General features: G+C 63.2%; 45 protein-coding genes and 1 tRNA gene. 29 read left to right on the forward strand and 17 right to left on the reverse strand.

Features of this window, described 5'->3' with window-relative positions; translation table 11 throughout:
• The first annotated feature begins 554 nt into the window (after positions 1-554).
• Positions 555-1388 (forward strand): MYG1 family protein, encoded by an 834-nt coding sequence (locus U0L91_RS07220; protein ID WP_330045627.1) that lies wholly within the window; start codon positions 555-557, stop codon positions 1386-1388.
• Complete coding sequence (locus U0L91_RS07225) at positions 1385-2239, forward strand: GNAT family N-acetyltransferase (protein WP_330045628.1); 855 nt, start codon at positions 1385-1387, stop codon at positions 2237-2239. The genes U0L91_RS07220 and U0L91_RS07225 overlap by 4 nt, the downstream gene beginning before the upstream one ends.
• A gap of 41 nt (positions 2240-2280) precedes the next feature.
• Here the strand turns inward: U0L91_RS07225 and U0L91_RS07230 are convergent, their stop codons facing one another.
• The 5 genes from U0L91_RS07230 to uidA all read right to left on the reverse strand — a co-directional run bounded on the left by U0L91_RS07230 (position 2281) and on the right by uidA (position 10152).
• Positions 2281-2796: a YcxB family protein gene (locus U0L91_RS07230; protein WP_330045629.1), complete on the reverse strand. Its 516-nt coding sequence runs from the start codon at positions 2794-2796 to the stop codon at positions 2281-2283.
• A 151-nt stretch (positions 2797-2947) separates the two neighbouring features.
• Positions 2948-4318, reverse strand: a complete 1371-nt coding sequence (locus tag U0L91_RS07235) for an MATE family efflux transporter (protein WP_330045630.1) — start codon at positions 4316-4318, stop codon at positions 2948-2950.
• A 96-nt stretch (positions 4319-4414) separates the two neighbouring features.
• Entirely contained in the window at positions 4415-5941 is a 1527-nt protein-coding gene (locus U0L91_RS07240) for a beta-glucuronidase (protein ID WP_330045632.1), read from the reverse strand.
• Between the two features lie 26 nt (positions 5942-5967).
• Positions 5968-8217: a glycoside hydrolase family 3 N-terminal domain-containing protein gene (locus U0L91_RS07245; RefSeq protein ID WP_330045634.1), complete on the reverse strand. Its 2250-nt coding sequence runs from the start codon at positions 8215-8217 to the stop codon at positions 5968-5970.
• A gap of 111 nt (positions 8218-8328) precedes the next feature.
• Positions 8329-10152, reverse strand: a complete 1824-nt coding sequence (gene uidA, locus U0L91_RS07250; protein ID WP_330045636.1) for a beta-glucuronidase — start codon at positions 10150-10152, stop codon at positions 8329-8331.
• A gap of 464 nt (positions 10153-10616) precedes the next feature.
• Between uidA and U0L91_RS07255 the strand changes: the two genes are divergently transcribed.
• The 4 genes from U0L91_RS07255 to ftsH all read left to right on the forward strand — a co-directional run bounded on the left by U0L91_RS07255 (position 10617) and on the right by ftsH (position 16051).
• A complete protein-coding gene (locus U0L91_RS07255; RefSeq protein ID WP_330045638.1) occupies positions 10617-12248 on the forward strand; it encodes an MFS transporter in 1632 nt (543 codons plus the stop codon).
• A gap of 133 nt (positions 12249-12381) precedes the next feature.
• Entirely contained in the window at positions 12382-12834 is a 453-nt protein-coding gene (locus tag U0L91_RS07260; protein WP_330045639.1) for a TM2 domain-containing protein, read from the forward strand.
• 28 nt (positions 12835-12862) lie between these two features.
• Entirely contained in the window at positions 12863-14071 is a 1209-nt protein-coding gene (locus U0L91_RS07265; protein WP_330045642.1) for a helix-turn-helix transcriptional regulator, read from the forward strand.
• 126 nt (positions 14072-14197) lie between these two features.
• Positions 14198-16051, forward strand: a complete 1854-nt coding sequence (ftsH, locus tag U0L91_RS07270; protein WP_330045644.1) for an ATP-dependent zinc metalloprotease FtsH — start codon at positions 14198-14200, stop codon at positions 16049-16051.
• Between the two features lie 79 nt (positions 16052-16130).
• Here the strand turns inward: ftsH and U0L91_RS07275 are convergent, their stop codons facing one another.
• Together U0L91_RS07275 and U0L91_RS07280 are read right to left on the reverse strand one after the other, a co-directional pair.
• Positions 16131-16829 carry a response regulator transcription factor gene (locus tag U0L91_RS07275; RefSeq protein WP_330045646.1) on the reverse strand — a complete coding sequence of 233 codons (699 nt, stop codon included), beginning with the start codon at positions 16827-16829 and terminating at the stop codon, positions 16131-16133.
• Positions 16795-17922 carry a sensor histidine kinase gene (locus U0L91_RS07280; protein ID WP_330045648.1) on the reverse strand — a complete coding sequence of 376 codons (1128 nt, stop codon included), beginning with the start codon at positions 17920-17922 and terminating at the stop codon, positions 16795-16797. Before U0L91_RS07280 ends, U0L91_RS07275 begins: the two co-directional genes overlap by 35 nt.
• A 236-nt stretch (positions 17923-18158) precedes the next feature.
• On the opposite strand from U0L91_RS07280, the gene U0L91_RS07285 reads away from it, so the two are divergent.
• Genes U0L91_RS07285 through U0L91_RS07310 form a run of 6 tightly spaced genes read left to right on the forward strand, consistent with a single transcriptional unit; the run spans position 18159 to position 26207 of the window.
• Positions 18159-19142 (forward strand): NAD-dependent 4,6-dehydratase LegB, encoded by a 984-nt coding sequence (locus U0L91_RS07285; protein WP_330045649.1) that lies wholly within the window; start codon positions 18159-18161, stop codon positions 19140-19142.
• Between the two features lie 11 nt (positions 19143-19153).
• Complete coding sequence (locus tag U0L91_RS07290) at positions 19154-20800, forward strand: DUF2142 domain-containing protein (RefSeq protein WP_330045652.1); 1647 nt, start codon at positions 19154-19156, stop codon at positions 20798-20800.
• 27 nt (positions 20801-20827) lie between these two features.
• Complete coding sequence (locus U0L91_RS07295) at positions 20828-22840, forward strand: hypothetical protein (protein ID WP_330045654.1); 2013 nt, start codon at positions 20828-20830, stop codon at positions 22838-22840.
• Complete coding sequence (locus U0L91_RS07300; protein WP_330045655.1) at positions 22837-23517, forward strand: hypothetical protein; 681 nt, start codon at positions 22837-22839, stop codon at positions 23515-23517. The genes U0L91_RS07295 and U0L91_RS07300 overlap by 4 nt, the downstream gene beginning before the upstream one ends.
• 33 nt (positions 23518-23550) lie before the next feature.
• The gene (locus U0L91_RS07305) at positions 23551-25560 is read left to right on the forward strand and encodes a hypothetical protein (protein WP_330045657.1); all 2010 of its coding nucleotides are present in this window, start codon (positions 23551-23553) and stop codon (positions 25558-25560) included.
• On the forward strand, positions 25557-26207 hold the full coding sequence (locus tag U0L91_RS07310; protein ID WP_330045658.1) for a hypothetical protein: 651 nt from the start codon (positions 25557-25559) through the stop codon (positions 26205-26207). The genes U0L91_RS07305 and U0L91_RS07310 overlap by 4 nt, the downstream gene beginning before the upstream one ends.
• Here the strand turns inward: U0L91_RS07310 and U0L91_RS07315 are convergent.
• From U0L91_RS07315 to U0L91_RS07335, 5 genes are all read right to left on the reverse strand, one after another.
• Entirely contained in the window at positions 26200-27198 is a 999-nt protein-coding gene (locus tag U0L91_RS07315) for a glycosyltransferase family 2 protein (RefSeq protein ID WP_330045660.1), read from the reverse strand. The two genes, U0L91_RS07310 and U0L91_RS07315, sit on opposite strands and share 8 nt — an antisense overlap.
• Positions 27199-27213: 15 nt before the next feature.
• Complete coding sequence (locus tag U0L91_RS07320; protein WP_330045661.1) at positions 27214-27588, reverse strand: hypothetical protein; 375 nt, start codon at positions 27586-27588, stop codon at positions 27214-27216.
• 12 nt (positions 27589-27600) lie between these two features.
• Positions 27601-28029, reverse strand: a complete 429-nt coding sequence (locus U0L91_RS07325) for an Lrp/AsnC family transcriptional regulator (RefSeq protein WP_330045663.1) — start codon at positions 28027-28029, stop codon at positions 27601-27603.
• Between the two features lie 353 nt (positions 28030-28382).
• Positions 28383-28715, reverse strand: a complete 333-nt coding sequence (locus tag U0L91_RS07330; protein WP_330045665.1) for a hypothetical protein — start codon at positions 28713-28715, stop codon at positions 28383-28385.
• Between the two features lie 39 nt (positions 28716-28754).
• Complete coding sequence (locus U0L91_RS07335; protein ID WP_330045667.1) at positions 28755-28958, reverse strand: helix-turn-helix domain-containing protein; 204 nt, start codon at positions 28956-28958, stop codon at positions 28755-28757.
• A 219-nt stretch (positions 28959-29177) separates the two neighbouring features.
• Between U0L91_RS07335 and U0L91_RS07340 the strand changes: the two genes are divergently transcribed.
• Complete coding sequence (locus tag U0L91_RS07340; protein WP_330045669.1) at positions 29178-29513, forward strand: helix-turn-helix domain-containing protein; 336 nt, start codon at positions 29178-29180, stop codon at positions 29511-29513.
• A gap of 8 nt (positions 29514-29521) precedes the next feature.
• Positions 29522-29956: a hypothetical protein gene (locus U0L91_RS07345; protein WP_330045671.1), complete on the forward strand. Its 435-nt coding sequence runs from the start codon at positions 29522-29524 to the stop codon at positions 29954-29956.
• 53 nt (positions 29957-30009) lie between these two features.
• On the opposite strand, the gene U0L91_RS07350 is transcribed toward U0L91_RS07345, so the two are convergent.
• Positions 30010-30085, reverse strand: a tRNA-Lys gene (locus U0L91_RS07350).
• A 173-nt stretch (positions 30086-30258) separates the two neighbouring features.
• Between U0L91_RS07350 and U0L91_RS07355 the strand changes: the two genes are divergently transcribed.
• The 7 genes from U0L91_RS07355 to U0L91_RS07385 all read left to right on the forward strand — a co-directional run bounded on the left by U0L91_RS07355 (position 30259) and on the right by U0L91_RS07385 (position 39401).
• Positions 30259-31017: a tRNA threonylcarbamoyladenosine dehydratase gene (locus U0L91_RS07355; protein WP_330045673.1), complete on the forward strand. Its 759-nt coding sequence runs from the start codon at positions 30259-30261 to the stop codon at positions 31015-31017.
• A gap of 78 nt (positions 31018-31095) precedes the next feature.
• The gene (locus U0L91_RS07360; protein ID WP_330045675.1) at positions 31096-32445 is read left to right on the forward strand and encodes an MATE family efflux transporter; all 1350 of its coding nucleotides are present in this window, start codon (positions 31096-31098) and stop codon (positions 32443-32445) included.
• Between the two features lie 120 nt (positions 32446-32565).
• Positions 32566-35325, forward strand: a complete 2760-nt coding sequence (locus tag U0L91_RS07365; protein ID WP_330045677.1) for a GH25 family lysozyme — start codon at positions 32566-32568, stop codon at positions 35323-35325.
• Between the two features lie 81 nt (positions 35326-35406).
• Positions 35407-37017, forward strand: coding sequence for an MBL fold metallo-hydrolase (locus U0L91_RS07370; protein WP_330045679.1), 1611 nt, complete (start codon positions 35407-35409; stop codon positions 37015-37017).
• Between the two features lie 14 nt (positions 37018-37031).
• Positions 37032-38339 (forward strand): hypothetical protein, encoded by a 1308-nt coding sequence (locus U0L91_RS07375; RefSeq protein ID WP_330045681.1) that lies wholly within the window; start codon positions 37032-37034, stop codon positions 38337-38339.
• A 24-nt stretch (positions 38340-38363) separates the two neighbouring features.
• Positions 38364-38903 (forward strand): DUF5662 family protein, encoded by a 540-nt coding sequence (locus tag U0L91_RS07380; RefSeq protein WP_330045683.1) that lies wholly within the window; start codon positions 38364-38366, stop codon positions 38901-38903.
• 15 nt (positions 38904-38918) lie between these two features.
• The gene (locus tag U0L91_RS07385; protein WP_330045685.1) at positions 38919-39401 is read left to right on the forward strand and encodes a YbaK/EbsC family protein; all 483 of its coding nucleotides are present in this window, start codon (positions 38919-38921) and stop codon (positions 39399-39401) included.
• 109 nt (positions 39402-39510) lie between these two features.
• Here the strand turns inward: U0L91_RS07385 and uxaC are convergent, their stop codons facing one another.
• Complete coding sequence (gene uxaC / locus U0L91_RS07390; protein WP_330045687.1) at positions 39511-40953, reverse strand: glucuronate isomerase; 1443 nt, start codon at positions 40951-40953, stop codon at positions 39511-39513.
• Positions 40954-41284: 331 nt separating this feature from the next.
• On the opposite strand from uxaC, the gene U0L91_RS07395 reads away from it, so the two are divergent.
• The 4 genes from U0L91_RS07395 (at position 41285) to U0L91_RS07410 (ending at position 47601) form a co-directional block, all read left to right on the forward strand.
• Positions 41285-42784, forward strand: coding sequence for a tagaturonate reductase (locus tag U0L91_RS07395; protein WP_330045688.1), 1500 nt, complete (start codon positions 41285-41287; stop codon positions 42782-42784).
• Between the two features lie 73 nt (positions 42785-42857).
• On the forward strand, positions 42858-44342 hold the full coding sequence (locus U0L91_RS07400) for a UxaA family hydrolase (protein WP_330045690.1): 1485 nt from the start codon (positions 42858-42860) through the stop codon (positions 44340-44342).
• A 59-nt stretch (positions 44343-44401) separates the two neighbouring features.
• On the forward strand, positions 44402-45274 hold the full coding sequence (locus tag U0L91_RS07405) for an aldose epimerase family protein (RefSeq protein WP_330045693.1): 873 nt from the start codon (positions 44402-44404) through the stop codon (positions 45272-45274).
• A 629-nt stretch (positions 45275-45903) separates the two neighbouring features.
• Positions 45904-47601, forward strand: a complete 1698-nt coding sequence (locus tag U0L91_RS07410; protein WP_330045695.1) for a carbon starvation CstA family protein — start codon at positions 45904-45906, stop codon at positions 47599-47601.
• 812 nt (positions 47602-48413) lie between these two features.
• Here the strand turns inward: U0L91_RS07410 and U0L91_RS07415 are convergent.
• A complete protein-coding gene (locus U0L91_RS07415) occupies positions 48414-49223 on the reverse strand; it encodes a gluconate 5-dehydrogenase (RefSeq protein ID WP_330045697.1) in 810 nt (269 codons plus the stop codon).
• Between the two features lie 75 nt (positions 49224-49298).
• Positions 49299-50144, reverse strand: a complete 846-nt coding sequence (kduI, locus tag U0L91_RS07420; protein WP_330045699.1) for a 5-dehydro-4-deoxy-D-glucuronate isomerase — start codon at positions 50142-50144, stop codon at positions 49299-49301.
• 364 nt (positions 50145-50508) lie between these two features.
• Here kduI and ilvA point away from each other — a divergent pair, with 364 nt between their 5' ends.
• Entirely contained in the window at positions 50509-51714 is a 1206-nt protein-coding gene (ilvA, locus tag U0L91_RS07425; RefSeq protein ID WP_330045701.1) for a threonine ammonia-lyase, read from the forward strand.
• A 9-nt stretch (positions 51715-51723) separates the two neighbouring features.
• On the opposite strand, the gene U0L91_RS07430 is transcribed toward ilvA, so the two are convergent.
• Complete coding sequence (locus U0L91_RS07430) at positions 51724-52905, reverse strand: ATP-binding protein (RefSeq protein ID WP_330045703.1); 1182 nt, start codon at positions 52903-52905, stop codon at positions 51724-51726.
• 498 nt (positions 52906-53403) lie between these two features.
• On the opposite strand from U0L91_RS07430, the gene ilvB reads away from it, so the two are divergent.
• The 3 genes from ilvB to ilvC form a co-directional block, all read left to right on the forward strand.
• Positions 53404-55068: a biosynthetic-type acetolactate synthase large subunit gene (ilvB, locus tag U0L91_RS07435; RefSeq protein ID WP_330045705.1), complete on the forward strand. Its 1665-nt coding sequence runs from the start codon at positions 53404-53406 to the stop codon at positions 55066-55068.
• A 13-nt stretch (positions 55069-55081) separates the two neighbouring features.
• On the forward strand, positions 55082-55687 hold the full coding sequence (gene ilvN, locus U0L91_RS07440) for an acetolactate synthase small subunit (RefSeq protein ID WP_330045707.1): 606 nt from the start codon (positions 55082-55084) through the stop codon (positions 55685-55687).
• A gap of 75 nt (positions 55688-55762) precedes the next feature.
• On the forward strand, positions 55763-56750 hold a 988-nt coding region (gene ilvC, locus U0L91_RS07445; RefSeq protein ID WP_330045710.1), incomplete at its 3' end, for a ketol-acid reductoisomerase.

A 56750-nucleotide genomic window follows, 5' to 3' on the forward strand; every position in this document is an offset into this window, starting at 1 on the left:
CGTATGTTTGATTGTTTGCATGATGATTCCGTTTCCTTTACCGTATGCGTGTTGAATGTGAGCACGATACATTAGTATACCATATCCGGAACAAAAAAGAAAGAGCCATTCCCCATTGTCCTGATCCCGGGATTGGCGGATGGTCCTGACCTGCGGCACAAGTACCCAAAATGCAGGGGACAGCACCCCCATTGCACTTCCATAAGAACGTGACACAGGCGAAACACCATCTGAGGCATCCGCCTTTTCCTCAAATTGTGTGATGGATTTCTTTCCGGTGGTATGCTATGCTGAAAAGAGAACGACCGAGGAACAAGCTGCAGGTGTGGCCGGTGACGAAGCAGACAATTTTCCGTATAAGGCAGTGGTTGCCCAAGAAAACGGGCTTGCGGCGTTCCCGCAAGACAAAGGAAGGGATGTCGTGCGGAACCATTCGGAGTCCGGCGAAGATGAAACGGACCTTCCCCCACACAAATCGAAATCAGGAACCCCCATTTACCGCGGCTGCGATTCATGCTATAATAGGAAAACATCGAAACACGGAGGCACAGACCATGAAAATTCCGGCAAAAGGCTTTACCCACGGCGGCAAGTTCCACGCGGACGACGTATTCGCGACGGCGCTGCTGCAGATTGTGCGGCCCGACATCAAGGTGACCCGCGGCTTTGTGGTGCCGGACGGGTTTGACGGTATTGTCTACGATGTGGGCGGCGGCATGTTTGACCACCATTCCGAACCGCGGGAATGCCGTCCCAACGGCGTGCCCTACGCGGCGTTCGGTCTGCTGTGGCGGCTGCTCGGCGCCCAGCTGGTGGGGGCGCACCAGGCGCGTCTGCTCGATGAGAACTTCATCCAGCCCCTCGACCAGAACGACAATACCGGCGAACCCAACTCGCTGGCCGACGCGATCGGCAGCTTCAACCCGGTGTGGGATTCCCACGACGACCCCGACGCCTGTTTCTGGCGGGCGGTTCCCTTTGCGCGCCAGGTGCTGGAAAACGAGATTGCCGCCGCCAACGCGGTCAACCGCGCCGACGAGACGGTCCAGCGCGCCTACCGCAATTCCCGGGACGGCATTGTGGTGCTGCCCGACTATATGCCCTGGAAGAACGGCCTGTACAAGACCGATGCGCTCTTTGTGGTCTATCCCAGCCAGCGCGGCGGGTACAGTGCGCAGTGCGTCACCGACTACAAGACCCGGCGCAGCAAGGTGCCCTTCCCGCCGGCCTGGGCCGGACAGCCCGCCGATGTCCTGCGGGAGAAAAGTGGTCTGGCGCTGAATTTCTGCCATCCGAGTCGGTTCCTCATTACGGCGGAGGACAAAGCCACCGCCATCGAGGCCTGCCGCCGCGCGCTGCGTGCCGCCGGGCGGCCGGTGAGCGAATGACCGGGCGGATGGGGCAGTGCCCCTCGGCGGCGCAGGACCGGCTGCCGGTGCCGCCCGCAGCCTGGGCCTACATGGTGCGGTGCGCCGACGGGTCGCTCTATGCGGGCTGGACGACCGATCTGGCCCGGCGGCTGCGCGCCCATCGCACCGGCCGGGGCGGCGCACGCTACACCCGGGCCCATGGGGCGGTGCGGCTGGCCTACGCCGAGCGGTGTGCCGACCGCCCGGCCGCGCTGCGCCGGGAAGCCGCCCTCAAAAAGCTGGACAAGCCCGCCAAGGAGGCGCTGGCGGCAGCGTGGAGCGCCGCCCACACCATCACCCTGCGGGAGGCGACGCTGGACGATGCGCCCGCCGTCAACGAGCTGTACAGCTGGTATGTCACCCACAGCACGGCGACCTTCCAGTATGGGGTCCCGACGCTGGAAGAGCAGCAGCAGAGCATGGCCGCGGCCATCGCGGCGGCGCCCTTTCTGCTGGCCGAGGATGCCGCGGGACATCTGTGTGGCTATGCCTGCGCCCATCCCTGGCATACCCGGGAGGCCTACGCCTGGGATGTCGAGCTGACCATCTACTGTGACCCCGACTGCATCGGGCAGGGGGTGGGCGGCAAGCTCTACACGGCATTGCTGGCCCGGCTGCGGGAGCAGGGGTACTGCAACGCCGTGGCGCTGGTGGCCCATCCCAACCCCGAGAGCGAGGCCTTCCACCGGGCGCTGGGATTCCGCAAGGTGGGCACCGAGCCGCGCACCGGCTACAAGTTCGGCACCTGGCTGGACCTGCAGTACTGGTGGATGGCCCTGCGGGACGGCACCGAACCCCCTGCGCCGGTCCGCCTGCCCGACGAGAGATAAGAGAAGCCTGACCGGCCGGACGCACTGCGCCCGGCCGTTTGTCATGCCACCCGCACGACGGACTGGCCGGTGGCGGTCTCCAGAAAACGGCGGAATTCCTCCGGCGTGCCGCCCTGCAGATGCTGCTTGTCATAGAGCTGGGCATGGCTGGCGCTGAAGATCAGGACAAAAAAGCCGTCGGTTTCGGCGATCTGCAGGATTTTGTCGTACTTCCATTCGGTGCGGCCGACCTCTGTCGTGGTGACAAAGCCGCTTTCCGAAAAGACCGTCACGGCGGTCTCGGTGCCGCGCAGCAGGCGGCGGCTTGCCGCAAAGCCGTTGATGCGGTCCTCCAGCAGCAGGGCGGCCACAACCGCGAGGGCGGCGGCCGCGGTGACGATGGTCCGCAGATCGGGGGCAAAGCCGTCCGCCAGGAGAAGCAGGACCGCCAGCACGACAACCACCCACCCGAAAAGATGGGAGCGGCGGCTGTGCGCTTTCCGGACGGTCTTGCGCAGGGCGCGGGCCATGACGGTCATGGTGGCGGCGTTGTAGTGCGTTTCAAAGGTGAATTCCATCAGACAACCTCCTTGGTGGGATTTTCTGCCCTCAGTGTACTACATCGGGCGAAGATTGCCAACCGGGACGCAGAAAAAAGAACGCAGAACAGAAAACAGCGGGCGGGAAGCCTTCGGCTTCCCGCCCGCTGTCCGGTTTACAGGGACGGTCTCAGACCTTTTTGGGACCCTGCTTCAGGATGCGGTTGAAGCGGGTGAAGAACGCCGTGCAGGTGACCATGGCGGCGATGATGTCGCTGATCGGCTCGGCCAGAAAGACGGCAAAGACCTTGTCGGACAGGACGAGCGGCAGCAGGAAGATCAGCGGAATCAGCAGGATCAGTTTGCGCAGGCAGGCCATGAGCAGGCTGATCTTAGCCTGGCCGAGGGCCACAAAGCCCTGCTGGCAGGCGACCTGGAAGCCCGTCGAGAAGATGCCGGCCATGTAGATCCGCATCGCCCAGACCGTGTAGTCCACCAGCTGGGCGTCGTTGTTGAAGATCTGCACAAACAGATGGGGAACCAGCATGAGCAGCGCCCAGAACACCGCCGCGTAGGACACGCAGGCGATGAACTGCCAGCGGAACGCCTCCTTGACGCGATCCGGCTTGCCGGCGCCGAAGTTGAAGCTGATGATGGGCTGGCCGCCCTGGCAGACGCCCTGGATGGGCATGCTGATGAGCTGCGAAACGCTGGTGATGATGGTCATGGCGCCCACCGCGAGGTCGCCGCCGTAGCGGGACAGGCTGGAGTTGAAGCTGATCGAGAGGATGCTCTCGGTGGCGATCATGACGAAGGAGGAGACACCCAGCGCCAGACAGGGCAGGATGACTTTGGGAACGATGCGCAGGTAGGCGCGGCGCAGATGCAGGCGGGTGCGCTTGCCGGTCAGGAACCGAAGCACCCAGACGGCGCTGACGCCCTGGCTGATGACGGTGGCGATGGCGGCGCCGCGCACCCCCATGCCGAACACGAAGATGAACAGCGGGTCCAGCACGATGTTGCACACCGCACCGATGACGGTGGTCAGCATGCTGAAGGTGGCAAAGCCCTGGGTGGTCACAAAGGTGTTCATGCCCAGCACGACCATCACAAAGAGGCTGCCCAGCACATAGATGCGGGTGTAGTCGAGGGCGTAGGGCAGGGTGTTTTCGCTGGCGCCGAACATCACGAGCAGCGGCGGCGCAAAGATGTAGAACACCACGGTCAGGATCAGCGCCAGGATGACCAGCAGGCTGAAACAGTTGCCCATGATGCGCTCGGCGCTGCGGTCATCCTTCTGGCCCATGGCGATGGCCGCCCGGGGCGCGCCGCCCGAACCGCAGAGCATGGCAAAGGCGTTGACCAGCATCAGAATGGGCATGCACAGACCCACGCCGGTCAGGGCCGTGGCGCCGATGCCCTCGATGTGGCCGATGTAGATCCGGTCCACGATGTTGTACAGCAGGTTGATGATCTGCGCAACCACGGCGGGCAGTGCCAGATTGAAAAGCAGTTTGGGAACGCTGCCGGTCCCCATGTTTTCGGTTTGCGTTGCGGCCATAAAAGGCGCCTCCTTTTGGCAAGTAAAACGGGGACAGCCGCGCAGGACTGCCCCCGTTTCTCCTATTGTAGGCGAGAGCTCAGAGCATGTCAAGCATCAGGCCTGACCGTCCACCACCACGAAGGTGCAGGTCGCGGGCGCCAGTTCCAGCTTGCCGGCCGGTACCCGCACGGGGTCCATGGCGGGCATGGCCAGATCCTCGCCCAGCACGAGCGGAACACCGTTGCACTGCATGACCGACGCACGCAGCGACTCCGCGCTCAGCGTGTAGACATCCGCAGCCGCAGGCAGCTCGGCGGTGGTCGTGTCGGTCAGGGAGTTGTTGATGATCAGGTAGGCGACGCCGGGTTTGCCGTCGGCGCGGGAATGGGCGTAGACGTGGGCGCCTTCACGGATTTCCTCGCCGGAATCGTAGACCGTGCGGCCCATCAGACGGTTCCACAGCACCACGGCAAAGTAGTTGGGCCGGGGATCAAAGGCCTCGGGCTTCAGATAGCCGTAGTCGCTGGAAGCCAGCGTGTTGTGGAAGATGACGCCGGTCGTCACGGTCGAGAAGCCGCCCAGCTCGTTGAGGGTGCGCAGCACATCCAGGTAGGTGGAGGCCCAGGTATCGCCGCCGCCGCCCGCATCGCCGGACTCGGTGACCCACATCTCGCCGCCGGGGCAGTACTTGTCGCGGAACGGCGCATTCAGGCGTGCCATCGTCGGCGCCACGGCCAGGTAGGCCTCGGTGTGGGCCTTGTCGGCGGGCCAGTGCGCGGCCGGCATCAGCGAGGCAAGACGCTCCGAGACGCCGTTGTAGTAGTGGTAGCTGTACACGTCCAGCGCTTCGCGGGCGCCGTCCATCAGCTCGTCGGTGGAGCAGGAATCCAGCACGTCGGCCACACCGCCGCCGCCCTTCTTCTGCTCTTCCTCGTCGCCGATCACGCCCACCGTCGTGCAGGGGCCGACCAGGCGGCACTCAGGATAGTTGGCGCGCACCCAGTGGAAGAAGGCATCCTGGTCACGCACATAGTCGGCCGGGGTGTAGCCCTTGGGGGCGCCGCTGTAAGACAGCATGTTGGGCTCGTTCATGAACTCGGCGGCCTCGATGGGCACACCGTATTCGCGGCTCAGCGCAAAGATCTGCTCGGCCTGGCTGGGGTTCCAGGGCTCGTCGGCGCTGTGCAGGCCCTCGCAGTTGGCGACCGAGATCAGCAGCTTGGCGCCGATGTCGCGGCAGAAATCCAGAACGCCGAGCCACTGCTCACGGGTCAGCACGGCGTTGTAGCCGGCGGGCGCCTTGCCGCCCGTCGTGCCGTCAAAGTCATAGTAGGTCTTGGTGGACCAGGTGCCCGACACCCGCACCCAGGCGGGGCCGATGCGCTTGGCCAGCGTGCGCAGCTTGGGGCTGGCCAGGTCGATGGGCGGATTGAACTGCATCAGATCCATCATCGCGGTGGCGTTGGCCAGCGTGGTCAGCCGGGCAAAGGGCTCGGTGCCGGCAATCTGGCCGGGGGTGTAGGCTTTCCAGAAGGTGCCGCCCGTGACTTCGGTCATCTCCACGTTGTAGGAGACCAGCCGCTCGTTGGCGGTGCGCAGCTCTTTCAGGCCGTTGGCGGCCAGCGTAACAAATTGAGCCATGGTAGTTTCCTTTCTCGGGCCGGAAATCAGTAGTGCAGCCCGAATCCGTATTCGTAGTAGTTGCCGGCGGCGTCGCGGTAGGCGTAGGCCTTGCCGTTCTCATCCTTGAGGGAATCCGGCAGATACTGGTCCTTGTCAAAGCCGGGCACGTCGTTGGGGCTGATGCAGACGCCGTCGGCGTTCACAGCCAGCACCGCGTCGCCGCGCGGCAGGGTCAGCGGCAGTTTGCCGACCGGCGCGAACCGGCCCAGCATCACATCGACGGTGGCGTCGGGGTAGGTGTCAAAGCCGGCGGTCATCGCGTCGCTGACCGATTCCAGATTGCCAACCTCCCAGGCCAGCGTGATGTTCAGGTTGGAGATGACCTTGCCGCCGCGTGCGTGGACGGCCTTGGCGATCTCGGCAATGCGGCCCATGCCGGTGACGGTGGTCTCCTCGTGGGTTTCGGCCACCGGTTTGCCGTCCTCGTTGACGTTGTGCACGGTCTTGCCCTCGCACAGATCCAGCTCCAGATAGCCCGGCGTGGCGTTGAAGTAGGCGCCGGACTGCGGCGTGACAAACAGGATCGCGTAGTCCGCCTGGGCGGGATCGTCGGTCAGATCAAAGTCCTTGAGCAGCTCGCGCAGCTTGGCGGTGGACTGCTCGGACAGCCGCGGGTCCTTGTGGAAGGCCTCGGCATACAGGCGGCGGCCGGCGGTCTTTTCGGCGGTCAGGGGCAGGGTGCCGTCGTTCTTGAGCAGCACAACGCTCTCCCGGTGCACGCGGGCGGCCTCGTCCCAGTCCGCCTTGTTGGCCACGACCTTCTCGGCCTCGGCGGGATCGCGGAAGGGATCGTCCACCATGCCGACCTCGAACATCTCGGTCATCGTGCGGGTCACGGCGCGGGTCAGCGCCTCGTCGGTCAGCACCAGCTCGTCGGCCGTGAAGCCCTCCGGCACCGGATGGGTGTCATAGTAGCCGTTGGTGGCGCGGTTGTAGGCTTCCAGGGCGGCGTCGCTGTCAAAGATGCCGCTGATGATGTCCACGCCGGAATGGTTCACCGCAAAGCCGATGCGCTCGGGGATGTCCAGCATCTCGACGCCCCAGGCCATGTTGCGGGAAATGCCGGAATCCGAGTTGATATAGCCGCGGAATCCCAGCTGGCCGCGCAGGATCGTGTCGATGAAATACTTGTTGTAGGCGAAGCCGTAGGGCTCGAAGTCAATGACGTTGCCCTCGATGTCGGTCTGCGGGGCGCTCTTGGCGGCCGCGGGCTTGGAGTAGTAGGGCATGATCGAGGAGGTGTTGCACTCCACGGCCGCGCGGAAGGGCGGCATATGGTACTTCTCCAGGCTGCCCTCGGTCGCGTAGACGTTCCACTGGCCGGCGGCATAGTGGGGGTCAAAGCCGTTTTCACGCGCGCCGCCGCCCGGGAAGTGCTTGGTCGTCACGGCCACGCCGTCCTTGGTCACGCCGTCGGGGCTGCCCTGGATGCCCGGCACCAGATGGCGCATGATCTCGCTGATCAGGGCGGGGTCCTCGCCGAAGGTGCCGTAGGTGCGCTGCCAGCGCGGGTCCGAAACGGTGTCGGCCATATACATATAGCCCTTGCGCATGCCGCAGGCATTCCACTCGCGGCGGACCGTGTCGGCAAACTTGTCGATGATGTCGATGCGCCCGGTGCCCTTGACGGCCGCCGCGATGCCCAGCGTGCCCGGCCAGGTGGCCAGCACACCGAAGGCGTCGTTCATGCCGAAGACGACCTCGCCGTTCTCGTTGCGGGAGTTGGAGGTGGCGGACATGGGCAGATAGTGCTCACATTCCTCGCAGACCGCGTTGACCTGGTTGATCCAGTCCGCCAGATCGGTGGGGGTGGCGTTGGCGCGCAGGATGACATGGCGGTAGAAGGATTCCTTGAGCATCTGGGTGGTGCTGATGACGTGCTGCAGACCGAAAATGGACGGCACATCGCACTCGGTCTCGTCCAGGATGCCGGTCTCGTCATAGACGGGCTTGTCGATCTTGGGGGCGTTGGGGCCGGCGGCCGGGTACTTGCCCATCCGCCAGTCCGCGACAAACAGCTGGGCCAGCTTTTCGTGCACGGTCAGCTTGGCCGCATAGGCGGCGGCGCGCTCGGCGGCGGGCAGACGCCAGTCGTTGACGGCGCTCACTTCGCCGGAACCGTCAATGTCCTTGAACACCAGGCCGTCGCGCTCGATGACCCGGCGGTTGACGGTCGAGATCACGGCGCCGCCCTCGTTGCGGTAGACTTTGATATGATCCGATGCTTTGGGCATAAGAAAACTCCTTTCTGCAAAACGATATCCCTTCCGCCGCTGCGGCGGGATAAAATCCAAAGGAGCGGGCGCACGCCGAGGGTGCGCCCGCCGTGTGTGCGGAACAGAGAATCAGCAGCCGCTCTTGTAGTCCAGCGGCAGAGTGGTCCAGCGTGTGCGGAAGTGGAAGGCGGCATCCTTGGGCTGACGCTGACGGGTGAAGATGCCCTTCTTGTTGCCGTTGGCGCGCATGATGCCCTCGGTGGTCTGGAAGTCTGCAAAGTTCCAGACCAGCTCGCCCTGCACAAAGTCGTAGCTGTCAAAGACGTTGTGGTTCATATCCAGGTACTCGTTCTGGTACTCCTGGCTCCACATGACGCTGGGCAGCTTGTGCTCGCCGGGCAGGGTGTCGGCGCCGTACTCGGTGAAGATCATCGGCCGGCCGTTCAGGACCTTGGCCCAGCCGTCCATCTCGCGGCGGAAGGCAGCCTCGGCATCCACAATGCCCATGCCGCCCATCACATACCAGCCGTAGTAGCGGTTCAGGCTGATGAAATCGGCGAACTGCTGGCCCTTGCTGGTGTCGGGCAGGCTGCTCATGACGATGGCGTAGGTGCGCGGGCGCTTCTGCGGGTCCATCGCACGGGCCAGGTCAAACAGCGGCTTGAAGTAGGCCTCGGTGCCCTCGCTGGTGCACTGGGGCTCGTTGAGGATGCTCCAGGCGATGACCGAAGCATGGTTCTTGTCGCGGGTGATCATGTCGGCCAGCGCCGCCTTGTGGTTCTCGAGCAGCTGGGGAGTGGTGTCCTTCTCAAAGAAGCCGACCTTCTTGCCGTTGCCCTGGTTGGCGGCCAGGAAGTTCATCGTGCTCTCCAGGAAGCCGACGGCCGGGACCTCGTCGATGATCAGGAAGCCTTCCTGGTCGGCCATCTGGTACAGCTCCTCGGCGTAGGGATAATGGCTGGTGCGGAAGCAGTTGGCACCGATCCACTTCATGCACTCGTAGTCGCGCTTGACGGTGGCCAGATCCAGGCCGCGGCCGCGGATGTCGGCGTCCTCGTGCTTGCCGAAGCCGCGCAGGTAGACCGGCTTGCCGTTGAGCAGGAAGTGGCCGTCGCGGATCTCAAAGGTGCGGATGCCGATCTTGTCGGTGTATTCGTCGATGATGTCGCTGCCGTCGGCGATGCGCACCACGAGGGTGTACAGGTAGGCGGCGTGGACGTTCCACAGCTTGGCGTCGGCGACCTTCAGGGTGCCGGTGCGGCCGGCGGCCTCGGCGACCTTGGTGCAGCCGTCGTACAGCTCGACGGTCACATCGTGGGTGCCGTTGGTGATGACCGAGTAATCCACCTCGGCGCCGCCCTCGACCAGGCGATGCACGACCGAGTAGTCCAGCACGCGCTCCTTGGGCAGGGCGGTCAGCTTGACGGGACGATGGATGCCGGCGTAGTTGTAGAAGTCAAAGTAAGGCGCGGCAACCTTGCGGCCGTTGGACAGGGTGGCCGTCTGGCCGGCGGGCAGCATATGCTCGTTGAGCTCGTTGTTGAGCAGCACGGCCAGGTGGTTGTACTGGTTGTAGCGCACAATGTCGGTCACGGTGGCGTCAAAGGGCAGGAAGCCGCCCTCGTGGCTGGCCACTTCGATGCCGTTGACAAAGACGCGGGCGCGGTGGGTCGCCGAACCGAAGCGGATCAGCACGTCGCGGCCGGACCACTCGCCGGGAACAAAGAAGTCCGTCTCATACCAGAAGTCGCCGCAGTACTCGCGGCTCTCCTTGTCGGTAAAGAAATCGCAGAAGGAAGCGGGGACCGGCATCGAGACCGGCGCAGGCAGGCCGTTGGCCCAGCCGGCATCCACACCGGCGCTCTCGGGGTCGAACTGGAATTTCCACATGCCGTCCAGGCTCACGGCCCGGCGGGACACGGAAGAAACGGGATACAGCAGGGACTTGTCCATAGCAGGAACCTCCTATTATTCTGAAATGATTTGCATGACCTGCACGCGGTCACTCTTCACGTTACCGTCATTATTACATAAAAATTCGGAATTCTGTTAGTAGAATTTTTTGATAAAACCGGAATTTCCCCAGAATATTCCGCCGCGTTCCGACCGCTCCGGCGCGGCTTCCTTCCTAATTAAAAGAAAGCGGAATCCGGCGGGTAGCGCGACCGGTTCTGAAATTGAACGGGTATACAAATTACACAAAAAAATAATCGGGAAAGGAAACCGTTTGTTGAAAAACTGTAAAATTTTCCGGTTTCACCTAAAAATATTCCTAACGGAAAACCCGCCAGAAGTTCATAAAAAAGTCACAATTTGTGCGGGGCTGACCACTGCAAACCTTGCGGCGCCCGCATTTCACCGGCAGCGGCCAGACCCTGGCAGGGATGACCACGCCCCACTCGCGAAAGGAGAAATACATGTCTAAGCAACCCCTTGATGACAAGGCGTCTGGCATCCATCGCGCCAGAACATGGGAGATCGGATTCTTCTCCCTGAACAACATGTCCACCAACCTGTACATGCTGCTCATGAACTCCATTTCTTACTACCTGGTCGGTGTCGTCGGCGTCGGCGTCGTTCTGGCCGGCTCCATCGTCACCCTGATGCGTATCTGGGACGGCGTGACGGACCCGTTCGTCGGCATGATCGTCGACAAGACCAATACCAAGTTCGGTAAGAACCGTCCGTTCATCGTGATCGGCGAAGTCATTCTGTTCGCGACCACCTATGTGATGTTCCATGTGATCCCCACGGTTCCCACGGCCGCGCGGTTCGTCACCTTCATCATCCTCTACATGGTCTACATCATCGGCTACACCTGCCAGTGTGTCGTTACCAAGAGCGCCCAGACCTGCCTGACCAACGATCCTGCTCAGCGCCCGGTCTTCGCAATGTTCGACTCGATCTTCGTGACGGTCGTCTTCAGCCTGCTGTGGCCCGTCCTCCTCTCCACCTCCCTGATCCCCAACTACACCCTGAACATGGCGGAGCATGCCGATAAGATCAACGCCTTCATCGCGCAGAACCCCAACCTGGCCAACTGCCTCACCGAGAGCAACGGCGTTCAGGTGCTGTCCGGCTTCTACAACCCCGAGATGTGGTACGCCATGCAGCTGGGCCTCGGCGGCGTTGCTGCCATTCTGGCTGTGCTGGCCATCATCGGTATCTCCCGTAAGGACCGTCTGGAGTACTTCGGCCTCGGCACCGAGCAGAAGGTCGGCTTCAAGGATTACGTCGACGTTCTGGCGCACAACCGCGGCATCCAGATGCTGGTTGTCTCCGCTTCCACCGATAAGCTCGCTTCTTCCTGCAAATCCAACACCACCGTTATGGTCTGCTTGTGGGGTATCTTGTTCGGCAACTACGCCATGTATTCCTCCAACTCCGTCATCACGGTTATCCCCATCCTGGTTGTCACGCTGCTCCTCATGAACAGTGTTGCCCGCAAGATGGGCCAGAAGAAGGCCCTGCTGATCGGTACCTACGGTTCCATGATCTTTGCCGCCATCTCCGCCATCATGATGGTCGTCGGCGCCAACAAGGGCTATATGCAGATGCCCACCGTCTCCCTGACCAGCCCCGCCAGCTGGCTGACCCTCTTCGTTCCTTCCAACTGGAGCTTCTTCGGCGTGATCTGGGTGGTCGTTGCCATCCTGCTCGGCGCCTTCAACAACATGGCCGGCAACATCGTCATCCCGATGACCGCCGACTGCGCCGACTACGAAGTCTATCGTACCGGCCGCTACGTCCCCGGCCTGATGGGCACGCTGTTCAGCTTTGTTGACAAGCTGGTCTCCTCCCTGGCTTCCACCCTGGTTGCCGTCTGCTTCGCAGCGATCGGCTTCTCCCAGGTCCTGCCCACCGTTGAGACCCCGTACAGCACCGGCATCCTCTTTGCCAGCATTATGTGCTTCGTCGGCTTCTCCATGATCGGCTGGCTGTGCAACATCATCTCGATGCACTTCTACCCGCTGACCAAGGAAAAGATGGAAGAGATCGAGTCCGAGATCGCCCGTATCAAGGCGGAGCAGGGCGCTGCCAAAGCGTAATCTTCCACAAAAAGCATAGGACACTTTTGGCAATTCCAACAAAAGGACCCTGAACTTGACCCCCGCGGGTTCCCGCCCGCGGGGGTTTGTGTTATACTATACAAATGATCATCCCGAGAGAGGTAACAAAACTATGGCAAAAGGCAAATATCGTGACAAGCGGGACCGCGCCGAACAGAAGCGTGACAAGGACATGGTCTGGGTCTTCGACAAGGAGGACATCAAGGGCCGCGACCCCAACGAGGTGACGCCGGCCCAGCTGGCAGACAAGGACTTCGAGCGCCAGGCAGCCGCCAACGCCGCCGGCGAGGAGGACGAGGTGTTCGGGTTCTGGGGCAAGGTCTACAACCTGATGAACCGGTACGAGGCCCATATGCCCCACGCTTCGGTCAACAAGCGCACCTACCTGATCCTGCTGGTGCTGCTGGGCTGGGCGGGCGGCCATCGCTACTACGAGCGCCGCTGGATGCTGGGCCTGCTCTACACCGTGTTCTGCTGGACAGGCCTGCCTCTTGCCATGTGCGTCGTCGATGCCATGATCATCATTCCCAAGAAGGCGGATGAGAACGGCAGGGTGACCATGTGATTTCCCCGAAGAAAGGAGCCTTTTGCGTATGCAGGTGGATCCTCTGCAGGTCCTGACCAGGATCATGGCGGCCCAGAACATCAACTCGATGCGGGTCACCCCTCCCTTTGAAGGACTGGAAAACTTTGACTACGGTCTTCGCAAAGCGCTGGACCCGTATTTTGACTGGCAGGAATTCGGCAATCTGCTGCTGAGTTCGGTGCCGGAAAATACCCTTGTCTATGCCGAGGGCACCTTTGAACTGCATTTTGCGCTCTTCCGCGTCCCGGACGAGAAGGATACGGTCTTTCTCATCGGGCCGTGGACGACGGGACGCCGCAGCGAAAAACAGAGGGAATGGACGCTGCACAACATCGGCGAGGCTGGCGAGGCCGCCGTGCAGGACTACTACAACGGCGTGCGGATCATCTCGGACAGCGGCTTCATCATGACCATCGAGGCGGTGGTCAGCATGATTTTCCCCAGCGACGAGTTCAGCATCCAGGAAGTCAAGGAGTTCCTGCCCCTCAATTTCCATCCCGATGTCCGCTATTTCAACGAACCGGCCTTCCAGCTCGAGATCCCCGTCGCCATGCTGGAGGAACGCTACGAAAACGAGGCCCGCATCATGGGCGCGGTCTCCCGCGGGGACCCCGACGCGGCCATGGCGGCCTACCATGCGATGGGCCGCTTCACCTACGGCGACCGGCTGACCGGCAACCTTTACCAGATCAAGAACCGGATGATTATTCTCAACACCCTGCTGCGCAAGGCCATCGAGGTCAGCAAGGTGCATCCGTACTATATCGACAAGATCTCGGCCCGGTACTCCAATATCATTGAAAATATGTCGATGGGCGATGAAAAACAGCTCGGCTACGATATGCTGCGGGAATACTGCGCCTATGTGCGCCGCTATTCGCTGCGGGACTATTCGCCGCTGGTCCAGAAGGTCATCAACCACATCAACCTCAACCTGGGCAGCCAGCTCTCCCTCAAGAGCCTGGCCGCCATGTGCTTCATCAGCCCGTCCTACCTGTCCAACCTGTTCAAGCAGGAGACCGGCACCACCCTCATCGACTATATCAACACCCAGCGCATCCAGCGCGCCGCCAAAATCCTCATCCGCACCGACAAGAGCATCGCCGCGGTGGCGGAACAGGTGGGCATCCTCGACGTGAACTATTTCACCAAGATGTTCAAGAAATCGATGGGCACCACGCCCACCCAATACCGGCGGGAACACTGGCACGAGTAACCGGATTATTTCCAACTTTTTCATGGGCAGTTCACGGCGCGTTCATCTTTGTGGGGTAGGATACCTTCCAACGGGACAGGATCCCAGTGATCCGCCCCGTTCTGACTGAATTTGGAGGAATGTATCATGCAGGAAACCCAGCAACCCAGGAACCCCAAAAAGACATTGGGCGTTGCCTATCTTGTGATCTTTGTGATTGCGATGCTGGTCAATTTCTGGATTTTCCCCGCCATGCTGGATAACCAGGTGCAGCAGGTGGACTACGGCACCTTCCTGTCCATGCTGGAAGACGGCAAGCTCTCCACGGTGGAAATCGAGGATCAGCAGATTTATTTTGTCGACAAGGACCAGACGTCCTACAAGACCAACGCGATCCCCCAGGATCTGGACCTTGTCAATCGTCTGGAAGCCGCCGGCGTCCAGTTCGGCAAGGTGTACCAGCAGCGGACCTGGCTGGATACCCTCTTCGGCTGGGTGCTGACCCTGCTGCCGATGATCATCATGATGGTGCTGCTCAACTGGTTCATGCGCCGTCAGATGCAGAAGATGAACGGCGGTGCCAACAGTATGCTGTTCGGCGGCGGGAAATCCGGCGCCAAGCAATATGTGGTCGAGCAGGGCGAGGCCATCCGGTTTGCCGACGTGGCCGGTGAGGACGAGGCCAAGGAAAGCCTGCAGGAGATCGTGGATTTCCTGCACAACCCCAAGAAGTACGAGGAAGTCGGCGCCAAGATGCCCAAGGGCGTGCTGCTTGTCGGCCCTCCGGGCACCGGCAAGACGCTGCTGGCCCGCGCCGTGGCCGGCGAGGCCGGCGTTCCCTTCTTCAGCATTGCCGGCTCGGAATTTGTCGAGATGTTCGTCGGCATGGGCGCGTCCAAAGTGCGTGACCTCTTCAAGCAGGCAAGCGAAAAAGCACCCTGCATCGTCTTTATTGATGAGATTGATACGATCGGCAAAAAGCGTGACGGTGCCACCGGCATGGGCGGCAACGACGAGCGCGAACAGACGCTCAACCAGCTGCTGACCGAGATGGACGGCTTTGACGCCACCAAGGGCGTCATCATTCTGGCGGCCACCAACCGGCCCGAATCGCTGGACCCCGCGCTGACCCGTCCCGGCCGGTTTGACCGCCGCGTTCCCGTCGAGCTTCCCGACCTCAAGGGCCGCGAGAGCATCCTGCGGCTGCATGCCGCCAAGGTCAAGGTCGGACCCGACTGTGACTTTGCCAACGTCGCGCGGATGACCCCCGGCGCTTCCGGCGCCGAGCTGGCCAACATCATCAACGAGGCGGCACTCAGCGCGGTCCGTCACGGCCGCCGCGCCGTCACCCAGTACGACCTGCAGGAGGCCGTCGATACCATCCTGGCCGGTGCGCAGAAGAAGAACAAGATCCTCACCGACCGCGAAAAGTGCATCGTCGCCTACCACGAGGTGGGCCATGCGATGGTGGCGGCCCTGCAGTCCCACACCGCCCCGGTGCAGAAAATCACGATTGTGCCCCGCACCTCCGGCGCGCTGGGCTTCACAATGCAGGTGGAGGACGGCGACCACACGCTGCTGACCCGCGAGGAGATCCTGGCCAAGATTGCCACCTTCACGGGCGGTCGTGCGGCCGAGGAAGTCGTCTTCGGCTCGGTCACCACCGGCGCTTCCAACGACATCGAGCAGGCCACCAAGCTGGCCCGCGCCATGATCACCCGCTACGGCATGACCGACGACTTTGACATGGTCGCGCTGGAAACCGTCAACAACGCCTATCTGGGCGGCGACGCCAGCCTGGCCTGCAGCAGCGACACCGCGGCCACGGTGGACCGCAAGGTGGTTGAGGTCGTCAAACAGCAGCACGAGAAAGCCCGCAAACTCCTGGAGGAGAACCGTCCCAAACTGGATGAGATCGCCAAGTATCTCTATGAGAAGGAGACCATCACCGGCGAGGAGTTCATGCGCATCCTGACCGCCCAGCCGCAGCTGACGGCCTGATTCCCGCAAAACAAGGCACCCCTGCCCGTACCGCAAAGAACCGCGGTCCCGGCAGGGGTGCCTTTTGGTTTGTGAGAAGTCAGCGGCGGATCATCCGGTATCCGACGCCGATGTGGGTCTGGATGTACTGGGGATGGCTCGGATCGGCCTCCAGCTTTTTGCGCAGCGTCGCCATAAAGACCCGCAGCGACGGCGTGTCGGACGCCGACGGACTGCCCCAGACCTCGTTGAGCAGGTAGTTGTGGGTCAGCACCTTGCCGGTGTTCTTGGCCAGCACGCAGAGCAGCTTGTACTCGATGGGGGTCAGGTGAATCTCCACCCCGCCGCGGTAGACGCAGCCCGCCGCGTAGTCAATCCGCAGCTCGCCGTTCTCATACACGCTGGCCTCGGCGCCCGAGCGGGCACTGTCGTACCGCACGCGGCGCAGCGCCACCCGCAGCCGTGCCAGCAGCTCCTCGACGCTGAAGGGCTTGGTCAGATAATCGTCCGCCCCGGCGTCCAGCGCGGCCACCTTGTCGGAGTCGTCGCTGCGGGCCGACACCACCAGAATCGGCATATTGCTCCAGCCGCGGATCTTGCGGATGATCTCCACGCCGTCCATGTCGGGCAGACCCAGGTCGAGCAGCATCACGTCGGGACGGCTGGAAACGGCGTCCAGCAGCGCCCCGGCCCCATTCTGGGCGCGGTGGTACTGGTAATTCTGGGTCTCCAGCGCCGTGGCAATCAGCCGCGAAACGGCAATATCATCCTCCACAACAAGAATCAGCGGTTTGTTCATCAACAGTCACCTCGGATAACGGTAAAGTAAAGCGAAAACAGGCGCCGTGGGGCGCTACGTTGTGTTCTTCGATCTCGCCGCCGTGGGCCGCCACGATGGACCGGCAGAGTGCCAGCCCCAGGCCCAGGCCGCGCTGCCCGTCGCCGCGGGCATTGTTGACCGTGTAGAACATCTCAAACAGCGACGCGCGGCTCTCCTCCGGCACGCCGGGCCCGTCGTCCGTCACGGACACCACGACCCGGTCGCCCTCGGCCCGCGCCGAGAGCTCGATGTGGGACCCCGGCGGCGTGTACTTGACGGCGTTGTTCAGCAGGTTGACCAGCACCTGCACAATGAGCTGGGCGTCCATCCGGGCCATCCGCAGCTCGTCGTCCAGCTGCACGGTCAGATGGTGCTCCGACGCACTGCGGTCCAGATGGGTCATCGCCTCGTCAAAGACCTCCTGCAGCAGCTCGGGCTGGATGTGCAGCCGGACCGCATCGTTCTCCATCCGGGTGATGGAGAGCAGGTTTTCCACCAGATGCAGCAGCCACATCGAATCGTCGTAGATCGCGGCATACAGGCTCTGCCGCTTCGCCTCGTCCATCCGGGCGCTGTTCTCGATCAGCAGCGAGGTGTTGCCCGAAATGCCGGTCAGCGGCGTGCGCAGATCATGGCTGATGCTGCGCAGCAGGTTGGACCGCAGCTGTTCCTGCCGGGCGGCGGCCTCCATCCGGGCGCGCTCGCGGTTGGCCCGCTCCCGCTCCATCGCCTGCTTCTTGACGCTGCCCGTCAGCGACGAGATCAGCAGCGTGGCCACCAGCATGACGCCCAGCGTCACATAATCGCTGGGCTGGCTGCGGAACTTCCACAACGGGTCGGTGAACAGATAATTCACGAGCAGCACCGACGCCACCGACGCCAGCAGACAGTATACCCGCCCCGAGGTGAACATCGCAATGCAGACAATGCCCACAATATACACCATGATAAAGTTCGCCGCCGTGAAGCCCAGCCAGAACAGAACGTAGGAGACCAGCGTGCAGAGCCCCAGGATGCCGAAGGTGCGTGCAAAATCCGCCGCAGAGGTTTTCAGATTGGGATTCTGGGGCATAGGGCGGCTTCCTTTCCGGAACGGAATATTTTTTTCATTATAACATAAAACGCATTTTTTTGACAGAAACCGCCCAATTCTTAATGCAATCTTAATGCAAAAACCGTTCGTTCCGCCCGCCCCGTCCGCCCCGGCAGAGGGCACTATTTTGCGCGATGAGTTGAATTTCCCCCCGGAATCGGTTATACTGTTTTGTAATAAAATGGAATGAGTCCCCGCAAAAGGAGTGTTCGCTTATGTCACATACAGTCATGGTCACCGGCGCCGATGGGTTTATCGGCAGCCATCTGGCGGAGGAGCTGGTCCGCAGCGGTGAGAAGGTGCGCGCCTTCTGCCTGTACAATTCCTTCGGTTCCCTGGGCTGGATCGACACCCTGCCCCCCGAGATCCGCAACGAGATGGACATCTTCATGGGCGACGTGCGCGACCCCAACGGCGTGCGCACCGCCATGCGCGGCCAGGAACGGGTGTTCCACCTGGCGGCGCTGATCGCGATTCCCTTCTCCTACCACAGCCCGGACAGCTATGTGGATACCAACATCAAGGGCACCCTCAACGTCCTCAACGCGGCGCGGGAGCTGGGCACCCAGCGGGTCATGGTGACCTCCACCAGTGAGGTCTACGGCACCGCCAAGTATGTGCCCATCGACGAGAATCATCCCTTCCAGGGCCAGAGCCCCTACTCGGCCACCAAGATCGGCGCCGACCGCCTGGCCGAGAGCTTTTACCGCAGCTTTGACCTGCCGGTGTCCATCGTGCGGCCCTTCAACACCTACGGCCCGCGCCAGAGCGGACGGGCCATCATCCCCACCATCATCACCCAGCTGCTGGCCGGCCAGAAGGAGATCCGCCTGGGCAGCCTGACGCCCACCCGCGACTTCAACTATGTCAAGGACACGGCCCACGGCTTCATGGCCATCGCGGACTGCGACGAGGCCATCGGCCAGGAGCTGAACATTGCCACCGGCCAGGAGCACTCCATCGGCGACCTGGCCCACGAGCTGATCGCCCAGATCAACCCCGAGGCCACCATCGTCTGTGAGGCCGAGCGTCTGCGCCCCGAAAAGAGCGAGGTCAACCGCCTGCTGGGCGATTCCACCAAGCTGCGTCGGCTGACCGGCTGGGCGCCCCAGTACACCTTTGAGCAGGGCCTGGCCGAGACCATCGAGTTCCTGCGCGGCAACCTGGACCAGTACAAGGTGGGCGAGTATATCCTGTAAATGGGGGAACTATGTCGGCTTCGACACTCAAAAAAATCCGGGCGCTGCTCCCGGTGCCTGCGGCGGCCCTGCTGGGCGTGCTGTGGGCCTATTACTGGCGGGTGTTTTTCTATCTCGACACCCGCATCGCGCCGCTGACCGTCACGGTGTGCTGCGTGGCCTTTGCCGAGCTCTGCCTGCTGGCCGCCTGGCTCATCCGGCGGTTTGTGCCGGGCTTTGCGCGGCGCGGCGCGGTCTGCATCCTTGCGTGCGGGCTGGTTTTTGCCTTTGCCAACCCGCCGCTGCAAACCCCCGACGAGGCGGACCATTATCTGCGCACCTACGCGATCTCGCAGGGACATTTCGACTTTGACGCCGCCCGCACCTATCCCGATGACGTGGCGGCGCTGCTGCGGGCCTTTCCGGGCGCCTGGGTCAATGCCAACACCTCGGCCGGCGTGGGCACCGACCCCGACACCGGCGCCGAAAAGCCCTACAACACGGCGGGCTATGCCCTCAAACAGTACGGCAGCGACGGGGCCATCCTGAGCCCCGCCGACAGTTTTGCCCGCTATTTTTCGGGGGCGGAGGCCGGCGGCGACCCGGTCACCGAGCCGGTCAGCTTCCTGATCGTGCCGTTCCTGCCCGGGGCACTCGGCATGGCGCTGGCCCGGCTGCTGGGCGGCGGGGCGCTGGCCTGCCTGTACGGCGGACGGATCGTCAACCTGCTGGCCTACACGCTGCTCTGCGCGCTGGCCCTGCACAAGGCCGACAAAATGCGGCCTGTGTTTTTGTGCATCATGCTGCTGCCCATCTCGCTCTTCCTGGGGGCTTCGCTGAGCTATGACGCCACCCTGCTGGGCTGTTACTATCTGATGCTGGCCCTGCTGACCCGCGAACAGTGGGACACGCCCACCGCCGCCCTCTATGCGGCGGCCTGCATCTATGTCAATATCGCCAAACCGTACCTGAACCTTTTGTGGATTGTGCCCGTGGCGCTGGTGACGGCGCGGCAATGGCGGGCGCGCGGCCGCCGCTGGCAGTGGATGCTCGGCATGGCGGCCGGGGCGCTGGCCGTCACGATGCTGGTGGAATGGTACGGCACGGTGTTCCGGTTCCACTATCCGGTCATCGAGCGGCAGGGCGGGTCCACCGTCAACGGCGGGCAGCAGCTGGCCTTTGTGCTGTCCAACCCGCTGCGCACGCTGGCGGTGTTCTGGGGAACCCTGACCGAAAACGACTTCTTTGTGGGCCAGCTCGGCCTGTTCGGCTGGAAGGATATGCCGATCAGCTTTCTGAACCTGACCGGCCCGCTGCTGCTGGCAGCCGCGGCGCTGCTGGCCGCGGCGCCCGAACCCGGCCCGGGACGCCGGCGGATGGGGGGCATGACCCTCTTTGCGCTGGTCTATCTGGCCGGGGCCATGGCGGCCATGTATATCACCTACACGCCGGTGGGCATGGTGCGCATTGTCGGATTGCAGACGCGGTATTTCCTGCCGGTCTGGCTGACGCTGACCCTGGCGGCGGCGGTGCTGCTGCGCCGGACCGTCCGCCCGGCCCTCTCCCCGCAGCGGGCGGCGGCGGTGGCCGTGCCGCTCTTTTCCGGCTACGCCCTGCTTGGCGCGGTGCTTCTGTTCCAACACTACTATGTAGGACCGATCTACACGATCCCGGCCTGATCCCGGCAGAAAGGTGGTGTCTGCGCCTTGCAGATCGCATTCGGTTTGCTCTTCATCCTGTTTTTCTCGGCTGTCTGCCTCTGCGTGGCGGCCTGCACCAACTACGACGCGGCGGCCCTGCCGCTGCCGGTGCTGTCCGGCGCCGTCGTCGTGCTCTACCTGTTCGGGCTCCTCGGCCCGCTGCAATACGGCCGCTTTGCGGTGTTTGCCATCCTGCTGGCCTGCGGCGTCTATTTCGGCGTGCGGGCCGGGGCCAGGGCAATCCGCCGCGCTGCGCGCAGCCCCGGGTTCCTGCTCTTTGTGGGCGGGGCCTGTTTCCTCTGGCTGCTGCTGGGCATCCTGCAGCCGATGTTCACCCAGTGGGATGAATTCACGGCCTGGGGCCTCGCACCCAAGATGGTGGCGGAGCGCGCCTGCCTGTATGTCGCAGACCCCGTCAACCTGACGGCGAGCTTTACCTACCCGGGGACCAGTCTGGTCTCCTTCCTGTTCCAGTTCCCCGGTGCCCCCTTCAGCGAGTGGGCCTGCCTGGCATCGCTGGACATCCTGGCCCTGGCCTGCCTGGCCCCGGCGGCCTCGCTGCCCCGCAGCCGGTGGGCCACCGCCGTGCCGATCTTTGCGGCGGGCTTTCTGCTGCCCTTCTTTTTCAGCGTGCTGCCCGCCGGCACCCCCTCCACGGTCTACCGCAGCGCGATGGCCGACACGCCGCTCGCCATGCTGTTCGGCGGCACGGTCTGCCTGTACCGCGCCGTGGGCGGACGCCGCAGCGGCTATGCCGCCTGTGCGCTGCCGCTGGCCGTGCTGACCATGACCAAGGATATGGGCTTTGCCTATGCGCTGATGGCGGCCTTTCTGATCCTCGCGGACCGGGCCGCCGGCTTCCGCCCCGCCCGCCGCCGTCCGCTGCGGCTGCTGGGCTGTGCGGCGCTGCGCATCGCCGTGCCGGTTGTGCCGGTGCTGGCGGTCTTTCTGAGCTGGAACCGCTATACCGCCGCCGTCACCCCCACCGCCGACACGGCCGCCGCCGTGGGCAGCGAGGGGCTCAGCTACGGCGCCGTGCTGGCCGGGGGCCTGCGTCAGCTCGCGGGCCTGGACCGGCAGCCCCGCTTTGCCCAGATCATGGGGGCGATGGCCCGGGCGCTGGTGGAACGCCGCGTCTGCCTGCTCGGCGCCCCGGCGGTTGCGCTGGTCTGCATTGCGCTGCTCTACGGCGCGGCCGCCCTGGCTTCGCCGCGGGGCGTCCAGCGCCGCCGCGTCGTGACCGAGTTCGTGGCAGGCGCTTTCTGCTTTGCCGCCCTCTATGCCTTCCACCTGATCCTCTACTACTACAATTTCTCGGAGGCCGAGGGCAATGCCCTCAAGGACTACGAGCGCTACCTCTCGCCCTACCTGATCGGCTGGATGCTGGCGGGACTCTGTGTGCTGGGCCGGGCGGCCTGCGTGTCGGACAGCGCGCGGGCACGGCTGGGCCGGGCGGCCTCGGCGCTGGCCTGTGCGGCGGTGCTGCTCGTCTTTGCCTGGCGGGGGATTCCGGCGTCGGGCTTCTGGTCCGACGACAACAGCCTGTACACGCTGCGGGCCGATGTCAAGGCCCGGGCGGCCTGCATGAACACCGTGCTGGACTGGCCCGACCGGGTGCTGGTCATCAGTCAGGGGGACGACGCCACCCGCTGGTATTATTACAAGTATGAGCTGACCGCCAAGGTCGTCAACGGCTACGGCGGAACCTGGTGGGGGAATGACGACTATTCCAGCCGCTGGGATTCGGATTTCATGAACCTGGTCGAGAGCCTCAACTGGGATCTGTACGACTTTGAGGCGGTCTGCACGGTGGATTCGCTGACCGCCTATATGGAAGAGAAGAACATCGGCTATCTGCTCATCGACCGGGCGGACGACTACCTCGAGCGGGAGTTCAGCAGCCGGTTCGAGGGCGGCCTGACCGCCGATATGCCGGCGACGCTCTACCGGTTTGAGGGCCGCAACGCCCCGATTGCCTTCACGCCGGTGGCCCGTGCGGAAAGCGGGGTGGAGTCATGAAGGAAAATCGCACCGCACGGCGGGGCACATCCGCCCGCCGCTGGCGTCCCCAGCAGCTGCTGGTGCTGGCCTACGCCGCCGCCGCGGCGCTCTGGCTGGCCTGGGTCTTTGCGGGCTGCGCCGTCATGCTCATCCACAAGGCGAACGGCACGATGCTGACGCGGACCATCGGCCCCGACGAGCTGGAATTCGAGAGCTTTGTCAGCTACGAGGACGACGAATGGCACACCCCGCCGGTGGACGAGCCGGGGTGGTATCTCTCCACCGACAATGACCCCCATATTTTCTGGCGGGGCGAGGCCTGGCTGGAGACCGTCCGGCTGGACGCGCTGCATTACCTGCCCCCGGGCGGCGTGACGCTGTACTATCTGCGCCCCGGCCAGACCGAATATTCCGAAACCCAGAAAGTCTTTGCCCGCGTCACGGGGGAAGGCTCCTACACCTTTGATCTCGGCGGCATTCTCGTGACGGGACTGCGCATCGACCCCGACGGGGTGGGCGGCGTCCCCACCAAGCTGACCGGCATCGAACTCAACCCGCCCCAGCCCTGGTATCTGCGCTTCCTGCCCGACGGCGGGCAGTGGCTGATCCTGCTGTTCCTGCCGCCCGTGGCGGCATCCTATCTGGGCCTGCTGGCCGAACTGCCCCGCCGCAAAAAGGGACAGGACAGCCGCTGACCCCCACATTTCTTCCCGAAAGGAGCCCTGCCCATGGAACTGCTGTCTGTACTGATCGCCCTGGCGGTTCTGTTTCTGCTGTGCGCCTTTCTCACGCTGCGCGGCGGACTGCACGCCTCGCTGGCGCCCCTCACGGCGCTGGGCCTCATTGCGGCCTGGCTGACCGCCGCCGGCATGCTGGACTGCCTGCTGCCCGGCATGGTGGTGCTCTGGGCCGGCAGCGTGCTGCTCGGCGGATGGGCGCTGCTGCCCGTCCGGGGCCGCCGCCCCGACCTGCGCGCCCTGCTCAGCCCCGGCGCGATGCTCTTCTGGGCCATGGCGATCGCCTTTGCGGTCTATTTCTCGGTGCGGCAGCCGATGGCCACCGGCTACGATGAACTCAGCCTCTGGGCCACCGCCGTCAAGGTGACCAAGGAGGACAACCGCCTCTACTCGCTGGCCACGCTGGGCACGCCCTGGCCGGTCACCCAGAACCCCGGCCTGCCGCTGCTGTCCTATTTCTTCCAGTTCCTGGGCAGCTATGCCGACTGGAAAATCTATCTCGCCTACGATGTGCTGGCCTTTGCGGTGTATGCCGCGGTGCTCGGTGCCACCGGGTTCCGGCAGTACCGCACGGCGGTGCCGCTGGCGGCCATCTGCTGGTGTGCGCCCTGGTTCCTCACGGTGTACAACCACACCATCTACCTCGATACCACCTATATGACCGCCTACGGCGATGTCTCGGCCGGCCTGGTCATGGGCGGCGCGGTGGCGCTCTGGCTCGCGCTGCGCCGGACCGGCGGGCCCTGGTGGGCCGTGCTGCCGGTGCTGGCCCTGGCGGCCAACATCAAGGCCAATACCTTTGTGCTCTCGCTGGTGGCGGCGGGCCTCATCGCGGTGGACGCCTGGCTCTTTGCGGGCGGCCGGCGGCTGCTGCGCCGCACCGGCTTTGCGGCCCTCTGCTTTGCCGCCCCGATGGCGGTCTACTATTTCTGGAACGTCCGCTATGTCGGGATGCTCGTCGCCAAAAGTGCGGCCGAGGGCGGCACCGGCGAGACCAGCCAGCCCCTCTCGGCCATCGTGGTCAACGGCATCCGCATCCTGCTGGGCCAGCCGGTCGAGGGCTTCTATGCCGAGCGGCAGGACCAGTTCCTCGAGTCGGTCTCAGCGATGGGCCATCAGTTCTGGACCGCCGACGGCAAACTCAGCATGATCGGCCAGGGCCGCAACGTCGTGCTGCTCATCGCGGTGCTCTTTGTACTGGCCGCGCTGGCGGGCGGCCGCGCGGTGCGCCGCCGGACCGGCTGCATGGCGGTGCTCTCGCTGATCTGCTTCGGCGGGTACAACCTCGAACTGGCGCTGAGCTACGGCTTTATCTTCAAGGCCGGCCAGGGCCTGCTCGTGGATTATAACCGGTACATTTATACCTACTATATCGGTTGGTTCATCATCGCGCTGGCCTGGCTCAGCACGGCCCTGCAGGAACAGCCGCCGCGGCGCGCCGTGCAGCTCACCGGGCAGGGCGCGGTCCTGGCGCTGGCCGCCGTCATGCTGCTGCGGCTCCACTCGATGGTGCTGCCCCAGCTGTCGGTGCTCGGCTTCTCGGACAGCGAGTTCGCCGACAGAAAAACAGCCCGGGCCGAGGCGGCCCGGGTGTGTGCCTGTCTCCAGCCGGACGACAGGGTGTTTTATGTCAGCCAGGGGGACAACGGCGAAGGCTGGTTCTCCGCGGTGTTTGATTTCTATCCGATCCTGGTGGATTATTCCGGCGTCGGCGCCACCCAGGAGGGCGGCGGCGGTACCTTCGGTCTGCCCGAACTGGAACCGGAATCCGGCGTCAAGCAGCGGTATTATCACCCCTACACGGCCCAGCGCTTTGACGAGACACTGCGCGGCAACGGCTGCACCGTGCTGTACCTGCAAAAGATCGACGACATCTTTGTCGAGAGTTACGCCTCGCTCTTCACGGACGGCCTGGCCGCCGCGCAGGACGGCGAAACCGTGCTCTACCGTGTGACCGATCAGGGCTATGAACCGATGGAAATGGAGGCGGCTGCGCGATGAAATTCTCTTGCAAGCGTCTGGCCGCCCCGCTGGCCCGGCCCTGGGGTCTGCCGGCTCTGTGCTACCTGGCAGCGCTGCTCTTCTGGGTGGTGTCCGGCCTGGTCAGCCTGACGGGCGACACGATGGCCCGCGCCGACGGCTCGCTGCGTGAGCAGACGCTGACGGTGTCGGATTTCACCCTCAGCGAGCTGCAGGCCGGACCCGACGCCCGGCAGGTGGTGTCCACGGGCGGCGACCCGCAGATGCTGCTGGACAACCTCGGCGACCGGGTCGTGCGCACGCTGAGCTATACGGCGGAATTCGACGGTACCCCGCGGGAAATGTGCCTGTATTATACAACGGCGCCGGACCAGCCGTACAGCCAGGACCGGCGCGTTTTCCCCGAAGTGACCACCGGGGGCACCTATGTGTATACGCTGCCCCGGGGCCGGATCTGCTCGCTGCGTCTCGACCCCTGCAGCCCGGATGAAAACAAGACGGTGGGCATCACCTTTGATTCGCTCTGCCTCAACCGGGCCGATACGCTGCCGGGGGGCCTTGACTACCTGATCCCCTCGTGGTATCAGCTGTTCTGCCTGATCCTGCTCCCGGCACTCGCGGCCGCCGCCCTCGACTGGGTGCGCGCCTGCCTGCGCCGCGTCAGGTGATTTTCAGCGCCCGCTGTACCCGGTACACGAGGTACCGGAACACGCCGGCAATCATGCTGGCCTCGCACCACAGATAGCAGGGCAGGGCCCGCCAGCCCGGCCGGGGCTTGACCACCTTGGGCAGGGCGGCGCGCGCCTCGGCAAAGCCCTTGGCGTAATCGCTGCCGAACCCGCGATGGCGGAACATCGCGACTTTGAGCAGATACCCCAGCGTCATCGGCAGAAAATTCACGATCAGCATGGGCAGCGGCTGGTTCTTGTAGGGCAGCAGGATGCTGTTGCGCCCGCTCTGGATGCTCTTGAAGGGGTTGTAGCGCACCGCGCCGGTTGTGGCACCGCAGATGTGCCGGCACCGCGCGGTGGGGCAGTAGACGTTGCGGTACCCGAAATTGTTGGCCCGCCAGGACAGATCCACGTCCTCGTAGTAGGCAAAAAACAATTCGTCAAAAACGCCGATTTTATCCAGAATGGATTTTCTGTACAGCGCGGCGCCGCCGCAGGCCGAGAAGATCCGGCAGGGCCGGGTGTAGCGGCTGGCCCGCAGTCCGTCGCCCCGCTTGCAGGCAAAGCCCAGCAGGGTCATATAGTCGCCGGCATCGTCGGCCAGCTCGGGCTCATAGTAGCGCAGCATCAGGCTGGACACCGCAAAGATCCGGGGATCGGCGTCGGCGGTGCGCAGCAGCTCGGCCAGCCAGGTGGGCTCGGCAAAGGCGTCGTTGTTGAACAGCGCCATGTACTCGCCCCGGGCAATCGCAATGCCCTGGTTGACCGCATGGGAAAACCCGGTGTTTTCGGGGTTCTCGATCAGGGTGTAGCGGTCGCGGTATGGCCCCTCGGTGTAGGACCGGGCGATGGCCAGACTCTCGTCGGTGGAACCGTTGTCCACGACGATCAGCTCAAAGTCCTGCTCGGTCTGCGCCCAGATGGATTCGATGGAATCCCGGAGCCAGCCCGCCCCGTTCAGGTTGGGAATGATGACGCTGGCTTTCATCGCAGCATCCTCCTTTTACCAGTAATACCAGGTGGGAACCAGCAGCGGCCAGGCAGTCCGCAGCAGCCACAGCAACAGCAGCAGCACGATGTCGGTCAACAGCCGCCGGATCAGGTACGCCCGTGCCAGACGGCAGCGCTCGGGCAGAATCGTGTGGCCGGCCGCCCACACGCAGAGCACGATCAGCCCCACTACCGGGATGCCGCAGACCACCAGGGTCAGAAAATACTGCCCGGTGGTCATGGGCGGCGGGTCCTCGGGTTCAAGATACCGGGGCTCGGGCCGGCGGCTGCGCAGGCGGACCGGCGGCGGCAGCGGCGCCCCGCAGCGCGGGCAGACCTGGTCGCTGCCCAGCGGCGCCAGCAGCCCGCATTCACGACAAAAACGCATGGATTTTCCTCCTCACAGGCTCAGACGCCGGTCCAGCGGGGTGGCCAGGATGATCTGGGTGTTGGTGCTGCCCAGCTTCTGCAGCCGGGTCAGCAGGTGCTCCAGTTCATCAATGCTGGAACAGCTGGCCTTGACGATAAAGTTGTAAATCCCCGTGACACGGTAACATTGCAGGATCTGCGGTTCGTCCGCGATCATCCGCAAAAACTCCTCCCGCTCCGACGCGGCGGTCTGAATCGAGATCAGCGCCTGGACGCGGCCCTCCTCGCCGGGATGGTGCAGCAGCACCGTGTACCCGCCGATGACGCCCTCCTGCTCCAGACGATGGATGCGGCTGGAGACGGCGGGACTGGTCAGATTGACCTGCTGGGCAATCTCCTTGACAGGCATCCGGGCGTTGTGCAGCATCAGCCGAATGATTTTACTGTCGAGTTCATCCATAAGTCGTACCTTTCTGTCACTTTTGGTCAATGAGCACAAAAAAAATAAAAATTACCAAAATATCCCTGTAAGACTTTACAAAAACAACAAATTGGCCTTTTTGGTAGTGAAATGTGAATTTTTTAAAGTCATCTTCAAAATATTATAATAAAACAAAAAAGAAATTGCAACCCTGCCGTTTGACATTTTAAGAAATAAAGCTATAATAAAATCATAACGAAAACGGAACGCGCCTCGGGCGCCGGTTCCGACGTTATCTTCCCAATGACATCTTCTGACCTTTATATACTTTCCCACCCCTCTATGCACAAAAACCCGCTGAAAAGCGGGTTTTTGTGTTTCAGGGGATTTTTTTATGCCTCCAGCAGGCCGTAGGCCTCGGCGACGCGGTAGATGAAGTCCCGGTGCCACCGCTTGGCCGTGATGTACGAGATGTACACCTGCCCGGCCGCCCCCTCCAGGGTATACCGGTTGTTGCGGTTCCAGTAGGTCAGCCGGATCAGCCGCAGCCGCTCCTCGCCGGTGTCCATGGCCCGGGTCACGGCGACGGCCTGTTCCACCGCCTGCAATTCCCGCCGGTTCACCGCCGCCAGCGTCTGACCCGCCCCGGCCCGCGCCCGCAGCTCGGGAAACCGCCGGACCATCCCCTTCGCATAGCTCCACCAGTCATAATGCGGTGTGCTCATCGCAGCATCCTCCCTTCCGACAAACAGGAACAGTCCGTATTATCGGACGTTCTCGATGCTAGAATGAGGTGACGGATGGGTCCGGCGCCGCTGTTCAAACCGGACCAGATCCTCTTCGCTCACCCGATAATCCCGTCCCAGCCGGATGGCCTCCAGCATGCCGCCCCGGATCCACTCCCGGACCGTCAGCGGGCTGACGCCGTACCGTTCGGCCACCTGTGCGCAAGTATACAGTTTCTCCATCTTTGTTCTCCCTTCTTTGTGCAGGTTTGCAGTTGTCTTTGCCTCGGTTTTGTGATATTATGGCTTTGTTAGGTAATCCTATGAAAAGCCGGAATATCTCGGAAACCTGAGCTGTACAGACAGAATAGCATGGAAAACCGAGAAAGTCAAGGACAATAAACTCAATTTTCCGAGATAACGGCCTGTTTCGTGGATCTGCACAAAATTGGAGGCAAGGTTATGTACAGTATTTTTGAGCGCCTGCTCGCGGAGCATGGGACCACGGCCTACCGGGTGGCCAAGGAGACCGGTATTTCCACAGCGACCCTGACCGACTGGAAGAAGGGGCGCAGCACGCCCAAGGTGGACAAGCTGCAGAAGATTGCCGATTATTTCGGGGTCAGCCTGGACTACCTGTGCGGCAAGACCGACGAGCCCAACCCGCCGGATCTGCTGGATGAGATCGACGTGGGATTTTACGGCGAGTACCGCGAACTGAGCGAGGACGACAAGGAAGCGGTCCGCGATTTTGTGCGCGTGATGCGGGAGCGTCGGGCCAGACAGAAACAGGAGTAAGGAAGCCAATGTTCGAGCTTTCGGATTTTTACGATTACTGCAAACAGAATCAGGTGGACGTCATTCCGTTCAACCGGCTGCCCACGCCGGCCATGACGGTGCGGGACGGCGGCAGGTATGCGGTGGGGCTGAACATGCAGCGCATCCGCACAACCCGGCTGCTGCGCACCGCCGCCATGCACGAAAACGGGCATCTGCGCACCGGGGCGCTGCACAAGGTGGTCAGCCCCTATCAGATCGTCGCCCAGGCCGAGCACAAGGCGGACGCCGACTCGTTCCGGCAGTATCTGCCGCCCGAGGAGCTGCAGGCCGCGATGCGGGCCGGCTACACCGAGCCCTGGCAGCTGGCCGAATACTTTGACCTGGAGGAGTCCTATATCCGGAAAGCGCTGGCCTACTGGACCGAATGCCGCGGCGTGGATTTCAACCGGGACCCGGGGTAAACGCCGCACAACAAACAGAAAAAAGGCCGTGTCGGAAACCGACACGGCCTTTCTGGTGCGCCCGCGGGAGCTCGAATCCCGGACACCCTGATTAAAAGTCAGGTGCTCTGCCAACTGAGCTACGGGCACAGATAACACTGCTCTATACAGCTTATCTATTATAACAGGGCAGCGCCGGATTGTCAATGCTTTTTTTGCACCGCGGCGGGGACTTGTACAGGCTCGGCGGCATGGTATATAATAACGGCGAGACCGGGCGGCACCGCTGCCCGCAAAACCGAAACCAACAGGGGGAGACAGGAATGGAAGCGATGCGTGAACAGGAAAACCGGACCCGGCGGCTGCTGGGCCGTGCGGCGCTGGAGGTGCTGCACGGCGCCCATGTGGCGGTGTTCGGGGTCGGCGGCGTGGGCGGCCATGCCGCCGAGGTGCTGGTGCGCAGCGGGGTGGGGCAGATCAGCCTCTTCGATGCCGACACCGTGGCCCCGAGCAACCTGAACCGGCAGATTGTGGCCCTTCATTCCACGCTGGGACGCTATAAAGTGGATGTGATGGCGGAGCGTGCCCGCGACATCAACCCCGAAATCCGCGTCAATGCCTGCCGTCTGTTCTACAGCGAGGAGACCGCCGACCAGGTGGATGTGACGGCCTTCGACTATGTGCTGGACTGCATCGACACGGTCAGCGCCAAACTGCTGCTCATCGAGCGGTGCCGCGCGGCGCAGGTGCCCATTCTGTGCAGCATGGGGGCCGCCAACAAGCTGGACCCGATGGCCTTCCGGGTGGCGGACCTCTCCCGCACGGCGGTGGACCCGCTGGCCCGGGTGGTGCGGCTGGGCTGCCGCCGCCGCGGCATCACCGGCGTCAAGGTGGTGTACTCGGAGGAACCGCCGCTGCCGCCGCTGCCGGAAGAGCAGGACGACGGCGAGACCCCCGCCGCGGGCCGCCGCGCCGTGCCGGCCTCCAACGCCTTTGTGCCGGCCGCCTGCGGTCTGCTGATGGGCCGCGAGGCGCTGCATGATCTGCTGGCTGCCCACGGCCTGTGGCGCGGCACAAAATAAACAGACTGGAATATTCTTATAAAATATTACGGAATATTACGGATTGAAAAAATCCGAACGAGGAGCCGGACTGCGACGATGCAAAAGCAAAGACAAGCGAGAACACAGGACCTGACGGCGGGGCCGATCACCTCCACGATGCTGCGGTTTGCCGGGCCGATGATCCTGGGCAACCTGCTGCAGCAATGCTATAACCTGGCCGATACCCTGATCGTGGGGCGGTTCCTCGGGCCCGATGCCCTGGCGGCAGCGGGCTCGGCCTATACGCTGATGACCTTCCTGAACTCGGTGCTCATCGGGCTCTGCATGGGCAGCGGCACGGTGTTCTCGCTGCATTTCGGCAGCAAGGATCTGAAAAATCTGCGCAACAGCGTCTTTCTATCCTTCACGGGCATCGGGGCACTGGCGGTGGTCATGCAGGGCGCGGCCTTCCTCGCGCTGGACGCCATCCTGCGGCTGCTCCAGGTGCCGGCATCGGTCTACCCCCTGATGCGGGACTATGTGCAGGTGATCTTCTTCGGCATTGTGTTTGTCTTTCTGTACAACTACTTTGCCTTCCTGCTGCGGGCCGTCGGGGACTCCTTCACGCCGCTGTGCTTCCTGGGCGCGGCCGCGGTGGGCAACATCGCCCTCGACCTGTTCTTTGTCGTCGGGCTGGAGGCCGGCATCGCCGGGGCCGCCTGGGCGACCGTCCTGGCGCAGGCCCTGTCCGGCGTCGGGCTGGGCATCTTTGCCTGGCTGCGCTGCCCGACGCTCCGCCCCCGCCGCGCCGACTGCACCGTGACCGCCCCCGCTGCCCGGCGGGTGGCCTGGTTCTCGGCCGCGGCCTGCGTGCAGCAGTCCGTCATGAATTTCGGCATCCTGATGGTCCAGGGCCTTGTGAACAGCTTCGGTTCCGCCGTCATGGCGGCCTTTGCGGCGGGTGTCAAGATTGACTCCTTCGCCTACATGCCGGCCCAGGAATTCGGCAACGCCTTCTCGCTGTTCATCTCGCAGAACCACGGCGCGGGCCGGCAGGACCGCGTCCGGCGGGGAACCCGCAGCGCCGTTATCGTCACCGCGGTTTTCTGCGCCGCGGTCTCCCTCTTTGTCTTTGAGGCCGCCCCGCTGCTCATGCAGATCTTCATCGCGCCCGACCAGACCGCCATCCTCTCGATCGGCGTCGGCTATCTGCGGGTGGAGGGCGCTTTCTACTGCGGCATCGGTCTGCTCTTCCTGTGGTACGGCTATTTCCGCGGCGTCGGCCGGCCCGAAATGTCGCTGGTCCTCACCGTCATCTCGCTGGGCACCCGCGTCGCGCTGGCCTATGCGGCGGCGCCGGGCTTCGGCGTTACGGCCATCTGGTGGGCGGTGCCCATCGGCTGGGGTCTGGCCGACCTCGCGGGCTGGTGGGCCTACCGCCGCCCCCGCCGGTCGGAAAACCGGTGAAATTTACAGATTCCCTGCCTCTGCATGATTGTAATTTGTTCAACAAAATGGTACCATATTCTTAAATGGAAGTTTTACCGCACCCCGGCGCGGGTGCAGAACAGACGGGAAAAAACAGTTATGGAACACCAGAAACATCCGAATTCCTCCAACCGGCAGCCGCCCAATCCGGCCCCGAAACCTTCCGGCGCCGTGCCGCCCTCCGGCACCCCCGGCAAGGCCCCGGCCCCGAAACAGACTGGCGCGGTGCCGCCTTCCGGCACGCCCGGCAAGACCCCGAACCCCGGTCAGCAGCCTTACCGCGCCCGGCGCCGGGCCGATCCGGCCGCCCGCGCGGCACGCCGCCGCCGGCAGCGCCGTGCCCGGCTGGTGCTGGCGGCCTCGGTGCTGGCCGTGGTCGTGCTGCTGGTCGTGATTGTGCTTGTGGCCTGCAACCGCGGCCCCAAGGCCCCGGCGGTCATTGACCCCGGCACCTCGGCGGGCGCGTGGGCCAAGAACGAGGCCGGCTACTTCTTCAACGATGTGGGCGAGCCGATCCTGGCCGCCACCAAAAAGGGCATCGACGTGAGCAAATATCAGGGCGAGGTGGACTGGGAGAAAGCCCAGGCCGCCGGCGTCGAGTTTGCGATGATCCGCTGCGGCTACGGCAGCGAGTGGAACGGCACCGGCGACTATGCCCAGGACGATGAGCAGTGGCGCCGCAATGCCGACGAATGTACCCGGCTGGGAATTCCGTTCGGCACCTATCTGTATTCCTATGCCACGACGGAGGAACAGGCCCGGTCGGAGGCGGAGCATGTGGCCCGGCTGCTGGGCCTGGTGGCGCCGCCCTACGAGGGACTGGACGACTATACGGCCTCGCCCTATCAGCTGTCCTATCCGGTCTACTACGACCTCGAGGACAAGGCCATCACGGGGCTGTATCCCGACGAGATGGCCCATCTGACCGAGGTGTTCTTTGACCGGCTCAAGGAACTGGGCTACCAGGGCGAGGAGGGCATCTATGCCTCGCTGAACTGGACGCGGGGCCGCCTGACCGACCCGGCCTTTGACCGCTGGCGGGACAATCTGTGGATTGCCCGGTTCAACTCGACGCTGGACTATACGGGGTCCTATGCGATCTGGCAGAGCACCTACACCGAGCCCGGCGCCAAGTACGGCGTCCAGAGCGAGACGGTGGATGTCGACTTTGTCATGGAGGAGCTGACCGTCACCGGCCTGGCCGAGACCCCCAAGGAGGGTGCCGTCAACCCGACCTTCACCAACGACACCTATAAAAACGAACTCTGGCTGCCCAAGGCCAAGACCTCCGCCACCCTGACCGTCGATGCGCCGCAGGCCACGGAGGAGGGACAGAAGATCTTCTGGACCAGCGACAACGAATCCGTTGCCACCGTCAACCGCAACGGCAAGGTCACGGCCCGCGGCGACGGTCAGTGCACCGTCACGGCCGCGCTGGCCGACGGACGCCAGACGGCCAGCATCACGGTCCGCGTCGGCGGGATCACCGTGCCGGTCTACGTCACCGGCAACCTGGCCGGCCGGGTGGACAACGGCGAATCCAGCCTGGCCGACCTGGCCGCGCTCAAGGCCTCCGACCCCGACGCCATCCTGGTGGATGCGGGCGGCAGCCTGCAGGGCACGGCCCGCGCCAGCCTGACCGGCGGCATGGACATGACCAGCGCCTTCGCGGCGGCCGGGTATGACCTGCAGGCCTTCGGCGCGTCGGATCTGGCCTACGGCAGCGAGCGCCTGACCGAGAACGTCGTCACGGCCAGCGGTCCCTCCCTGGCGGCCAACCTGCTCACCGAAGCCGGGGACCCGCTGCTGGCCCGCACCACCTGCTGGAGCCGCAACCGCATCTCCAACGGCATGAACTATATTGTGCAGCAGGCCGGCAAAAAGATCGGCTTCTTTGCGCTGTGCATCACGGGCAGCGCGGTCCACGCCGACGGCCTTGTGGCCGCTGACCTGGCGATGACCGCCTCCGAACAGGTGGCGGCGCTGCAGGCCGAGGGCGCCGATGCCATCGTCTGCATTGCCGCGCCGGGCACCGATGTCTCGGGCATCCGGGACAGCCTGGCCCAGCTGGGCGTCTGCGCCATCCTGGACGGCAGCCGCACGGCCGACGCCGGGTCGGACAACGGCAGCCCCGTCCTGGTCACGGCCGGCGCGGGCTGGGACGGCATCGGCAAGGTGGAACTGCACTTTGACGCCAACGGCGGCGTCACGGCCAGCACCGACCTGATCACCTCCGAGCAGCTCAAGTCCGCCCGCGGCAGCTATACCGACGAACAGCAGGCCGCCTACGACAGCGCCTTCACCGGCCTGCAGAAACTCGCCGACGGCGACGAGGAGGTCCGCGCCCAGAAACTCTTCACCTTTGCCGAGAACGAGACCGCCTCCAAGACGATCAGCTTTGCGAACTATGTGGCCTCCTTCTACCTGGCCCTCGCGGAGGGTGACCGCGCCAACTGGCCGGCCGACGCCACAGACCTGCCGGTGGTGGCGCTTGCGGGCGGCGTGACCGAGCTGAGCTACGGCGACATCACCCGCGGCGCGCTCTGCGATGCCCTGCCGTCCAGCCAGCAGCTGCTGCTGGTCCGCACGACCTCCGCCGCGGTGGCCGACCTGATCGACAGCGGCAATTTTGTGCGCCCCTACGAGGAGAGCCTCACGGCCTATGAACCTACCGACGGCGATGTGCTGCTGGTGACCAACAGTGCGACGCTGGACGTCCTGACCGACGATGCCCAGGTCCTGCGGGACTACGGCGACGTATTCTGGGATGTCCGGATGAATATCAATGACCTGACCAATAATTTCACCGTACCCTTTACGCTGCCCGAAGCGCCTCAGCGCGGAGCCGGCCGAAAATGAGCCCCGCGCCGGCTCTGCCGGCAGAAGGTCCGAACCCGATCCTCGGGGGACAACCCCCGCCCTGTAAGAGAGGTACTCTCCATGAAGCTGACATTTTTGGGCGCCGCCCGCGAAGTGACGGGCAGCTGTACACTCATTGAGACCAACGGGCATACCTTTCTGGTGGACTGCGGCATGGAACAGGGCCGCGATGTCTACGAGAACGCCGATCTCCCCTGCGCCCCCGGCGAGATCGAGGCCGTGCTGCTGACCCATGCCCACATTGACCATTCCGGGCGCATCCCGTATCTGTACAAGAACGGGTTCCGCGGCCCGATCTACGCCACCGACGCCACCACCGACCTGTGCGAGATCATGCTCAAGGATTCGGCGCATATCCAGGAACAGGAGGCCGATTGGAAAAACCGCAAGGCCCAGCGCAGCGGCCGGGACCTTGTCGAGCCGGACTACACGGTGGCGGATGCCGACGCCGTCATGCACCAGTTCCTGCCCCAGCACTACGGCGTGCCGGTCGAGGTGTTCCCCGGCGTTGTGGCGGACTTCACCGATGTCGGCCATCTGCTGGGCAGCGCCTCCATCACCCTCAAGGTGACCGAGAACGGCCTGACCCGCACCGTCGTCTTTTCGGGCGACATCGGCAACCTGCATCAGCCGCTGATCCGCGACCCCGACTATCTGACCCGGGCGGACTTCGTCGTCATGGAATCCACCTACGGCGACCGCAGCCACGGCCCCCGGCCGGACTATGTGGGCGACCTGACCCGGATTCTGCAGGAAACCTTTGACCGGGGCGGCAATGTCGTCATCCCGAGCTTTGCGGTGGGCCGCACCCAGGAACTGCTCTACTTCATCCGGCAGATCAAGGCGGAGGGCCGCATCCACGGCCACGACGACTTCCCGGTTTTTGTGGACAGTCCGCTGGCCAGCAAGTCCACAACGATTTTCCGGGAAAACTTCAGCGAATGCTATGACGCCGAGGCCCTGGCCCTCATCCGCAACGGTGAGAACCCGCTGAGCTTCCCCGGCCTGCACATCAGCGAGACCAAGGAGGACTCCGTCGCCATCAACCTGGACCAGACCCCCAAGGTCATCATCTCGGCCTCCGGCATGTGCGACGCCGGCCGGATCCGCCATCATCTCAAGCACAACCTCTGGCGCAAGGAATGTACCATCCTCTTTGTGGGATTCCAGTCGGTCGGCACGCTGGGCCGTGCCCTGCTGGAAGGCGCCGACGAGGTCAAGCTGTTCGGCGAGGAAATCCAGGTCAACGCGCAGATCTGCCAGCTGGGCGGCCTGTCCGGCCACGCCGACCGCGAGGGCCTGCTCACCTGGATTGAGCATTTTGACCCAAAACCCCGCTATGTTTTTGTGAACCATGGCGAGGATGCCGTGGCCGATGGCTTTGCCCGGGAACTGACGGCCCGGGGCATCCCGGCCGAAGCCCCCTACAACGGCGCCTGCTACGAGCTGACCGAGGACGGCGTGGCGATGCTGCAGCAGGGCAACCGCAAACCCATCGAGCGCGGCGAGACCCAGCCCGGCAAGGCCCGCACCAGCGCGGCGTTTGAGCGGCTGGTCAATATGGGCAAGCGGCTCATGGTGGTCATCGAACACAACCGCGGCGGGGCCAACAAGGACCTGGCCCGCTTTGCCAGCCAGATCAACAGCCTGTGCGACAAATGGGACCGCTGAAAGAGAGTGGAAGATTGAAAACTGCAGGATGGGGCGCGCGGCTGCGCGCCCTGCTTCTCGTCGCTGCGATGCTGCTGCTCAGCGTGGGCCTCACGCTGTGGCGGCATAACGGCAGCGGATACCTGACCGGTTTCTGGGACAATGCCTCCCAGACGCTGGTCTTTGGCCGGATGCTCCAGATGCAGCAGGATCAGAGCAGTCCCGGCGGCTTTATGGGCGTCTACACCGAGGACTGGAGCGATGACAGCAACCGGACGATGTACCGGGACAACACCCCGGTCACGCCGGATCAGTTCCACGCCTACACCCACCAGTCCGGCCTGCAGGGCACGGCGCTGGGCCTACTGAACAAGGTTTATTCGGTCTTTGAGGACGACGGTGCCGCGCGGGAAACCCTGCTCTACACCACCAACAGCGTGCTGTTCTACCTGGTCACGCTGCTGGTCTGCTGGGGGGTGCGCCGCGGCATGGGCAATCTGGCGGCGCTGGCCTGGCTGGCCGCCGCCGTTTTTGCGCCCTGGCCCCAGCGCGGCATGAAGGATCTGTACTGGTGCCTCTGGACCTGGCTGCTGCCGGCGCTGGCGGGGCTGGCGCTGTGTGCGGCGGTGCGCCGCGGCCGGCCGCTGGGCCGGTACCTGGCCGCCGTCTTTGCGGCCTGCCTGCTGCGCTGTATGTGCGGCTTTGAATTCATTTCGGTGTTTCTGATCCTCTGCGAGATGCCGCTGGTCTGGTGCTGGGCCCGGGACCTGTGTTCCGGCCGCCCGGCTGCGGCCTGGCTGGGCCGGATGGTGCGCACCGGTCTGGCCGCCGTCGGCGGTGTGGCCGCGGCGCTGGCCGTCTGGTTCGCGCAGGGGTGGCTGTATTTCGGCACCGCCGCCCGGAGCTGGCAGAACCTCACCGCCGCCGTCACAAGCCGCGTCAGCCTGACGGACGGCGTGGTCGGGGACGTGACGGTGGGTCAGGTGCTGTACCGCTACCTCGTCGAGGTCCGGGAACCGCTGCTGCAGTTCGGGCCCGTCACGGTCACGCTCTGGCCGCTGACGGCTGCCGTCGCGGCGGCGTTTGTGCTGTGTGCCGCCGTCCTGGCGGCGCGGCATCGCCGGGCATCGCCGGTGCTGGTCCCGGCCGCGCTCTGCTGGGCCCTCAGCTTTGCGGCGCCGCTGTCCTGGATGGTGCTGTCCAAGGTGCACGCCTATGTCCATCTGCACCTTGTGCCGATGCTGTGGCATTTTGCCTATGTCCCGTGCAGCTGCGCCCTGCTGGCGTTCCTGGTCAGCCGCGCGGTGCGGGAACTGGTCCGCCCGGCCGCGGACTCCATCTGATTTCCGAGAGGGGAGGGGAAAGCCTTGTGGCACCCCATCAAACATTATAAAACGATTCATCATCACAAAATGCTGGTGCTGCGCAACTGCTTCCGGTGTGGGCTGTACTGGCAGGGGCTGACCCACGACCTGAGCAAGCTCTCGCCGGTGGAGTTCCTGGCGGGCGCCAAGTACTGGCAGGGAACCTGCAGCCCCAACAACGCCCAGCGCCGCGCCGAGGGGTATTCGGCGGCCTGGCTGCACCATAAGGGGCGCAACCGCCACCATCTGGAATACTGGATTGACTACGCCCCCGACGGCGATCACGCCATGACGGGGATGCGGATGCCGGAACGCTATGTGGCCGAGATGGTCTGCGACCGGATTGCCGCGAGCAAGAATTACAAGGGCGATGCCTACACCGACGCCACGGCGTGGGAGTACTACGCGCACAGTCGGGACCATTACCTGCTCCATCCCGAGACCCGGGAACAGCTGGAAACCTGTCTGAAAATTCTGCGCGATCAGGGCGAGGACGCCTGTTTTCACTATATCCGTACCGTGCTGCTGGGAAAGCCGGACTGAGGGGGAGAAGAAGTTATGTCGATAGAGGCTGTCAAAGAGGATCTGGCACAGCGGGGACTGGCCGACCGTGTCATAGAATTTGATGCCAGTTCGGCCACCGTCGCGCAGGCCGCGGCGGACCTGGGCTGCGAGGAGGCGCGGATCGCCAAGACGATGGCCTTCCTGGTCAACGGCGGGGCGGTGCTGGTGGTCATGGCCGGTGACGGCAAGGTGGACAATGCGCGCTACAAGGCGCAGTTCCACACCAAGGCCGTCATGATCCGCCCCGATGAGCTGCCCGCACGGGTGGGGCATCCGATGGGCGGCGTCTGCCCCTTTGCTTTGCCCGACGGGGTACCGGTCTATCTGGACGAGAGCCTGCGCCGCTTTTCCGTCGTCTACCCGGCGGCGGGCACGGCCAGCTCCGCCGTCCGCCTGACGGTGCCCGAGCTGGAAGGGGCGGTCAGCCACTTTGCGGGCTGGGTGGATCTGGCCAAGGGCTGGCGGACCGAGGACTGAGAAGGCCGCCTGGCCTGATGCAATACAAAAAACGGCGCGGACGGCAGTCATACCGTCCGCGCCGTTTCTCATGCGCAGAAATTCCGCAGTCCGGACAGATCCCGGGAAATTACAGGCGGAAATACCGTTTGGCGTTGTAGTAGCTGATGCCCTCGACGATCTTCTTGAGCGAAGCCTCGTTGGCGGGATACTGGCCGTTCTCGACCCAGTTGCCGATCAGGTTGCACATCAGGCGGCGGAACAGCTCGTGGCGGGTGTAGCTCAGGAAGCTGCGGCTGTCGGTCAGCATGCCGATGAAGTTGCCCAGCAGGCCCAGACGCGCCAGCGTCTTCATCTGCTGATACATGCCGTCGTCGGTGTCGCAGAACCACCAGGCGGAGCCCAGCTGGATCTTGCCGGGAACCTCGTCGTCCTGGAAGGCGCCCAGAATGGTGCCCAGCATGTCAAAGTCGGCGGGGTTCAGGCTGTACAGGATGACCTTGGGGCACTCGTCGGTCTCGGTCAGCTTGCTCAGCAGGCTGCTGATGGAGGCGCTGCCGTCCGTCACGGCGATCATATCGTAGCCGGTATCGGGGCCGAGCTTGCGGTACATCTTCTGGTTGACGTTGCGCAGGCAGCTGTAATGAATCTGCATCACAACGTTGTATTTCTTGTACAGACGGCCCAGGGCCAGCAGCAGGTAGGTCGTGTAGGCATCGCCCTCGGCCTGGGTCAGCGGCTCGCCGGCCATCGCCTTCTTGAAGGCGGCGGTCGCCTTGTCGGCGTCGGTCTCGACATACGGCACATAGTCCAGGCCGTGGTCGGAGGCACGGCAGCCCATCTCCACAAAGAACTGCAGACGCTCGTCCAGCGCCTTGACAACGCAGTCGGCGCAGGCGAAGGTGCGGCCCACCACGCCTTCCAGCTTGTGGATGTAGTCGGCAAAGCCTTCCTTGCGGATGTTCAGCGCCTTGTCGGGACGGAAGGAGGGCGCCACAACCACCTTGATGGAGGGGTCTTCCTTGATCTTCTTGTGCCAGATCAGGTCGTCAGCGGGGTCATCGGTGGTGCCGACCATCGCGACGTTGCTCTGCTCGATCAGGCCGCGGACCGTCATCTTGGGATCATGCTGCAGCTTGTCGTTGCAGAGGTTCCACACTTCCTCGGCGGTGTCGCCGTTGAGGACACCTTCATAGCCGAAGTACTTCTTCAGCTCCAGATGGCACCAGGTGTACATCGGGTTGCCGATGGCCATTTCCAGCGCCTCGGCAAACTTCTGGAACCGCTCACGGTCGGGTTTGTCGCCGGTGATGTACTCTTCGGGCACGCCGTTGGAGCGCATGACACGCCACTTGTAGTGGTCGCCGAAGTAGTAGTCCGACCCGTCGGCCAGGACCTGATGGCCGCCCAGCCAGACCTGTGCGATATTCTCAAACCGGCGGTCCTCATAGATCTCCTGCGGGGGAATATGGCAGTGATAGTCCACAATGGGCAGCTTTTCGGCATAATCATGGTAAAGATGCTGTGCGGTAGGGGTCTCCAACAGGAAATCCTTGTCCATAAATGCTTTCATAATACGGCTCCTTTGCTGATGTTTGTCGGGACAAACAGCACCGATCATGCGCTGTCCTGACGGATGAATAGAACATAAGCTGATACTATTATACATAGTTGCGCGCCGTTGAACAAGTTGCAAATCTTGCCCTCTTGGCGCAAAAACTACCAAAAATACCGACGAACGCTTGTGCAAAACGCGGAAAGCAAAAAAAACCAAAAAAGAAGCGCAAAATATGTGCGGTCGTTTTGCAAAGAATCTTGACGCCGCGTGCAAAAAAAAATACAATGAATCCAAACAGGCGCGCTGCCCGCGCGCAGAAAAACAGAGGCGAAGGAGAGAATTTCCAATGGAAACTTTGAATTATGAAGTCCTTGAAAAATCCGGCTACCAGGGGTATATCCTGAAGGATGCGCCGGAAAAAGTCCTGCAGTTCGGCGAGGGCAACTTCCTGCGCGCATTTGTGGATTACTGGTTTGACCTGGCCAACGAGAAGGCCGGCTGGAACGGGAAATGCGTTCTCGTGCAGCCCATCGCTCCCGGCCTGGCCAAGATGATCAACGCCCAGCAGGGCCTGTACACGCTGTACCTGCGCGGCAGCCAGGATGGCAAAAAAGTCGATGACAAGCGGGTTATTTCCAGCGTTTCCCGCTGCCTGAACCCCTACGAGCAGGACGACTACGCCAAGATGATGGAAGTGGCCGCCTCGGACGATCTCGAGATCATTGTCTCCAACACCACCGAAGCCGGCATCGTCTACGACCCGGCCTGCCAGCTCAGCGACTGCCCGCCCTCCAGCTTCCCGGCCAAGCTGACCCAGGTGCTGTACCACCGCTATCAGGCCGGCAAGAAGGGCATCCTGATGCTCGCCTGCGAGCTGATCGACAACAACGGCAAAGAGCTGCTCAAGTGCGTCAACCAGTACATCGACCAGTGGGGCCTCGACGACGGGTTCCGCAGCTATGTGAACAAAGATTGCACTTTCTGCGGCTCGCTGGTCGACCGCATTGTTCCGGGCCGCATCCGTGACCCCAAGGAGGTCGCCGAGCTCGAAGAAAAACATGGCTATGCCGATCCGCTGCTCGACGTGGGCGAAGTGTTCGGCGTCTGGGTCATCGAGGGCGATCCCGCGCTCAACGACGTGCTGCCCTTCCGCAAGGCCGGTCTCGAGAGCAAGGTCTTTGTCACGCCCGACATGACCCCCTACAAGAAACGCAAGGTTCGCATCCTCAACGGCGCCCATACCGGCTTTGTGCTGGGCGCCTATCTGGCCGGCTTCGACATCGTGCGCGACTGCATGCACGATGAGACCATCCTCGGCTACATGAACAAGATGCTGCTCGAGGAAGTTGTGCCCATCCTGCCGCTCGACCAGGAGGACTGCAAGCAGTTCGCCGCGGCCGTCCAGGACCGCTTCAACAACCCCTTTGTCAACCATGAGCTGATGAGCATCAGCCTGAACTCCACCTCCAAGTGGCGTGCCCGCAATATGCCGTCCTTCCTCGAGTATGTCGAGAAGAACGGCAAGCTGCCCACCTGCCTGACGATGAGCTTTGCGGCCTATATTGCCTTCTACTCCAACGACATCCAGCGACTGACCGAGCAGGGCCTGGTCTGCAAGCGCCCCGCCGGCAACGAGTACACCGTGTCGGATGACCGCTGGGTGCTGGAATTCTACTACGATCACCGCAACGACGATATCCCGACCCTGGTCCATGCCGTCATGACCAACGAGCAGATGTGGGGCCAGGACCTGACCGCCGTCGAGGGCTTCGAGGCCGCCACGGTCAAGAACCTGACGATGATCCGGGAACAGGGCGCCAAGGCTGCCTACGCATCCTGCCTGTAAACACCAACCCCAAGGGGGCCGGAGCATGGCTCCGGCCCCTTTTTCTGTGACACAAAGAATAGGAGGAACTCCCATGCCCCTTGCCATTCATATCCATCCCAGCGACAACGTGGTTGTGGCGCTGCATCCCATCGCCAAAGGCACCGCCGTGCCGGTCGAGGGCGGCACCGTGACGGCCCTCGAGGACATCCCCCAGGGCCACAAGATGGCCGTTGCCCCCATCGCGGCGGGCGAAAACGTCATCAAGTACGGCTTTGCGATCGGCCATGCCACCGCCGACGCGCAGCCCGGCACCTGGATGCACACCCACAACATCAAGACCAACCTGTCCGGCGAGATGGAGTACACCTACCATCCCAACGTGCACCCGCTGGCCCCCGTGCAGCCCGAGACCTTCCAGGGCTACCGCCGCCGCGACGGCCGGGCCGCCATCCGCAACGAAATCTGGATCATCCCCACGGTGGGCTGTGTCAACGACTGCGCCAAGGCCCTGGTGCGGGAAAACCAGGACCTCGTCACCGGCAGCATTGACGGCCTGTACACCTTCACCCATCCCTTCGGCTGCTCCCAGACCGGCCATGACCATGCCCAGACCCGCAAGCTGCTGGCCGCGCTCTGCCGCCATCCCAACGCCGGGGCGGTGCTTGTCCTCTCGCTGGGCTGCGAGAACCTGACCCATGAGCAGTTCCTGGCCGAACTGGGCGAGTACGACCATGACCGCATCCGGTTCCTGACCTGCCAGGATGTGGAGGACGAGCTGGTGGCGGGCCGCGAGATCCTCAAGGAGCTGGCGGCCTACGCCGGCCAGTTCCACCGCGAGCCCATCCCGGCCAGCGAGCTGGTTGTGGGCATGAAGTGCGGCGGCTCGGACGGCCTGTCCGGCATCACGGCCAACCCGACGATCGGCCGGTTCAGCGATATGCTGGTCGCCCGGGGCGGCTCCACCGTCCTGACCGAGGTGCCCGAGATGTTCGGCGCCGAGGGCTTCCTGATGGACCGCTGCTGCAGCCGGGAGGTCTTTGACAAGGCTGTCCGGATGATCAACGGCTTCAAGGAATATTTCATCAGCCACAACGAGGTGGTCTACGACAACCCCAGCCCGGGCAACAAGCAGGGCGGCATCACGACGCTGGAGGACAAGTCCTGCGGCTGTGTCCAGAAGGGCGGCAGTGCGCCCATCATGGACGTGATCGGCTACGGCGACTCCGTCACCACCAAGGGCCTGAACATGCTCTACGGTCCCGGCAACGACCTGGTTTCGGCCACGGCGCTCACGGCGGCCGGCGCCCACCTGATCCTCTTCAGCACCGGCCGCGGCACGCCGTTCGGCGCCCCGGCCCCGACCCTCAAGATTGCGACCAACAGCCAGCTGGCTGCCCGCAAAAAGACCTGGATCGACTTCAACGCCGGCGTTGTGGCGGACGGCGAAAAGACCCTTGACGAAGCCGGCGCCGACCTGCTGCACCTGGTGCTGGAGGTGGCCTCCGGCAAAAAGACCTGCGCCGAGCAGAAAGGTTTCCGCGAGATCTCCATCTTCAAAGATGGCGTTGTGCTGTAATTCGTGGTATAATGGGCACAAACGGGAGCGCCGGCTCCCCCAGGAAAGGAGAAATTTCCATGTCCAAACTCAGCACCGGGACCTATGAAAAGTATCAGGCCCGCTATGCCACTCTCACGCTGACCGACGGCGACTATGCCCTGACCGTCACGCCCGAAAAGGGCGGAATGGCCACCTCCTTCACCAAGGGCGGGGAGGAGTATCTCTGGCTGCGTGACGGCAACTTTGAATCCACCGACCGTCCCCGCTGCGGCATTCCCATCCTCTTCCCCAGCTGCAGCAAGCCGGACGGCGGCGTGCATCATTTCCGCGGCGCGGACTACCCGATGGAGGTCCACGGCTTTGCCGACCTGCTGCCCTGGCAGGTCAAGACGGCCAGCGACGACGAGATCGTGCTGACCCTGGCCCCCAACGGCCTGACCAAGTTTGTCTATCCCTTTGATTTCCTGCTCGAGATGCGCTATACGCTGCAGGGCAGCCGTGCCGGCCTCGAACTGACCGTCCGCAACACCGGCGCCGATCCGCTGCCGTTCAGCGTGGGCTTCCATCCCTATTTTGCGGCCTCCGCGCTGGAGAACGTCCATTTCACGATTGATGCCGCCACCTGCTCCGAGGACGCCAAGGGCGAGCAGCCCGCCGCGCCCGCGGTCATCACGCTGACCCGCAAGGAGGGGTCTGCCGACTCCATCCGTCTGCTCACCGGCGTCAAGAGCCCGATGGTGCTGCACGACGACGGCAACGGCCACACCGTGACCGTCGCCTTTGACGAGGCGGTGTTCGGCAAGGGCGTGCTGTGGCAGCAGGATGCCGAGCGCTTTGTCTGCATGGAACCCTGGAACGGCTGGGCCAACAGCGTCAACGAGCCGGGCCGCCATGAGGAACTGGCCCCCGGCGACAGCAAGACCTTTGCCTGGAGCGTCACGATCGACTGAGAATTGCACTCCGTTTGCCCCCGGTATCGAACAGATACCGGGGGTTTTGTCTGTTCTTTGCTCAAAATTTGTTCACAATTTCACCAACATTCGACCGGACCAGAACAACAAAATATATCTCATTTGACAAAAAAGCAAAAGTGCAAATAAAGTGTCTTGACAAACCGAATTCAAGGGACTAAAGTATTAACAATTCATCCGTCAAATGCCGTGAACAGGACATGACTTCCCCGTATCACCGCTTACAGAAAGCCGTCGGATGTGCGAGGCGGCAGCAGAGCGCGGGCAGGTTCTCACCTGGGAGCAGCAGCGGCGAAGACGATGGAACTCCCGGGGGTTCCGTCGCTGGGTAGTCGTTGCCGGAACCCTTCCGTTAGCAGGGAACGCGGGAGCGCATTGTGCGATGCGCGAACGCGGGCGAGAGGCCGGGCCAAACCCCCGGCAAGCAAAGTGGTAACGCGGAAGCATCCGTGGCGGGCAGTGCGCCCCGCACGGTTTTTGCCTTCGTCTTTGCGCGGCAGCACCAGTCGGGGTGCTGTCAGGCAAAGGCGAGGGCATTTTTTTTGCCCCCTGCCGCGGCGGTTTGGCGGATGAAGGTCATTTCACATTTGGGAAAGAGAAGGGATATCATGAACACACTCGTAATCGTACTGATCGCGGCCGTGGCACTCGTGTGCGCGTATATGCTGTATGGCCGCTGGCTGGCTCGGACCTGGGGCGTTGATCCCCAGGCCAAAACGCCGGCCGTCCGCCTGAACGACGGCAAGGACTACGTCCCCACCAACGGCTGGACGGTTTTCAGCCATCAGTTCTCCTCCATTGCCGGCGCGGGCCCCGTCACCGGTGCCATCCAGGCTGCGGCCTTCGGCTGGCTGCCCGTCCTGCTCTGGGTGCTGCTGGGCGGCATCTTCTTCGGCGCTGTCACCGACTTTGGCGCGCTGTACGCTTCCGTCAAGAACGATGGCAAGTCCATGGGCATGCTGATCGAAAAGTACATCGGCAAGCTGGGCCGCAAGCTGTTCCTGCTGTTCTGCTGGCTCTTCACGCTGCTGGTCATTGCCGCCTTCGCCGACATGGTCGCCGGCACCTTCAACGCTTTTGATGCCGAGGGCGCGCTGACCGAAGCGGCCCGCACCAATGGCGCTGCCGGCGTGGTCTCCATCATGTTCATGGTATTCGCCGTGGTCTTCGGCCTGCTCCAGAAGAAGTTCAACCTCTCCGGCTGGAAAGAAGCGGTTGTCGGCATTGTCTGCATCGTGGCTTCCTTCGCCATCGGCATGGCCTTCCCGCTGGAACTCAACCAGGATGCCTGGAGCTACATCACCTTCGTCTACATCTTCTTCGCAGCGGTTGTCCCGATGTGGCTGCTCAAACAGCCCCGTGACTACATGACCACCTTCATGTTCATCTGCATGATCGCCGGCGCCGTCATCGGTCTGCTGGTTGCGCATCCCACGATGAACCTGCCGGCCTTCACCGGCTTCCACAACGAGAGCCTCGGCGATCTGTTCCCGATCCTCTTCGTCACGGTGGCCTGCGGTGCGGTTTCCGGCTTCCACAGCCTGGTTTCCTCCGGCACTTCTTCCAAGACCGTCGAGAACGAGAAGGATATGCTCAAGGTTGGCTACGGCGCCATGGTCCTCGAAAGCCTGCTGGCGGTGCTGGCGCTCTGCGTTGCCGGTGCTTCCGCCGCTGCGGACGGCACCCCGGCCGCCGGTACCCCGTTCCAGATCTTCAGCCGCGGCGTTGCCGGCTTCTTCGAGATGTTCGGCGTGCCTGTCTATGTGGCAACCGTCTTTATGACGATGTGCGTTTCCGCTCTGGCTCTGACCAGTCTGGATGCCGTGGCCCGTATCGGCCGTATGAGCTTCCAGGAGCTGTTCAGCGTTGACGATATGGAACATGCCGAGCCCTGGCGCAAGCTGTTCTGCAACGTCTATTTCTCCACCATCATCACGCTGGTGTTCGGCTTCATCCTGACCAAGATCGGCTACTCCAACATCTGGCCCCTCTTCGGTTCCGCCAACCAGCTGCTCTCCGCGCTGGTCCTCGTCACCCTCTGCGTCTTCCTCAAGGTGACGGGCCGCAGCAACAAGATGCTGTTTGTCCCGCTGGTCATCATGCTGTGCGTGACCTTCACGGCCCTGGTTGAGCGCCTGATCGCGCTGGTCAAGGCGTTCAGCACCGGCAGCGGCACCTTCATGGTGGAGGGCCTGCAGCTGATCCTGGCCGTCCTGCTCATCGCCCTCGGCCTGACCATCGTTGTCAACTCGCTGAAGTCCTACGCCAAGAGCGAAAAGAACAGCGAGAAGGCAGCTGCAAAATAATCAGATCTTCATAGCCCGTTGATCCGGGCAGCACAAGGAGCGGCAGACCGTGCATCTGCCGCTCCTTTTTGTCGCAAAAGCAACCTTTATTATAAAGGGCCGCCAGCCGCTGCCCGGCGTCAGCAATCCGGCCAGACCGGTGACAGGGGACGGGCTCCTGCTTTCCGCGAGCAGCCGTCCGACCCTTCACCGCTCACCCCGCAAAGCCCGCCGCCCCCGGTTTTCTCTGTTCGCTTTGTCGCGCCTCTCCTGGCCCGTCACCTTGCCGGATGCCGTCCACCCTGCCCGGCCGCGGGCCCCCACTTTCCGCGAGCAGCCGCCCGACCCTTCACCGCTCACCTCGCAAAGCCCGCCGCCCCGGTTTCCTCTATTCGCCCTGTCGCGCCTCTCCCGGCCCGTCACCCCGCCGGATGCCGCCCACCCCGCCCGGCCGCGGGCCCCCCCACTTTCCGCGAGCAGCCGCCCGCCCCTCACTGCCTTACCTTACCCCCGCCCCCCTCTCACCCCTTTCACCTCCCGCCTCGAACCGCCGCAGGCCTTCCCGGGGGCGTCGGGCTTTGGTGGGCGATTCCTCTTTTGGCAGCAAAAGAGGAACCGAGAAAACTGCCGCTGTTGCGACGCAGCGGGCCCGCGCCCAGGGGGGATACCCCCCCTGGACCCCCGGGTCGGTAGAAGCAAAAAAGTCCACCTTTGCTCTTACAATCAGACGAGAGCAAAGACGGGCTTTTTTTGCTTCTTACAGGGTTAAAAAACAGCCGGATGCTGTCGCATCCGGCTGCGGATCAGAAGATCGTTGGGATTCGATGGCTGGATCAGCCCGGCTGCTTGCCGATGTAGGCCAGGATGCCGCCGTCAACGTACAGGATCAGGCCGTTGACGAAATCGGAAGCCTCGGAAGCCAGGAAGACGGCGGGGCCGCCCAGGTCGCTGGCCTCACCCCAGCGGCCGGCCGGGGTCTTGGCGATGATGAACTGATCGAAGGGATGACGGCTGCCGTCCGGCTGGATCTCACGCAGCGGAGCGGTCTGCGGAGTGGCGATGTAGCCAGGTCCGATGCCGTTGCACTGGATGTTGTAGGCGCCGTACTCGGAAGCGATGTTCTTGGTCAGCATCTTCAGGCCGCCCTTGGCAGCGGCGTAAGCGGAGACGGTCTCACGGCCGAGCTCGCTCATCATGGAGCAGATGTTGATGATCTTGCCGCCGCCCTGCGCGATCATATCGGGAATGACGGCCTTGGAGACGATGAACGGAGCGTTCAGGTCAACGTCGATGACCTGACGGAACTGAGCGGCGGTCATGTCGCACATCGGGATGCGCTTGATGATGCCGGCGTTGTTGACCAGCACGTTGATGTGGCCGACTTCTTCGGTGACCTGCTTGATGAAGGCGTTGACAGCCTCCTCGTTGGTGACGTCGCAGACGTAGCCGTGCGCGTCGATGCCGGCCTCTTTGTAGGCGGCCAGGCCCTTGTCAACGAGCTCCTGCTTGATGTCGTTGAAAACGATGGTGGCGCCGCAGTTCGCCATAGCGGTAGCAATGGCGAAGCCGATGCCGTAGGAAGCGCCGGTGACCAGAGCAATCTTGCCGGTCAGGTCAAAAGATTTCGGGGTGCAGACGGACATATCTCTTACCTCCTGTGTATGGATGTGAGTTATCTGCCGCCACAATGGCGGCGGGATACGGATGGAAAATGCGCCTCAGCGCAGGTCGGTGGTGGCGATGTTGTCCATGTCGTCAAACTCCATGTTCTCGCCGCCCATGGCCCAGATGAAGGTGTAGTTGGACGTGCCGACGCCGCTGTGGATGCTCCAGGACGGGCTGATCACCGCGTCATAGTTGTGCATCACGATGTGGCGGGTCTCGGTGGGTTCGCCGCACATATGGAACACCGCCTGGCCTTCGGGAATCTCGAAGTAGGTGTAGATCTCCATGCGGCGCTCGTGGGTGTGGCTGGGCATCGTGTTCCAGTTGCTGCCCGGCTCCAGAGCCGTCATGCCCATCGAGAGCTGGCAGGTCTTGAGGACGCTGGGATGGATGAACTGGTTGATGGTGCGCTTGTTGCAGGTCTCCAGGCTGCCCAGCGGGCGCTTGGCGGCGTCTGCCAGGGTGATCAGCCGGGTCTCATACCGGCAATGGGCCGGCGCGCTGACCATGTAGAACTTGGCCGGCTTGGCGGCATCGTCACTGGCAAAGGTCACTTCGCGGGTGCCCTGGGTGATGTACAGGCAATCCTTGTACCCCAGATGGTAGCTGACACCGTCCGCCGTGATCGTGCCGGCGCCTTCCCCGATGTTGAAAATGCCGATCTCGCGGCGCTCGAGGAAATAATGGGTGCCGAAATTGGCCCAGACGTCAATGCCCTTGTCAATGGGAACAACTTCCTTGACCGGCATGCAGCCCAGCGTGACCATGCGGTCCACATGGCTGTACACCGCGACGATCTCGTCGGCTTTGTACAGGCCGGTGATCAGGAACTCATCGCGGACTTCCTGGGTCGTGTAGCGCTTGAAATCGCGCTGATTGCAGGAATAACGAATGTCCATGGGCGGGAACCTCCTTGTTTCCGGGACGTACGGCCGGGCCGGATTTCGGTCCCCGCCATCCCTTGTATACATACATTATAGCCGATTCCTCCCCGCCAAAAAAGTGTATACAAGCACAAGATTGCCCCATCGTTTTTGGTGGTTTTGTTGTCAATTTGGTGAAAAGCGGCAGGAAATTTCAGGCAGAGCGCTGCTCAAAATCAGACAGTGAAAAGAATTCACTTTACAAATCAAAACAATTCAACTATAATCAACAGTATCGTCCCTCCGAGGAAGGAAGCGACGGCGGCGGCCCCGCGCAGGCGGGTGCCGCCGTTGTGTCCCTCTGGGAGGACCGGACTTGTCAGGAAGGAATTACACAACCATGCTCACACTGGACAAAATCTACCATGCGGCCTTTGTGCTGCGCGACGTGGCCCGCCGGACCGATCTGATTGCGGCCTCACGGCTGAACAGCAGCAGCGACCTCTACCTGAAGACCGAAAACCTGCAGCTCACCGGCAGTTTCAAGGTGCGCGGCGCCTACTACAAGATCAGCCAGCTCTCCGAGGAAGAGCGTGCCAGAGGCGTCATTGCCTGCAGCGCCGGCAACCATGCGCAGGGCGTGGCGCTGGCGGCGTCGCAGATGGGCATTCGCAGCATTGTCTGCATGCCGGACGGCGCGCCGATCATGAAGGTGGAGAGCACCCGCCGGCTTGGGGCCGAGGTGGAGCTGGTGCGGGGCGCATACGACGACGCCCATGACCGGGCCGTCGAGCTTCAGCAGGAGACCGGCATGACCTTCATTCACCCCTACGATGACGAGCTGGTCATGGCAGGGCAGGGGACCATCGGGCTGGAGATTCTCGACCAGTTGCCCGACGTCGATGCGGTCATTGTACCGGTGGGCGGCGGCGGTCTGATTGCCGGTGTGGCCTTTGCGATCAAGAGCCTGCGCCCCGAGGTGAAGATTTACGGCGTCCAGGCGGCCGGTGCCCCCAGCATGGTCAACGCCTACCGGGACGGCACTTACGAGACGCTGGACCAGGTGGACACCTTCGCGGACGGCATTGCCGTCAAGACGCCGGGGGAGCAGACCTACGAGATGGTCCGCAGGTATGTGGACGGAATGGTCACGGTGAGCGAGGACGAGATTGCCGCCGCCATCCTGGCGCTGATGGAGAACCAGAAGCTGGTGGCCGAGGGCGCGGGTGCGGTGTCGGTCGCCGCGGCGCTGTTCGGCAAACTGCCCATCGAGGGCAAAAAGACCGTCTGCCTGATTTCGGGCGGCAACATTGATGTGAACATCCTTTCCCGGGTAATCAACCGCGGCCTGCTGATGAGCGGCCGCAAGACCAACCTGATGATTGCGCTGGAGGACAAACCCGGCCAGCTGACCCGCGTCAGCGAGATCATCTCGGGGCTGGGCGCCAACGTGGTCAGCGTGCAGTATGACCTGGCCGACCCCAACATGACGGTGACCAGCTGCTTCCTCAAACTCGGGCTGGAGACGCGGGACGCCGCCCAGATCGAGGACATCAAAAAAGCCCTCACCGCCGACGGCTTCAAGCTCGTCAGCGAGAGGACCTGAAAACATTTCTCAGAGCGCCACGCCGCCGGCCAGCAGCTCGACGAACTGCTTGGCTACCCGGGGACTGCGGCCCCCGGCGCGCAGCGCGAAGGCTTCGCCCTTGAGATAGAGCTGATCGGCCGGCATCTGCACCCGGTACTGCCGTGCCAGATCCAGCAGGATCGCCTCATAGCGGGCCTTGTCGGGCCGCTGGAAGGTGACCGTCAGACCGAACCGGGCCGAAAGGCTCATCAGTTCCTGCCGGGTGTCCGCCTCGTGGATATCATCCCCGCTGCGGTCGGTCATGGTCTCCTTGATCAGATGGCGGCGGTTGGAGGTCGCGTAGACCGCAATGTTCTGGCTGCGGCCGCCCACACTGCCTTCCAGAATGGCCTTGAGGGCCGCAAAGTTGTCGTCGTTGGACGAAAAGCTCAGATCATCAATGAAGAGGATGAATTTGAGCGGATTGCGCGCCAGCGTGTCCATGAGGGCGGGAATCTGGTAGAGCTGGTTTTTCTTGACCTCCACCAGACGCAGCCCCTGGGACGCAAAGGCGTTGGCGATGGCCTTGACCGAGCTGGACTTGCCGGTGCCCGCGTCGCCGTAGAGCAGTACGTTGTTGGCGGGCAGACCGGCCAGCAGCGCCTTGGTGTTGGCGATGATCTTTTCGCGCTCCTGCTCGTAGCCCGGTAGCTCTTCCAGCCGCTGGGGGTCGGGGTAGCGCACCGGGACCAGCTCGCCGTCCTGCACCGTAAAGACATGATACCGCGCAAACATGCCGTATCCCTTTTCGCCCACTTCGGCCAGACGGGCCGCATAGGCCGCCGCGAAATCCGCCGGATGGGTCGCCCAGCGCGGCAGGAAATCGTAGGCCGGATTGCCGCCCGTCACATCGTCCAGCGTCAGGCCGCCCAGCTGTTCCAGAAAGGCCAGCTCCCGGTCCATGCAGGCGGACGCGATCGGTCCGGCGCCGCCGTCCGCGGCCCGGCGGATGCAGAGATTCTCATCCTCCAGGATGACATCCAGCAGCGCCGCCGTCCAGTCCCCGCCCTGCTCCAGCAGCAGGTTCTCAAACTCCGCGGCCGCTTCAATGCCCTGCGCGCCGTTCACCGTCTCGAGCAGACGGCGGAACCGTGCGACGATCTCGGCTTTCAGAATTCCGCGGAACACCACCAGCCCGCGCAGGCGGGCCGACATATCCTCAAGTTTCATACTCCCTGTCCCCTTCCCAATGAGATATAACCCCAGTATAATCGCTCCCGAGCCGCTGTGCAAGCAAATTTGGCAAAAGCGCAAAAAACCTGTTGACAACGGCGAAAAAATGCGGTATGATTTACCACAAATCACAAAACCAACTGTGGAGAAGGAAAGTTAGTAACGGAGCAGGACCCTGCAGAGAGCTGCCGGATGGTGCAAGGCAGCGGGATACCGCACCGCGAACTGGTTCCCGAGCAGGATCGCCGAATGACAGTAGGCGGTTCCGGGTGCGCCCGTTACCGCGCGGGGCTTTGTTGGAAGCCCGCAGAGTGGGCATTGCAGAATGCCAATGAGAGTGGTACCGCAGAGAGCCGATCCGGCCTTTGTCTCTTGTGAAGCACAGGAGACGAGGGCCTTTTTATTTTGCGTTTTTCCGGCCGACGGCAGTGCCGGTTGCGGCCGCCAGTGAAAGATTGAAAGAGTGAAAGAGAGAGAAAGGAAGGAGTCAGCACCATGGTTTTGAACGGTTCCCAGATCTTTGTGGAGGTCCTTGCCGAACAGGGCGTGGATACGATTTTCGGTTATCCCGGCGGTTCGGTCCTGAATCTGTACGACGAGCTGTATAAAAACTCCGACCGCATCCGCCATATCCTCACGGCCCACGAACAGGGCGCCGCCCATGCGGCGGACGGCTACGCCCGGGCCACCGGACGCACCGGCGTGGTGCTGGCCACCAGCGGCCCCGGTGCCACCAACCTGGTCACCGGCATTGCGACGGCCTACATGGACAGCGTGCCCATGGTGGCCTTCACCGGCAACGTCCCCACCAGCATGCTGGGCCGGGACGGCTTCCAGGAAGCCTATATCGAGGGCATCACCCTCCCCATCACCAAGCACAACTTCACGGTCCGCCGGGTCGAGGACCTGGCCGACACGATGCGCGCCGCCTTCCGCATTGCGCAGAGCGGCCGCAAAGGCCCCGTCCTCGTGGACATTCCCAAGGATGTGACCGCCGGACAGTGTGAGTTCACCCCCCATTCGCCCGAGCTGATCCGCACCGTGACCCAGTACGACGAGGAGGAAGTCAAAGAGGCCGCCCGGATGATCAACGAGGCCGAGCGCCCCATCGTCTACTTCGGCGGCGGCGTGCGCAGTGCGGCGGGCTGCCAGCCGCTGCGCGACCTGCTGGAAAAGACCGGAATGCCCGCCACCTACACCCTGATGGCGGCCGGCATCCTCTCCTACGGCGAACCGCACAACCTCGGCATGCTGGGTATGCACGGCTGCTACGCGGCCAACAAGGCCATCGCCGAGGCGGACCTGGTCATCGCGGCCGGCACCCGCTTCTCCGACCGGGTGGCCCTCAACCCCGACAAATTCGCCTCCAAGGCCAAGATCATCCAGATCGACATCGACCCCAGCGAGCTGGGCAAGAATGTCGCCGTGGATCTGGCGCTGACCGGCGATGCCTCCTATATCCTGCAGGCCATCCTGCCCTATGTCGAAAAGACCGAGCACAAGGTCTGGATGGAACAGATCCGGGAATGGCAGCGCAACGACTACCATCCCAAGGACAGCGACACCGAGCTCAAGCCCCACCAGCTGATCGCCGAGATCTGCCGCCAGGCCGGCCCCGATGCCGTGTATGTCACCGACGTGGGCCAGCACCAGATGTGGGCGGCCCAGTACCTCCACCACACCAAGAGCCGCGGGTTCATCACGAGCGGCGGCCTCGGCACGATGGGATTCGGCTACGGCGCCGCGATCGGCGCCCAGCTGGCCCTGGGCCTGGACCAGCGGGTCATCATGCTGACCGGCGACGGGTCCTTCCACATGAACCTCAACGAGGGCTGCACGGCCGTCAGCTACGGCCTGCCGATCATCACGGTCATCTTCAACAACCAGGTGCTCGGCATGGTGCGTCAGTGGCAGACCAGCTTCTACGGCGGCCGCTACTCCAACACCGATCCCCACCGCCGCACCGACTTCGTCAAGGTGGCCGAGGGCTTCGGCGCCAAGGGCTACCGGGCCGAGACGCCGGAAGAATTCCGCGCCGTCTTTGCGGACGCCCTCAAACAGAAGGGCCCCAGCTGGATCGACTGCCGCATCGGCAAGGATGAACGGGTCCTGCCGATGATCCCCGGCGGCTGCGACGTCGAAGACATCATCATGGAATAAGGAGGGAAATGGCATGCAGCCCAATCACAACCGCAAAGTGGCGCCCACGGCGGCGCCTCGGCGGGTCATCAGCCTGCTGGTGGACAACCAGAACGGCGTTCTGGCACGGGTATCCAGCCTGTTCTGCCGCCGCGGATTCAATATCGAAAGCCTGACGGTCTCGGCCACCAACGACCCGACGATCAGCCGCATCACCGTCACGCTGCACGGCGACGACGCCGCGATCAACCAGCTGATTCTGCAGACCGAGCGCCTCGAAGTGACGCGCCAGATCTTTGAACTCACCCCCGAAAAGAGCCTGCAGCGGGAACTGCTGCTCCTCAAGGTGGCCTGCGACACCCCCACCCGCGCCGAAATGCGGGAGATCGCCGCCATCTACAAGGCGAAGATCATTGATCTGTCCCCCGATTCGATGGTGTTCGAGCTGACCGGCAAGCCCGAGAAGATCGACGCCTTCCTGAAAATGTTTGACGGCTATGAGATTCTGGAGCTCTGCCGCACCGGCGTGACGGCGCTGGAGCGGGGCGGCAAACATCCGCATATGCAGAAGCCTCCCCAGGAGATCCGGGCCGTGCAGCTGCCCAACGCCCCGCACTGTGCCCCCGCAAACCCCACCTGACGATTTTAGCCCCTGCGGCTGAAATATAGAGAAGCATTTGGAACATTACAACAGATAAAAAAAGGAGAAATCATCATGGCGATCCACAAGTACTACGATTCCGACTGCAACCTCGGCGTGCTGGACGGCAAGACCGTTGCCGTCATCGGCTTCGGCAGCCAGGGCCACGCCCATTCCGAGAACCTGGCCGAGAGCGGCGTCAACGTCGTTGTCGGTCTGCGCAAAGGTTCCGGCCACTGGGAAAAGGCCGCCAAGTTTGCGGAAACCCATCCGAACTTCAAGGTCATGGAGGTCGAGGAGGCCGCCAAGGCCGGCGACATCGTCATGATGCTGGTTCCCGATGAACTGTGCGCCGACATCTACTACGCCCAGGTCGCGCCCCATATGACGGAGGGCAAGGCCCTGGCGTTTGCCCACGGCTTCAACATCCACTTCAAGACCATCGTGCCGCCCGCCAACGTCGATGTCATCATGATCGCGCCCAAGGGCCCCGGCCACACGGTCCGCAGCCAGTATGTCGAGGGCCACGGCGTGCCCAGCCTGATCTGCGTTGAGCAGGACTACACCGGCAAGGCGAAGGACATCGCGCTGGCCTATGCGTCCGGCATCGGCGCCGGCCGTGCGGGCATCCTCGAGACCACCTTCAAGGAAGAGACCGAGACCGACCTCTTCGGCGAGCAGGCCGTTCTGTGCGGCGGCGTCTGCGAGCTGATCCACGCCGGCTTCGATACGCTGGTGGAGGCCGGCTACGCCCCCGAGATGGCCTACTTTGAGACCTGCCACGAGATGAAGCTCATCGTTGACCTGATCAACGAGGGCGGCTTCAACAAGATGCGCTACTCCATCTCCAACACCGCCGAGTACGGCGACTACCGCACCGGCAAGCGCCTGATCACCGAGGAGACCCGCAAGGAGATGAAGAAGGTCCTGACCGAGATCCAGGACGGCACCTTCGCTTCCGAGTTCCTGACCGAGATGAGCCCCAACGGCGGCCGCAAGGTGCACTTCCTGGCAAAGCGCCGCATGGAAGCAGAGCTGCCCATCGAGAAGGTCGGCGCAGAGC

The sequence above is a fragment of the Gemmiger sp. genome, assembly GCF_036306485.1.
In the GTDB taxonomy this organism is placed as follows: Bacteria; Bacillota; Clostridia; order Oscillospirales; family Ruminococcaceae; genus Gemmiger.

Bases quoted from the DNA above. Each gene is read 5' to 3' on its own strand.
- U0L91_RS07230 (WP_330045629.1), bottom strand. From the start codon at position 2,796: ATGGAATTCACCTTTGAAACGCACTACAACGCCGCCACCATGACCGTC.
- U0L91_RS07330 (WP_330045665.1), bottom strand. From the start codon at position 28,715: ATGAGCACACCGCATTATGACTGGTGGAGCTATGCGAAGGGGATGGTC.
- U0L91_RS07400 (WP_330045690.1), top strand. From the start codon at position 42,858: ATGCCCCTTGCCATTCATATCCATCCCAGCGACAACGTGGTTGTGGCG.
- U0L91_RS07240 (WP_330045632.1), bottom strand. From the start codon at position 5,941: ATGGCTCAATTTGTTACGCTGGCCGCCAACGGCCTGAAAGAGCTGCGC.
- U0L91_RS07410 (WP_330045695.1), top strand. From the start codon at position 45,904: ATGAACACACTCGTAATCGTACTGATCGCGGCCGTGGCACTCGTGTGC.
- U0L91_RS07265 (WP_330045642.1), top strand. From the start codon at position 12,863: ATGCAGGTGGATCCTCTGCAGGTCCTGACCAGGATCATGGCGGCCCAG.
- U0L91_RS07395 (WP_330045688.1), top strand. From the start codon at position 41,285: ATGGAAACTTTGAATTATGAAGTCCTTGAAAAATCCGGCTACCAGGGG.
- U0L91_RS07320 (WP_330045661.1), bottom strand. From the start codon at position 27,588: ATGCGTTTTTGTCGTGAATGCGGGCTGCTGGCGCCGCTGGGCAGCGAC.
- U0L91_RS07385 (WP_330045685.1), top strand. From the start codon at position 38,919: ATGTCGATAGAGGCTGTCAAAGAGGATCTGGCACAGCGGGGACTGGCC.
- kduI (WP_330045699.1), bottom strand. From the start codon at position 50,144: ATGGACATTCGTTATTCCTGCAATCAGCGCGATTTCAAGCGCTACACG.
- U0L91_RS07275 (WP_330045646.1), bottom strand. From the start codon at position 16,829: ATGAACAAACCGCTGATTCTTGTTGTGGAGGATGATATTGCCGTTTCG.
- U0L91_RS07235 (WP_330045630.1), bottom strand. From the start codon at position 4,318: ATGGCCGCAACGCAAACCGAAAACATGGGGACCGGCAGCGTTCCCAAA.
- U0L91_RS07360 (WP_330045675.1), top strand. From the start codon at position 31,096: ATGCAAAAGCAAAGACAAGCGAGAACACAGGACCTGACGGCGGGGCCG.
- U0L91_RS07225 (WP_330045628.1), top strand. From the start codon at position 1,385: ATGACCGGGCGGATGGGGCAGTGCCCCTCGGCGGCGCAGGACCGGCTG.
- U0L91_RS07405 (WP_330045693.1), top strand. From the start codon at position 44,402: ATGTCCAAACTCAGCACCGGGACCTATGAAAAGTATCAGGCCCGCTAT.
- U0L91_RS07280 (WP_330045648.1), bottom strand. From the start codon at position 17,922: ATGCCCCAGAATCCCAATCTGAAAACCTCTGCGGCGGATTTTGCACGC.
- ilvA (WP_330045701.1), top strand. From the start codon at position 50,509: ATGCTCACACTGGACAAAATCTACCATGCGGCCTTTGTGCTGCGCGAC.
- U0L91_RS07370 (WP_330045679.1), top strand. From the start codon at position 35,407: ATGAAGCTGACATTTTTGGGCGCCGCCCGCGAAGTGACGGGCAGCTGT.
- U0L91_RS07255 (WP_330045638.1), top strand. From the start codon at position 10,617: ATGTCTAAGCAACCCCTTGATGACAAGGCGTCTGGCATCCATCGCGCC.
- U0L91_RS07355 (WP_330045673.1), top strand. From the start codon at position 30,259: ATGGAAGCGATGCGTGAACAGGAAAACCGGACCCGGCGGCTGCTGGGC.
- U0L91_RS07245 (WP_330045634.1), bottom strand. From the start codon at position 8,217: ATGCCCAAAGCATCGGATCATATCAAAGTCTACCGCAACGAGGGCGGC.
- U0L91_RS07220 (WP_330045627.1), top strand. From the start codon at position 555: ATGAAAATTCCGGCAAAAGGCTTTACCCACGGCGGCAAGTTCCACGCG.
- U0L91_RS07415 (WP_330045697.1), bottom strand. From the start codon at position 49,223: ATGTCCGTCTGCACCCCGAAATCTTTTGACCTGACCGGCAAGATTGCT.
- uxaC (WP_330045687.1), bottom strand. From the start codon at position 40,953: ATGAAAGCATTTATGGACAAGGATTTCCTGTTGGAGACCCCTACCGCA.
- U0L91_RS07325 (WP_330045663.1), bottom strand. From the start codon at position 28,029: ATGGATGAACTCGACAGTAAAATCATTCGGCTGATGCTGCACAACGCC.
- U0L91_RS07300 (WP_330045655.1), top strand. From the start codon at position 22,837: ATGAAGGAAAATCGCACCGCACGGCGGGGCACATCCGCCCGCCGCTGG.
- U0L91_RS07260 (WP_330045639.1), top strand. From the start codon at position 12,382: ATGGCAAAAGGCAAATATCGTGACAAGCGGGACCGCGCCGAACAGAAG.
- U0L91_RS07340 (WP_330045669.1), top strand. From the start codon at position 29,178: ATGTACAGTATTTTTGAGCGCCTGCTCGCGGAGCATGGGACCACGGCC.
- ftsH (WP_330045644.1), top strand. From the start codon at position 14,198: ATGCAGGAAACCCAGCAACCCAGGAACCCCAAAAAGACATTGGGCGTT.
- U0L91_RS07315 (WP_330045660.1), bottom strand. From the start codon at position 27,198: ATGAAAGCCAGCGTCATCATTCCCAACCTGAACGGGGCGGGCTGGCTC.
- U0L91_RS07290 (WP_330045652.1), top strand. From the start codon at position 19,154: ATGTCGGCTTCGACACTCAAAAAAATCCGGGCGCTGCTCCCGGTGCCT.
- U0L91_RS07310 (WP_330045658.1), top strand. From the start codon at position 25,557: ATGAAATTCTCTTGCAAGCGTCTGGCCGCCCCGCTGGCCCGGCCCTGG.
- U0L91_RS07345 (WP_330045671.1), top strand. From the start codon at position 29,522: ATGTTCGAGCTTTCGGATTTTTACGATTACTGCAAACAGAATCAGGTG.
- U0L91_RS07305 (WP_330045657.1), top strand. From the start codon at position 23,551: ATGGAACTGCTGTCTGTACTGATCGCCCTGGCGGTTCTGTTTCTGCTG.
- ilvB (WP_330045705.1), top strand. From the start codon at position 53,404: ATGGTTTTGAACGGTTCCCAGATCTTTGTGGAGGTCCTTGCCGAACAG.
- U0L91_RS07285 (WP_330045649.1), top strand. From the start codon at position 18,159: ATGTCACATACAGTCATGGTCACCGGCGCCGATGGGTTTATCGGCAGC.
- U0L91_RS07335 (WP_330045667.1), bottom strand. From the start codon at position 28,958: ATGGAGAAACTGTATACTTGCGCACAGGTGGCCGAACGGTACGGCGTC.
- uidA (WP_330045636.1), bottom strand. From the start codon at position 10,152: ATGGACAAGTCCCTGCTGTATCCCGTTTCTTCCGTGTCCCGCCGGGCC.
- U0L91_RS07365 (WP_330045677.1), top strand. From the start codon at position 32,566: ATGGAACACCAGAAACATCCGAATTCCTCCAACCGGCAGCCGCCCAAT.
- U0L91_RS07430 (WP_330045703.1), bottom strand. From the start codon at position 52,905: ATGAAACTTGAGGATATGTCGGCCCGCCTGCGCGGGCTGGTGGTGTTC.
- ilvN (WP_330045707.1), top strand. From the start codon at position 55,082: ATGCAGCCCAATCACAACCGCAAAGTGGCGCCCACGGCGGCGCCTCGG.